The sequence below is a fragment of the Oscillibacter sp. PC13 genome, from assembly GCF_900115635.1.
Lineage (GTDB): Bacteria > Bacillota > Clostridia > Oscillospirales > Oscillospiraceae > Oscillibacter.
Genome location: NZ_FOXE01000021.1, coordinates 1 through 56,635, shown reverse-complemented (window position 1 = coordinate 56,635; position 56,635 = coordinate 1). Strand labels below are relative to the sequence as shown.

General features: G+C 53.2%; 54 protein-coding genes, 3 tRNA genes and 1 rRNA gene. 35 read left to right on the top strand and 23 right to left on the bottom strand.

The window, feature by feature from the left end; genetic code table 11:
• Positions 1-77: 77 nt before the first annotated feature.
• A tRNA-Glu gene (locus tag BMZ81_RS12175) sits at positions 78-152 on the top strand.
• Between the two features lie 71 nt (positions 153-223).
• Positions 224-339, top strand: a 5S ribosomal RNA gene (gene rrf / locus BMZ81_RS12170).
• 111 nt (positions 340-450) lie between these two features.
• Here rrf and BMZ81_RS12165 read toward each other — a convergent pair.
• Genes BMZ81_RS12165 through BMZ81_RS12150 form a run of 4 tightly spaced genes read right to left on the bottom strand, consistent with a single transcriptional unit; the run spans position 451 to position 3,822 of the window.
• Complete coding sequence (locus BMZ81_RS12165) at positions 451-1,893, bottom strand: pyruvate carboxylase subunit B (protein WP_091132509.1); 1,443 nt, start codon at positions 1,891-1,893, stop codon at positions 451-453.
• A gap of 12 nt (positions 1,894-1,905) precedes the next feature.
• The gene (locus tag BMZ81_RS12160) at positions 1,906-3,168 is read right to left on the bottom strand and encodes a sodium ion-translocating decarboxylase subunit beta (protein ID WP_091132506.1); all 1,263 of its coding nucleotides are present in this window, start codon (positions 3,166-3,168) and stop codon (positions 1,906-1,908) included.
• Positions 3,169-3,186: 18 nt separating this feature from the next.
• A complete protein-coding gene (locus tag BMZ81_RS12155) occupies positions 3,187-3,537 on the bottom strand; it encodes an acyl-CoA carboxylase biotin carboxyl carrier protein subunit (RefSeq protein WP_091132503.1) in 351 nt (116 codons plus the stop codon).
• 24 nt (positions 3,538-3,561) lie between these two features.
• Positions 3,562-3,822: an OadG family protein gene (locus BMZ81_RS12150; protein ID WP_177187310.1), complete on the bottom strand. Its 261-nt coding sequence runs from the start codon at positions 3,820-3,822 to the stop codon at positions 3,562-3,564.
• Between the two features lie 248 nt (positions 3,823-4,070).
• Between BMZ81_RS12150 and sfsA the strand changes: the two genes are divergently transcribed.
• Both sfsA and BMZ81_RS12140 read left to right on the top strand, forming a co-directional pair.
• Positions 4,071-4,751, top strand: a complete 681-nt coding sequence (gene sfsA, locus BMZ81_RS12145) for a DNA/RNA nuclease SfsA (protein WP_091132498.1) — start codon at positions 4,071-4,073, stop codon at positions 4,749-4,751.
• A 16-nt stretch (positions 4,752-4,767) separates the two neighbouring features.
• Positions 4,768-5,346, top strand: a complete 579-nt coding sequence (locus tag BMZ81_RS12140) for a manganese efflux pump MntP (protein WP_091132495.1) — start codon at positions 4,768-4,770, stop codon at positions 5,344-5,346.
• A 44-nt stretch (positions 5,347-5,390) separates the two neighbouring features.
• On the opposite strand, the gene nrdG is transcribed toward BMZ81_RS12140, so the two are convergent.
• From nrdG to BMZ81_RS12115, 6 genes are all read right to left on the bottom strand, one after another.
• A complete protein-coding gene (gene nrdG, locus BMZ81_RS12135; protein WP_091132492.1) occupies positions 5,391-5,882 on the bottom strand; it encodes an anaerobic ribonucleoside-triphosphate reductase activating protein in 492 nt (163 codons plus the stop codon).
• A 31-nt stretch (positions 5,883-5,913) separates the two neighbouring features.
• Positions 5,914-6,282 carry a DUF4180 domain-containing protein gene (locus BMZ81_RS12130; protein WP_091132491.1) on the bottom strand — a complete coding sequence of 123 codons (369 nt, stop codon included), beginning with the start codon at positions 6,280-6,282 and terminating at the stop codon, positions 5,914-5,916.
• A gap of 80 nt (positions 6,283-6,362) precedes the next feature.
• Complete coding sequence (locus BMZ81_RS12125) at positions 6,363-8,699, bottom strand: anaerobic ribonucleoside triphosphate reductase (protein WP_091132488.1); 2,337 nt, start codon at positions 8,697-8,699, stop codon at positions 6,363-6,365.
• Between the two features lie 190 nt (positions 8,700-8,889).
• Positions 8,890-9,045, bottom strand: coding sequence for a hypothetical protein (locus BMZ81_RS14135; RefSeq protein ID WP_177187309.1), 156 nt, complete (start codon positions 9,043-9,045; stop codon positions 8,890-8,892).
• 84 nt (positions 9,046-9,129) lie between these two features.
• Positions 9,130-10,221 carry an S-layer homology domain-containing protein gene (locus BMZ81_RS12120; protein ID WP_091132486.1) on the bottom strand — a complete coding sequence of 364 codons (1,092 nt, stop codon included), beginning with the start codon at positions 10,219-10,221 and terminating at the stop codon, positions 9,130-9,132.
• Positions 10,222-10,262: 41 nt separating this feature from the next.
• Positions 10,263-10,901, bottom strand: coding sequence for a redox-sensing transcriptional repressor Rex (locus BMZ81_RS12115; protein WP_347498071.1), 639 nt, complete (start codon positions 10,899-10,901; stop codon positions 10,263-10,265).
• Between the two features lie 201 nt (positions 10,902-11,102).
• On the opposite strand from BMZ81_RS12115, the gene BMZ81_RS12110 reads away from it, so the two are divergent.
• Positions 11,103-11,179, top strand: a tRNA-Arg gene (locus BMZ81_RS12110).
• A gap of 396 nt (positions 11,180-11,575) precedes the next feature.
• The gene (locus tag BMZ81_RS13945; RefSeq protein ID WP_143072781.1) at positions 11,576-11,953 is read left to right on the top strand and encodes a hypothetical protein; all 378 of its coding nucleotides are present in this window, start codon (positions 11,576-11,578) and stop codon (positions 11,951-11,953) included.
• On the opposite strand, the gene BMZ81_RS12105 is transcribed toward BMZ81_RS13945, so the two are convergent.
• From BMZ81_RS12105 to BMZ81_RS12095, 3 genes are all read right to left on the bottom strand, one after another.
• Complete coding sequence (locus BMZ81_RS12105) at positions 11,903-12,706, bottom strand: hypothetical protein (RefSeq protein WP_143072780.1); 804 nt, start codon at positions 12,704-12,706, stop codon at positions 11,903-11,905. The genes BMZ81_RS13945 and BMZ81_RS12105 overlap by 51 nt on opposite strands.
• Before the next feature lie 89 nt (positions 12,707-12,795).
• Positions 12,796-13,359 (bottom strand): 50S ribosomal protein L25/general stress protein Ctc, encoded by a 564-nt coding sequence (locus BMZ81_RS12100; RefSeq protein WP_091132477.1) that lies wholly within the window; start codon positions 13,357-13,359, stop codon positions 12,796-12,798.
• Between the two features lie 534 nt (positions 13,360-13,893).
• Positions 13,894-15,363 carry an amidohydrolase family protein gene (locus BMZ81_RS12095; protein ID WP_091132474.1) on the bottom strand — a complete coding sequence of 490 codons (1,470 nt, stop codon included), beginning with the start codon at positions 15,361-15,363 and terminating at the stop codon, positions 13,894-13,896.
• Positions 15,364-15,600: 237 nt separating this feature from the next.
• Between BMZ81_RS12095 and BMZ81_RS12090 the strand changes: the two genes are divergently transcribed.
• The 10 genes from BMZ81_RS12090 to BMZ81_RS14130 all read left to right on the top strand — a co-directional run bounded on the left by BMZ81_RS12090 (position 15,601) and on the right by BMZ81_RS14130 (position 25,298).
• On the top strand, positions 15,601-16,371 hold the full coding sequence (locus BMZ81_RS12090; protein ID WP_091132472.1) for an MBL fold metallo-hydrolase: 771 nt from the start codon (positions 15,601-15,603) through the stop codon (positions 16,369-16,371).
• 237 nt (positions 16,372-16,608) lie between these two features.
• The gene (locus tag BMZ81_RS12085) at positions 16,609-17,166 is read left to right on the top strand and encodes a nucleoside deaminase (protein WP_091132470.1); all 558 of its coding nucleotides are present in this window, start codon (positions 16,609-16,611) and stop codon (positions 17,164-17,166) included.
• A gap of 76 nt (positions 17,167-17,242) precedes the next feature.
• Entirely contained in the window at positions 17,243-18,271 is a 1,029-nt protein-coding gene (locus BMZ81_RS12080) for a BMP family protein (protein ID WP_091132467.1), read from the top strand.
• Positions 18,272-18,379: 108 nt separating this feature from the next.
• The gene (locus tag BMZ81_RS12075) at positions 18,380-19,465 is read left to right on the top strand and encodes an ABC transporter permease (protein WP_091132465.1); all 1,086 of its coding nucleotides are present in this window, start codon (positions 18,380-18,382) and stop codon (positions 19,463-19,465) included.
• Position 19,466: 1 nt separating this feature from the next.
• Positions 19,467-20,381 (top strand): ABC transporter permease, encoded by a 915-nt coding sequence (locus BMZ81_RS12070; RefSeq protein ID WP_091132462.1) that lies wholly within the window; start codon positions 19,467-19,469, stop codon positions 20,379-20,381.
• An 11-nt stretch (positions 20,382-20,392) separates the two neighbouring features.
• Complete coding sequence (locus BMZ81_RS12065) at positions 20,393-21,943, top strand: ABC transporter ATP-binding protein (RefSeq protein WP_091132459.1); 1,551 nt, start codon at positions 20,393-20,395, stop codon at positions 21,941-21,943.
• A complete protein-coding gene (gene add / locus BMZ81_RS12060; RefSeq protein WP_091132457.1) occupies positions 21,937-22,965 on the top strand; it encodes an adenosine deaminase in 1,029 nt (342 codons plus the stop codon). The genes BMZ81_RS12065 and add (BMZ81_RS12060) overlap by 7 nt, the downstream gene beginning before the upstream one ends.
• Positions 22,959-23,981, top strand: coding sequence for an adenosine deaminase (gene add / locus BMZ81_RS12055; RefSeq protein WP_091132454.1), 1,023 nt, complete (start codon positions 22,959-22,961; stop codon positions 23,979-23,981). The genes add (BMZ81_RS12060) and add (BMZ81_RS12055) overlap by 7 nt, the downstream gene beginning before the upstream one ends.
• A gap of 16 nt (positions 23,982-23,997) precedes the next feature.
• Complete coding sequence (locus tag BMZ81_RS12050; RefSeq protein ID WP_177187308.1) at positions 23,998-24,747, top strand: GntR family transcriptional regulator; 750 nt, start codon at positions 23,998-24,000, stop codon at positions 24,745-24,747.
• A gap of 389 nt (positions 24,748-25,136) precedes the next feature.
• Positions 25,137-25,298: a hypothetical protein gene (locus BMZ81_RS14130; protein WP_177187307.1), complete on the top strand. Its 162-nt coding sequence runs from the start codon at positions 25,137-25,139 to the stop codon at positions 25,296-25,298.
• Between the two features lie 400 nt (positions 25,299-25,698).
• Here the strand turns inward: BMZ81_RS14130 and BMZ81_RS12040 are convergent, their stop codons facing one another.
• From BMZ81_RS12040 to BMZ81_RS12025, 4 genes are all read right to left on the bottom strand, one after another.
• The gene (locus BMZ81_RS12040; protein ID WP_091132449.1) at positions 25,699-25,944 is read right to left on the bottom strand and encodes an IreB family regulatory phosphoprotein; all 246 of its coding nucleotides are present in this window, start codon (positions 25,942-25,944) and stop codon (positions 25,699-25,701) included.
• 138 nt (positions 25,945-26,082) lie between these two features.
• A complete protein-coding gene (gene pheT / locus BMZ81_RS12035; protein ID WP_091132447.1) occupies positions 26,083-28,776 on the bottom strand; it encodes a phenylalanine--tRNA ligase subunit beta in 2,694 nt (897 codons plus the stop codon).
• A 20-nt stretch (positions 28,777-28,796) separates the two neighbouring features.
• Positions 28,797-29,822 carry a phenylalanine--tRNA ligase subunit alpha gene (gene pheS, locus BMZ81_RS12030; RefSeq protein WP_091132445.1) on the bottom strand — a complete coding sequence of 342 codons (1,026 nt, stop codon included), beginning with the start codon at positions 29,820-29,822 and terminating at the stop codon, positions 28,797-28,799.
• Between the two features lie 408 nt (positions 29,823-30,230).
• Entirely contained in the window at positions 30,231-31,757 is a 1,527-nt protein-coding gene (locus tag BMZ81_RS12025) for a hypothetical protein (protein WP_091132442.1), read from the bottom strand.
• Positions 31,758-31,928: 171 nt separating this feature from the next.
• Between BMZ81_RS12025 and BMZ81_RS12020 the strand changes: the two genes are divergently transcribed.
• The 7 genes from BMZ81_RS12020 to nrdR all read left to right on the top strand — a co-directional run bounded on the left by BMZ81_RS12020 (position 31,929) and on the right by nrdR (position 38,144).
• Entirely contained in the window at positions 31,929-33,476 is a 1,548-nt protein-coding gene (locus tag BMZ81_RS12020) for an NAD(P)H-hydrate dehydratase (RefSeq protein WP_091132441.1), read from the top strand.
• 15 nt (positions 33,477-33,491) lie between these two features.
• Positions 33,492-34,130: a hypothetical protein gene (locus BMZ81_RS12015; RefSeq protein WP_091132439.1), complete on the top strand. Its 639-nt coding sequence runs from the start codon at positions 33,492-33,494 to the stop codon at positions 34,128-34,130.
• Positions 34,131-34,189: 59 nt separating this feature from the next.
• Positions 34,190-35,386 (top strand): alanine racemase, encoded by a 1,197-nt coding sequence (alr, locus tag BMZ81_RS12010; RefSeq protein ID WP_242942638.1) that lies wholly within the window; start codon positions 34,190-34,192, stop codon positions 35,384-35,386.
• Between the two features lie 312 nt (positions 35,387-35,698).
• On the top strand, positions 35,699-36,067 hold the full coding sequence (locus BMZ81_RS12005; RefSeq protein ID WP_091132514.1) for a type II toxin-antitoxin system PemK/MazF family toxin: 369 nt from the start codon (positions 35,699-35,701) through the stop codon (positions 36,065-36,067).
• A 240-nt stretch (positions 36,068-36,307) separates the two neighbouring features.
• Entirely contained in the window at positions 36,308-36,820 is a 513-nt protein-coding gene (locus tag BMZ81_RS12000; RefSeq protein ID WP_091132433.1) for a hypothetical protein, read from the top strand.
• 68 nt (positions 36,821-36,888) lie between these two features.
• Positions 36,889-37,410, top strand: coding sequence for a hypothetical protein (locus BMZ81_RS11995; protein ID WP_091132431.1), 522 nt, complete (start codon positions 36,889-36,891; stop codon positions 37,408-37,410).
• Positions 37,411-37,685: 275 nt separating this feature from the next.
• Positions 37,686-38,144, top strand: coding sequence for a transcriptional regulator NrdR (gene nrdR, locus BMZ81_RS11990; protein ID WP_091132428.1), 459 nt, complete (start codon positions 37,686-37,688; stop codon positions 38,142-38,144).
• Position 38,145: 1 nt separating this feature from the next.
• On the opposite strand, the gene BMZ81_RS11985 is transcribed toward nrdR, so the two are convergent.
• Positions 38,146-38,535, bottom strand: a complete 390-nt coding sequence (locus BMZ81_RS11985; RefSeq protein ID WP_091132427.1) for a DUF4363 family protein — start codon at positions 38,533-38,535, stop codon at positions 38,146-38,148.
• Positions 38,532-39,215, bottom strand: a complete 684-nt coding sequence (locus tag BMZ81_RS11980) for a DUF421 domain-containing protein (RefSeq protein WP_091132424.1) — start codon at positions 39,213-39,215, stop codon at positions 38,532-38,534. Before BMZ81_RS11980 ends, BMZ81_RS11985 begins: the two co-directional genes overlap by 4 nt.
• Before the next feature lie 364 nt (positions 39,216-39,579).
• Here BMZ81_RS11980 and glmS point away from each other — a divergent pair, with 364 nt between their 5' ends.
• The 3 genes from glmS (at position 39,580) to BMZ81_RS11965 (ending at position 44,254) form a co-directional block, all read left to right on the top strand.
• A complete protein-coding gene (gene glmS, locus BMZ81_RS11975) occupies positions 39,580-41,418 on the top strand; it encodes a glutamine--fructose-6-phosphate transaminase (isomerizing) (protein ID WP_091132422.1) in 1,839 nt (612 codons plus the stop codon).
• Between the two features lie 154 nt (positions 41,419-41,572).
• A complete protein-coding gene (locus tag BMZ81_RS11970; protein WP_091132420.1) occupies positions 41,573-42,391 on the top strand; it encodes a MerR family transcriptional regulator in 819 nt (272 codons plus the stop codon).
• A gap of 231 nt (positions 42,392-42,622) precedes the next feature.
• Entirely contained in the window at positions 42,623-44,254 is a 1,632-nt protein-coding gene (locus BMZ81_RS11965) for a GH25 family lysozyme (protein ID WP_091132418.1), read from the top strand.
• 56 nt (positions 44,255-44,310) lie between these two features.
• Here the strand turns inward: BMZ81_RS11965 and BMZ81_RS11960 are convergent, their stop codons facing one another.
• Positions 44,311-45,246, bottom strand: coding sequence for a DMT family transporter (locus tag BMZ81_RS11960; protein WP_242942637.1), 936 nt, complete (start codon positions 45,244-45,246; stop codon positions 44,311-44,313).
• A 2-nt stretch (positions 45,247-45,248) separates the two neighbouring features.
• Positions 45,249-46,421 carry an aminotransferase class I/II-fold pyridoxal phosphate-dependent enzyme gene (locus BMZ81_RS11955; RefSeq protein WP_091132415.1) on the bottom strand — a complete coding sequence of 391 codons (1,173 nt, stop codon included), beginning with the start codon at positions 46,419-46,421 and terminating at the stop codon, positions 45,249-45,251.
• A gap of 570 nt (positions 46,422-46,991) precedes the next feature.
• Here BMZ81_RS11955 and infC point away from each other — a divergent pair.
• The 3 genes from infC to rplT are packed head-to-tail and all read left to right on the top strand — an operon-like array spanning position 46,992 to position 48,120.
• Positions 46,992-47,498: a translation initiation factor IF-3 gene (infC, locus tag BMZ81_RS11945; RefSeq protein ID WP_091132410.1), complete on the top strand. Its 507-nt coding sequence runs from the start codon at positions 46,992-46,994 to the stop codon at positions 47,496-47,498.
• 38 nt (positions 47,499-47,536) lie between these two features.
• A complete protein-coding gene (gene rpmI / locus BMZ81_RS11940) occupies positions 47,537-47,734 on the top strand; it encodes a 50S ribosomal protein L35 (protein WP_022288799.1) in 198 nt (65 codons plus the stop codon).
• Between the two features lie 35 nt (positions 47,735-47,769).
• Positions 47,770-48,120, top strand: a complete 351-nt coding sequence (rplT, locus tag BMZ81_RS11935) for a 50S ribosomal protein L20 (protein WP_091132408.1) — start codon at positions 47,770-47,772, stop codon at positions 48,118-48,120.
• A gap of 163 nt (positions 48,121-48,283) precedes the next feature.
• Here rplT and trmB read toward each other — a convergent pair whose 3' ends face one another.
• Complete coding sequence (gene trmB, locus BMZ81_RS14125) at positions 48,284-49,315, bottom strand: tRNA (guanosine(46)-N7)-methyltransferase TrmB (protein ID WP_177187306.1); 1,032 nt, start codon at positions 49,313-49,315, stop codon at positions 48,284-48,286.
• A 408-nt stretch (positions 49,316-49,723) separates the two neighbouring features.
• On the opposite strand from trmB, the gene BMZ81_RS11925 reads away from it, so the two are divergent.
• Genes BMZ81_RS11925 through acrA form a run of 4 tightly spaced genes read left to right on the top strand, consistent with a single transcriptional unit; the run spans position 49,724 to position 53,709 of the window.
• Entirely contained in the window at positions 49,724-50,560 is an 837-nt protein-coding gene (locus BMZ81_RS11925; RefSeq protein WP_091132406.1) for a 3-hydroxyacyl-CoA dehydrogenase family protein, read from the top strand.
• 26 nt (positions 50,561-50,586) lie between these two features.
• A complete protein-coding gene (locus BMZ81_RS11920) occupies positions 50,587-51,729 on the top strand; it encodes an acyl-CoA dehydrogenase (protein WP_091132403.1) in 1,143 nt (380 codons plus the stop codon).
• Between the two features lie 20 nt (positions 51,730-51,749).
• Entirely contained in the window at positions 51,750-52,550 is an 801-nt protein-coding gene (gene acrB, locus BMZ81_RS11915; RefSeq protein WP_091132401.1) for an acryloyl-CoA reductase electron transfer subunit gamma, read from the top strand.
• A gap of 22 nt (positions 52,551-52,572) precedes the next feature.
• Entirely contained in the window at positions 52,573-53,709 is a 1,137-nt protein-coding gene (acrA, locus tag BMZ81_RS11910; RefSeq protein ID WP_091132398.1) for an acryloyl-CoA reductase electron transfer subunit beta, read from the top strand.
• Positions 53,710-53,848: 139 nt separating this feature from the next.
• Here the strand turns inward: acrA and cls are convergent, their stop codons facing one another.
• Positions 53,849-55,399: a cardiolipin synthase gene (gene cls, locus BMZ81_RS11905; protein WP_091132396.1), complete on the bottom strand. Its 1,551-nt coding sequence runs from the start codon at positions 55,397-55,399 to the stop codon at positions 53,849-53,851.
• 259 nt (positions 55,400-55,658) lie between these two features.
• Here cls and BMZ81_RS11900 point away from each other — a divergent pair.
• Positions 55,659-55,734, top strand: a tRNA-Pro gene (locus tag BMZ81_RS11900).
• A gap of 143 nt (positions 55,735-55,877) precedes the next feature.
• On the top strand, positions 55,878-56,635 hold a 758-nt coding region (locus BMZ81_RS11895; protein WP_091132393.1), incomplete at its 3' end, for a DUF4417 domain-containing protein.

Sequence of the window (56,635 nt, the reverse complement as noted above, 5' to 3'; positions counted from 1 at the left end):
TGACTCTTAATCAGTGGGTCCCCGGTTCGAGTCCGTGAAGGCGCACCAAACGGTGTACCGAAAGGCACACCGCATCTGGCCCGTTGGTCAAGTGGTTAAGACAGCGGCCTCTCACGCCGTTAACATCGGTTCGAATCCGGTACGGGTCACCATTTCCTTCTTGACACAGAGCGCGAAACACAATATAATACAGTTGTTTTCCGGTTTTTCCGGATGACATATAGTTGGTGCTGATTAGAATGAGGGTCCACCCGTTCCCATTCCGAACACGGTAGTTAAGCTCATTTCTGCCCACAATACTTGGCTGGTGACGGCCTGGGAAGATAGGTAGCGCCAACATCTGAGACTCACACACTTGTGTGAGTCTCTTTTTTGTAGATAGTAAGGTTCTGCAAGCAAGAAAGCAAAAAAAACGTTTGCGCGAAAAAGCTTTCCGCGCAAACGTTTGGATTATGGATTATATTCTACATACAATTCTCGAACAGAATTAGGAGATCTTTCTTCAGCTTTCACTGATTCACTCGCTTTTTCGACGGGGCCATCACGGTAGGCCAGAAATTTAGGTGCCACTTGGGGGAAAAGTGCTAAAGAGAGCACATCTTCATCACTTTTGGCAATTTCTCGGAATTCTTCCCGATATTTTCCCAGCTCTGGATCTAACAAATCCGCTGGCCGGCAAGTGATGACATCCTCTGGAGCAATACCAGCTTTGGCACGAACTTCGGCGTTTACCTCGGCAGGAAGCTTTCCATATTCACCCCGCAACATGGCTTTGGATTCTTTGGTAAAGGTCTTATAGCGCTCTCCCGTAATAATGTTCATCACGGCCTGTGTGCCAACAATCTGGCTGGAGGGCGTTACCAATGGAGGATACCCATAGTCCTTTCTGACCCTTGGAATTTCAGCCAGCACATCATAATACTGCTCCTCTTTTCCTGCCTGCTTCAACTGGGAAATCAGGTTGGAGAGCATGCCTCCGGGAACTTGGTAGAGGAGGGTATTGGTATCCACATTTAGGACCTTTGGATCCAGGGAGCCCTCTTCCTTGAGTCGCTGCGCTACCTTGCGGAAGTGAGCCGCAGCCGTGCTCATCTTGCCGAGGTTCAGGCCGGTATCCCGCACCGTTCCCTGCAAAGTGGCAACCAGAGACTCTGTGGCGGGCTGAGAGGTGCCGTTTGCAAGGGGGGAGAGGGCAGTGTCTACAATGTCCACGCCGGCATAGGTGGCCATCAGCAATACCATATCTCCCGTACCAGTGGTGTTGTGCGTATGCAGGTGGATGGGCACGGAAACGGTTTCCTTCAGTTTTTTCACAAGGGAGTAGGCGTCCATCGGCAGCAGAAGGTTTGCCATATCCTTGATGCAGATAACATCCGCTCCCATCTGTTCCAGATCCTTTGCCAGCTTGACAAAATAGGCCTCGTCATGGATGGGAGAGATGGTGTAGCTCATGGCCGCTTCCACCATGCCGCCGTATTTTTTGGTAGACCGGATGGCCTGCTCCAGATTCCGCACATCATTCAGGGCATCAAAAATACGGATGATATCAATCCCATTTTCAATGGACTTGGCACAGAACGCATCCACCACATCGTCGGCGTAGTGCTTGTAGCCCAAAATGTTTTGACCGCGGAAGAGCATCTGAAGCTTGGTGTGGGGCAGTGCTTTCCGCAGCTGCCGCAGCCGCTCCCAGGGGTCCTCGTTCAAAAAGCGCATACAGGCGTCAAAGGTGGCGCCGCCCCAGCACTCCAGGGACCAATAGCCGATGGAATCCAGCACCTCGCAGGCGGGGAGCATATCCTCCAGCCGCATGCGGGTGGCTGCCTGGGATTGATGGGCATCCCGCAAGATGGTGTCTGTGATATACAGGGGCTTCTCAGATAAAAATTCCATTCTGAACCTCCTTTAACCGAACAGGGAAATAAGAACGCCGGCTGCAATGGCAGACCCAATGACGCCTGCCACATTGGGTCCCATGGCGTGCATCAGCAGGAAGTTGCCGGGATTGGCCTTCTGCCCCTCAACCTGAGAGACACGGGCGGCCATCGGCACAGCGGAAACGCCGGCAGACCCGATGAGAGGATTGATTTTTTCCTTCAGGAACAGATTCATAAATTTGGCCAACAGAACACCACCGGCGGTACCAAAGCCAAAGGCCACAATTCCCATAGCCATAATCGCCAGGGTCTGAAGGGACAGGAATGTTCCGCCAGTGGCAGTCGCACCGACAGAGATCCCCAGGAAAATGGTGACAATATTAATGAGCTCATTCTGAACGGTTTTGCTGAGACGTTCCACCACGCCGCACTCCCGGAACAAGTTGCCCAGCATCAGACAGGCAATCAGCGGTGCCGCAGAGGGAACCAGCAATGCTACAAATATCGTGACCACAATCGGGAAGAGAATCTTTTCCTTTTTTGAGACCTGCCGCAGAGGCTTCATTACAATCTTCCGCTCTTTTTCCGTGGTCAGAAGACGCATGATGGGCGGTTGGATCACCGGAACCAACGCCATATAGGAATAAGCCGCAACAGCAATGGGACCGAGCAACTCCGGGGCAAGCTTCGTAGCTCCAAAAATTGCAGTGGGACCGTCAGCACCGCCGATGATGCCAATGGCGGCAGACTGAGCCTGGGTAAAGAGCTGGGAGAGGTTGCAGCCGACAAACGTCATAAAGATACCTAACTGCGCGGCTGCGCCCAATAGCAGGCTTTTGGGGTTTGCAATGAGGGGACCGAAATCGGTCATGGCACCCACACCCATGAAAATGAGGCAGGGGTAAATACCAAGCTTAACGCCCAAATACAAAATATCTACTAAGCCGGGAGTAACTGTCTGTCCCACGGTGACAGTGGCCAATACTGCCTGGGATACACTGTTGGCGGCCAACTCGTCCAAGAAGGCTTGGGTAATTTGTGCACCGCCAATCAAATCCCAGTGAATATGTCCTCCGGCAAAAAAGATCTCATGGAACATTCCTGCGCCGGGAAGGTTGGTCAGCAGCATACCAAAAGCGATGGTTACCAACAGCAGGGGCTCAAATTTTTTCACAATGCCCAGATACAGCAAAATGCAGGCAATGCCAATCATCACAAGGCATTTCCAGTTTTCTCCTTGAAAAAACAAGGAAAAACCCGTACTCTGGACGAAATTCAGGATAGCTTCCATATCAGCGCCTCCGGTCCGTCACTGAATGACACACAGAAGGGCACCGGACTCCACAGCTGTGCCCTTGGTAGCTTGGACGGATGCCACCCTGCCGTCACAGGGACACATAATCTCATTCTCCATTTTCATAGCTTCCAGGATCATCAGCACTTGTCCGCGCTTTACCATATCGCCGGCTGCTATATTGACCGACAGAATTGTACCGGGCATGGGGGAGGTGACTTGTTCACCGCCGGCAGAAGCCGTAGGGGAAGGTGCAGGTGCGGGCGCAGACGCAGAAGCAGGAGCAGCCGCCGGTGCAGTTCCGGTCAGCTCCTCCAGCTCAATTTCATAAGTAGTTCCATTAACGGTCACTCTATACTTTTTCATAATGATATCCCATCCCTTTCTCAATTAAAGTTTTTTGACAGACAGAATGCGAATGCCCGTGATATCGGTGCCCAAATCCTCCGCAATGGCAGCGGAAACGGCGGCGATTAGTTCTGTGCGGTCCGGCTCCACAATGGGAACTGCAGACATAGCTGCGGGCACAGTCTGCTGTTCGGTTCCGCATAAGAGGCTCATTAACTTCGTCAATAAAATGAGGCAAATCAAGCCGAAAAAGACGGTACCGATTCCCATCAGGCACACAAATGCGCTGGAGTAGGTTTCCATACAATACCCCCTACGATTGAATTTGGTTATATTGTAGCAAGTTAAACGAATAAATACAATTGACATTTGTGCAAAAATTTAAATAGGCGGTCAGAAAAAAAGTAAAAAGAATTTGTGCAAAACGGCGAAAAGAAACGGAAATATAAACGATTAATTAGATCAAATCCTATATAAAATGATGATATAATCATTTTGGAATTGTTTGAGTTTTGAATTGATTTCAATACGTTGGGAGGAAAGTGACTGCAATGCGCTACCAAACGGTTATCCCCGGGCGCTTTTTAAGCCGGCCAAATCGATTTATCGCACATGTGGAGACAGAGACAGGCGTTCAGGTCTGCCATGTCAAAAATACGGGCCGATGCCGGGAATTGCTGGTTCCTGGAGCGACCGTATACCTGGAGCGGGCACAAAACCCCGCCAGGAAAACGCATTTTGACTTGATTGCTGTTGATAAAAAGGGACTGCTGATTAATATGGATGCACAGGCACCCAACCGGGTTTTTGCAGAATGGGTACAAGACGGGGGATTTTTACCGGATGTAAGGGAGATTTTGCCGGAATATCGGTATGGAGCTTCACGACTGGACTTTTGCCTGAAAACACCCGGCGGACTCCATATGGTGGAAGTGAAGGGCGTGACATTGGAAGAAGACGGCGCAGCGCGCTTTCCGGATGCGCCAACGGAACGTGGAGTCAAGCATATCCGGGAACTGCAGAAGGCGGTGACGGAAGGGCTTGACGCAACCTTGTTTTTTGTGGTACAAATGGGAAGTGTCCGCAGCGTGACTCCAAACGATGCAACGCATCCTGCCTTTGGTGCCGCTCTGCGGGAGGCAGTTTCTGCCGGTGTCCATGTTTGCGCCTATGATTGTGCGGTTTCACCGGACAGTTTGGAAATCTGGGAGAGAGTCCCGGTGATTTTATGAGGGGAAGGGTTGTCTCATGAGTTTTCTGGAATTGCTTTTAATCGGCATTGGTCTTTCCATGGATGCGTTTGCCGTGGCAATTTGTCAGGGACTGTGCATGCCAAAGCTAAACCTGCGCCACGGTACGGTAATCGCTTTGTTTTTTGGTGTGTTTCAGGCGCTGATGCCCCTGCTGGGCTGGCTTTTGGGATCTCAGTTCGCAGACAGAATTCAGAACGTTGACCATTGGGTGGCGTTTGTTTTGCTGTGCTTGATTGGATGCAATATGGTGCGGGAGGCACTTCAACCCGAGGAAGAGGAGACCGTCTGTGCAGTTGATGTAAAGCTGGATCTCAAAAAACTGTTTTTGATGGCAGTTGCCACCAGTATTGATGCTTTGGCAGTCGGTGTGACCTTTGCTTTTCTGGACGTGTTGATTGTGCCGGCGGTCAGCATCATTGGAATCACGACATTTTGTATTTCGCTGGTTGGCGTTGTGGTTGGAAACTTCTTCGGTGCCCGTTATAAGAAACGGGCGGAACTCTGCGGAGGAATCATCTTAATTCTTCTTGGAATCAAAATTTTGACGGAGCATTTGGGCCTGTTTTCAAGTTAGCCTTTCTACATAAAAAGAGCGAGTCGTTTTTCGACTCGCTCTTTTTATGATTCCAACAGAACCACCGTGCCCTGCTCCAAGCTCTCCTGTACCCGAATGACCCGCTGATTTCTGCTGCCGCGCCAAGGAAGGGAAAGTGTTCGTTCTTTCAAAAGGAAGGGACCGTCTACCAACACATCAAGCTCCCGCAACAACGCTTGTTGCACCGGTATGCCTTTATCCAGCAGATCTTCAAACAAACTGCCGGTCCAGCACCAGACATTGAGGCCGCTTTCATGGGCAGCCTTTGCCAGAAGCAAAGCCTCCGCGGGCTGTTCAAAAGGCTCTCCGCCAGACAGGGTCAGTCCATCTGTCAGAGGATTAGAGCGCATTTCCGCAACCAACTCTGAAACGGGGATTTCCACACCGCCATTTGGATCATGGGTTTGAGGATTTTGACATCCAAGGCAGCTGCGATGGCAGCCTTGAAGAAAAACCGTAAAACGGAGACCGGGGCCATCTACAATAGAGTCCTGGACGATACCCGCAATGCGCATGAAATGACTCCTTTCCACCCCTACGGAAATGTTACGCGGACAGCTTTTCCAGGGCCTCTTCCTCCGTGGATACAAAGAAAAAATCCCGTCCACGATTGCTCTCCCGGATAAAATTCTGCAGAGGCTTGCTGGTGTAGTGAGAGTAGTCTCCCCAAAAAGCTGCCTTCATTCCGTAGTTGATCCATTTTTGCAAAATTTCGCCAGTTGTACCATTTCTCAAAATGAAAAATTGTTCGGCAACAGCCTGCTTGCTCAAGATTACACTGGTGGCTCCAGTTTGGTACTTTACAGACATCATCAAATCCAAGGCCGATTGAGTATCTGTTATCAGCAGTTCGCCGGGACAGAATCTGACAACGGCAATTTCCACGTGATTTTGAATCACCTTATGAAGATTCATCAGTGATGGCATCCTTTCTTGATGTGGGTGGCAGGGAATTACCGTTGCCGTCCATGCTGTACAGGCATGGGGCAGAATCGTTATTCTGCCGCCAGCGTATGCTTGACCCGATCATGCTCTTCCGCTGTTTTGGCGTCATTCCACCGATCCATGGTGCCCACCAGATAGCCGGTGATGCGCCGGATGCGTTCAAAACCAGTCATGCTGGCATTCTCGCGGCGGCCACAGCCCGGGCATTCGTCGCCGATGATACCCGTATAGCCGCACACAGGATCGCGATCCACTGCATGATTGATAGAGCCGTACCCAATACCGGCTTCCTTCATGCAGCAAATGATCTTTTCGAAGGCCTCCAGGTTTTGCGAAGGGTCGCCATCCATCTCCACATAACTGATATGACCGGCATTGGTCAGAGCGTGATAGGGAGCTTCCAGATTAATTTTCTGATAGGCGGAGACAGGGAAGTACACGGGAATGTGAAAACTGTTGGTGTAGTATTCCCGATCTGTGACGCCCGGCAAAATCCCAAACCGCTCTTGATCCAGCTTCAGGAAGCGGCCGGAGAGACCTTCCGCCGGGGTGGCCAGCAGGGAGAAGTTCAGTCCCCGCTTTTCACTCTCCGCATCCATCCGGGCCCGCATGTGGGAAATAATTTCCAGCCCCAACTGCTGGCTTTTTGCACTTTGTCCATGGTGCTGACCTGTCAGTGCGACTAAGGTTTCCGCCAAGCCGATAAAGCCGACGGACAAAGTGCCGTGTTTCAGCACGTTCCGGACCTCATCATCCGGGCGCAGGGTTTCGCTGTCCAACCAAACCCCTTGTCCCATCAGAAAAGGAAAATTCCGTACTTTTCGGCGGCACTGAATCTCAAACCGCTCTAAAAGCTGCTCAACACACAAATCCAGCATGGAGTCCAGAGAACGATAAAAGGCTTCCAAATCACCCTTTGCCAAAATACCGAGGCGAGGCAGGTTGACAGAGGTAAAGCTGAGATTACCCCGCTGATTGCAGATCTCCCGGCTGGGGTCATATGTGTTGCCGATGACCCGTGTCCGGCAACCCATATAGGCAATTTCCGTCTCTGGATGTCCGGGTTTGTAATACTGGGCATTGAAGGGGGCGTCCAAGAAGCTGAAATTTGGAAACAGGCGCTTGGCGCTGCACCGGCAGGCCATTTGGAAGAGATCGTAGTTGGGATCGCCTGGACGGTAACTGACGCCCTCCTTCACCCGGAAGATTTGAATGGGGAAGATAGGTGTTTCTCCGCTGCCAAGGCCAGCCTCAGTAGCCAGGAGAATATTGCGGATTGCCATGCGGCCCTCCGGAGAGGTGTCCATACCATAGTTGATGGAGGAAAAAGGAACCTGCGCACCTGCCCGGGACTGCATGGTATTCAGGTTGTGGAGCAGGGCCTCCATAGCCTGATAGGTGGCCCGGTCTGTTTCCTTCCTTGCGCGGCTATGGGCAAAGGATTGGTATCGCACGGCCTGCTCCTCTGTCAGGCTGTAACGCCGCATCAGGTATGGCCGCTCAGCCAGCAGATAGGTGTTGCTGTCTTCCAGAGAGGGTCTGCTCCCGCTTTCCCGAATGGCATCTGTCACCATGGCTTTCACTTCATCATCAACATCCGGCAAATCCAATTCCAGAGCAAGGGCTCTTGCCAAATTCATTCGATACAGCTTCACAAAAGTTTTGGCTACACCCTCTGCCATGCCGTAGTCAAAGTTCACAATAGACTGGCCGCCGTGCTGGTCGTTCTGATTGGACTGTATGGCAATACATGCCAGGGCAGAATAGGTGGAGATGTCGCCAGGCTCCCGCAGATGCCCAAGACTGGTAGAAAAGCCTCCGTGAAACAGCTTTAAAATATCAATTTGTGTGCAGGTCGTAGTAAAGGTATAGAAGTCGAGGTCATGAATATGGAGATCACCCTCGGCATGGGCCCGGGCAAATTCAGGCTTCATAACGTAGGTCTCGTAGTAGGTTTTTGCGCCTTCGCTGCCGTACTTGAGCATGCTGCCCATCGCAGTGTCGCCGTTGATATTGGCATTTTCCCGCTTCCCGTTGCTGGCCTTGGCAGAAGAATAGGTGATATCCTCATAAATTTTTGTCAGCCGTCCGCCAAAATCGCGGGCCCTGGCCCGTTCGCTGCGGTAGAGAATATAGGCCTTGGCAGTTTCCGTATATCCGTGCTCCATCAAAACCCGTTCCACCAAGTCCTGGACGTGTTCTACCTCAGGAAGCTCCAAACCCTCCACTTCAATAATGGAAGCGACTTCCTCGGCCAGATAAGCGGCCTCTTCCTGCTGATTCGGCTGGAAGGCGGCATCAAAGGCCTTGGTGATTGCAGCGGCAATTTTCCCGCCGTCAAAGTCCACCACACGGCCGTCACGTTTTTTGATTTTCTCTAGTGCCATATTGGTTCCTCATTTCAAAACCACAAGATATAGTGGGGAATTAAATTTGACATACTATATAATATATTATATCCTACCACGCAGAGAAAACCATGTCAAGAAGGACGCCTTGACGGCCAGGCGTGAGAGAAAAGAAAACCACACTCCGTGTCCTTTCGGACACGGAGTGTGGTTTTAAACCTATGAAAGATTAGCAGCAGGGAGCGGATCCACAGCCGCAGTTATTATTGCAGCCGCAATTGTTGTTGCAGCCACCCCAACCATTGTTTCCGCAGCAGCACCAAATGATGATCAGCAGAATGATGATCCAGCAGCAATTACCGCCGCCCCAACCATTGTTACACATACCGGAACCTCCTATGAAAACGTAGACCGACCGAAGCGGTCTCAATCCATAGTATGCGGTGGTGGAAGAGAGGTGATGGATTATTTATTTTCGGATGCTGGTCACCATGGCTTGGGCAGAGGCAGACTCTGAGGTCGTAAAAACGCCCTTGATCAGCAGCGTGTCCCGCAGTGTCTCGCTGGTGCCGGCTACTAAGGAATCCAATGCATAGTAGGAGATGTAGACCAGATCTGCGCGCAGAAAAACTTCGCTTCGCAGCAATTCCTGTTCCTTGGAGGTAATTACGCCGGCATTTACAGCCCGGGACAGGGTATCGGACAAGTCTGTATTGGACGTGGAGCTGTACCCCAATGCCCGCAGCATGAACTCCATATACTGATTTGCCGTGATGGTCTGGGCCGGACGAAACGTGGTGGCAGAAAATCCGTTGGTATACCCCCTTTCATAAGCGTAGCCAACATACTGGGCCGCTTGAGTCCCTGCGGCTACATCCGTAAAGGGAGAACTCCCGCTCCAGGACAAAGCGGCATCCTCCTCGCCCAGAACCCGAATAAACATGATCAGAGCTTGCAGGCGGGTAGGGGAAACCTCCAGATCATAGCCTTTTCCGTAGCCGGTAAAGCTGCCCTTGAAGAGGTGCATTGTTTTCAGGGCAGCTGCCATGGCGTTGTAGTCTGTGGAATCAGAGTAGCTAAATCCATAAGGGCCCTGATAATCCACAACCGCTGTTTTAGAAAGAACGGTAAAGACGGCGGAGGTATCCTCCGCTACCAGATATCTGTGGTTGGCAGTTAATATGGATCCACTGGAAATAGCGGTACCTGTCGTGACGTCCACAACTGCGCCAGAGGAGAAGGAAACCTGCACACTCCCTGCAAGCACCAGGACATTTGTACCGGTGGATCCAGTCAGCATGTCAGACGCCTTTAACCGGATTTCAGTCCACGTGGAAGTACTGCTGTCAGCGGTGTCGGAAAGAGTGCCATTTTCCAACAAAGCGGCGTCCGACGCATCCAGTTTCTGCGTTACCCTGGTATCCACCATACTGGAAAAGCTGCCGTTCAGATAGGAAAGAGATGCCAAAGGATCCGACGCATCCCCGCCTGCCGCATAGGCGAAGACCAGGAGGGCAGACAGCGTCAGAAAGCCCATAACCAAAAGGGAAGTCTTTTTCATCGATAACGTTCCTTTCACCATAGGAAGAAGCTGAGACAGCATCAGCGATTGGCAATTCGATAACTGAGGATCAAAAGACTATCAGCAAAATGAATGTTCTCAAACTTTACATCCGGTTTGGAACTGGACAATTCAATGTTGGTAAAATTCCAAAAGCCTCGGATGCCCATGTCAATCAGATGGTTGGCGGTTTTCTGTGCGACAGACTGCGGAATTGTCAAAATCACAACATCCACCGTGTGCTCCCGAATAAAGCTGTCCAAATCCGACAGGGAGTATACAGGAACGCTGTTGATGGTGGAACCGATGACAGATGGGGACACATCAAAAGCGGCATCCACGGTAAAACCGGTTTGGGCAAAGGGAAAGTTTTGCAGGAGAGCATGTCCCAGATTTCCAACGCCAATCATAATCAGATGGTGATTTTTATCCACACCAAGAATATGACCAATTTCAGAACGAAGCTCCTCAACATTATATCCGTAGCCTTGCTGGCCAAACTCGCCGAAACAGCTGAAATCCTGCCGGATCTGTGATGCGGTGATATTCATTTCCTGCCCCAGGGAGTGGGAGGAGATCCGCACGATGCCCTGAGAAGAAAGATCTGTCAATTGGCGATAGTAACGGGGAAGCCGCCGGATGACAGCGTCAGAGATATTCTCCTTTTTCAAATTGTTCACTCCTATCAAAAATAGGGACTTGTTAAAATATTCTCAATTCAGTTTAACTTAAAATGTCCACATTGTCAATTTCATTAACAATCTTTTCTGGCTAATTTTAAATGTTCTTTTTGTGAAAATTTTCAAAGAAAAGACTTTACAATTGAAAAAAACATTGCTATACTATGTCAGGATGTATGAATGGATACGTCTTGTGTAAATGCGCCCGTAGCTCAGTTGGATAGAGTGACAGACTCCGACTCTGTAGGCCACTGGTTCGAATCCAGCCGGGCGTACCAAAAAAGTTCTCCAATCGTTACGATTGGAGAACTTTTTTATCGTTTTATCTGCTGCTTTTATAATTTCCCATTTCGCTCATGTAAACTTTTCTATTGGTCCCAATTCTCTTGCCTTTGCCAACAATTCCACAAGAAATGCATCTATTATCCGAACGGCGATCTCCGCCATTTCATTCGTCACACTCGTATATATGCCTTCCGTAATATCATCCGACATACTATAGCCATCCATGCCTTTGTAACAAATGAGTCAACGCCTTTAGACCGTGCCCATGTAGACTTTTTTCGGGATTTTCAAGAAGTACACGGGAATGACGCCTTTACAGTATCGTGAAAGGGAATTTCCGCAGTAGAGACCGTCCAACGGAGAAAATCCCCTCAAACAGGATTACCTGATTGAAGGGAATTCTGCACCGCTGGGAGACAGGGAACATAAAAATAAGAACAGCGGAGCGGAATCCGTTTTATGGATTCCGCTCTGCTTTCGATAAAAGGGAAATCCGCGTGTCGACACCGGCACTTGGAGGGGAGAAACGGCTGGCTTTATTTGATAACCAATCTTCTGGGAGATTTGGCGATGGTTCCACTACTCCGGTCATGGATGCGGCACACTTACGCCGCCGGCAGCGGATGTATCCCATGCTGCGAAGATTCGCCAAGCCGGACGGCATGGCGTGGGAAAATCCATGTGGTTCGTTGCAGATCTCCGAAAAAATTTTGCAATCAGCTGCAGGGCTCCTCTTCCTGCTCTTTTCTGGGCGTCAGTCGATTTAGTCCACAAAAATATTGATAAAACTGTTCAACGGCGTCCTTTTCCTTCTTAGTATGGCAGAACTCCCGTATATCAAAGAGGATCTTTTCTGCAGTTCTATTGGAGAAATATTTCAGCTTCGTATGTCCCCATCTCTGCTTGGCAGGGTCCTCCGCAATATAAGGCCAGAACGCCAGCGTATTTTCCTGCCTCAGCGCGATACGGTATGCTGGGTGAGCATTTACCACACCATCGCAGCAATCGATCCCCCAAAAATCTTCCTCAACCATAAATGCGCCGATGATCCGGCGTTCTTGTTCCGGCGCTCCATCCTCCCGCCTGGTCAGCAGACACAGCGAGTTCGGCTTCAACCGGTTGGGGATCCGAGGCTCTCCCTTTGAATACCCGCTGAGATAATGCCCCGTGGATACTGACCATGTGGAAAACACCTCTTTTTCCTGCTCTGCCGGGATGTCCAACACCGCCTGCGAGTTAGGGGATATTTTCATCGTATGCAAAAGACGTCTTTTTTCCTGCGCCTGCTGTACAGCCTGCAGTTCCGCCTCTTTTTTTGCCGCCTGTGCATTCAGAAGGCGCTGGATTTTATTCTGCATGGCGCTGTTTTTTAGTGTCAAATGTCTGGCAAACGCATCTGGATAGAGGAACTTTTTATCCCCTGAGGGAAAGCAGACTGTCAGCATACGTTCGTCCCAGTCTGTTATAATGCCCTTTCCAAATGTTTCGTGTCGAATTGCTTGTCCAACCAGCTGCATCATGTACTCCTTTCGTTTGTGCAGAAGTTTCTTTCACGCTATGCGGCAGCATGGCGTTCCAGGACTTTTGGTATTTGTAATATCGTTAATGATCACTCCGCACTGTACGGGGAAATGCGCTTTTTGTCGCTGATCCGAAGGACCATGCTGTCCTTCTTGATCTGCAGTTCAATGCGGTCACTCTGAAATTCCGGGATATCGTTTACTGCTATCTCCATTCCTGCCGTAGCATCCCCCAGATCAACAAAGACCGTGTCGATCATGTCCTCTGGGAGCGAGGCAAACGGAACCTCGTAGATCATTTGCTCCAGGATTCCGGGGACCGCATCCGCATTCTTCAGGAAGATATGGGCAACACTGTTGATCTTTTGATCCGCTTTCAGCGCCTGGAATTGGATATGTTCGATTGTGCCATCCAAAGCATTTCTCGTCCGCTCCTTGATTTGTACGGGAAAGAGTTTGCCGTCCAGATCCAACTGGACACGGCTTCCCACCCGCTTTTCCCGGAACAACTGTGCGGCAGTCTGCTGTCTCATTTGGATGGAAATCGAATTTTTGAGTCCGCCGCCATAGACACAGCAGGGTACAATGCCAGCCCGCCGCAGCTGTCTGGCTGTTGCCTGCTCGTCGCGCTTTTCCACTTTGATCATGTTCATTGTGATCCTCCTTATGGTATGGTTTTATTTCTATATCGCACGATGCGTTGATAGACCCTAAACTATAAAAATGGCGCAGATGCTATTTTTATGACACATGGTCGCACCACAGAGTGGTCATAGAATTTTTATTGCAGAGAAATAAAAAAGAAGGGCTTATTATGTTCATACCTTACAGCAGGATCACAAAAGCCCTTCTTCAAAAGACGGTTCTTTCTGATTTAGTTTTGGCGGGGCAAGGGTATATAAAAAAGAAGAGCCTTCCATATGGCACCCTGACGGTGCAATACCAAAAGCCCTTCTTTACGACGGTTCTTTTTTGATTACGATAATTATAATAGCACAAATGAAGTGAAAAAGCAACTCCATTTAACAGGATGATGGCTATATACTGTATGGGAATCGCTTTGACTTACAATTCATTCATCAATTTCCATACGTGCCTTCTATCTCCGATGCCGATAGGACAAGCGACTTTTACAAAAGTGCTCGTCCGCCACGCCGCTGTTACCGCAGCTGGAAGAAAGCGGCGCTCTATTTAGAGAGAAGGGCTTCCAAATCCACATCGCTCTCGCAGAGGTAATCAGGATGAATTTGTCGGGCAAAATGTCCGCCGTCGGCTCGGCGCTTGGCCAGATCCGGCAGAAATTTTTCAAACCAATAATTTGCCTTTTCCATGGCCGCGGGCTCATCCGTGAGCAAAAACCGGCCGTCACGCCGGAGAAAACGCCCGTCTACCATTGTGTCACAGGTTTCCGTACCGGCACAGCCGCGGATAAACAGAAAGAACAAAATCTCAGGGCCATAGGCGATGGCAGAGGCGGCCATAGGCGCCAGATGCGTGGCCTGCGCCAAGTCAATGCTGATGAGATCCGCCCGCTTCCCCGGTTCCACAGATCCAATCATATCTTCCAGGCCGTAAGCCTTGGCACCGCCCAAAGTAGCAAGGTGGAAAGACTGGTGGGGGGCCAGTCCTTTTTTGGCCCTTGGCATAATGTTATGGACCAGCAGAGAGAGCTTCATAGAGGTCATGACGTCCAGGGAACCATAGTCACTGCCAACGCCCACATTCACGCCGGCATCCAGCATATAGGGAATGTACGCACAATTTCCGCAGTTGGTGCCGTTGATCTCCGGGTTGTGAATGACAGAGGCTCCGGTGGCAGCCAGGCGATCGATTTCTGATTCACGCAGCACGCTGCCGTGGAAAAATACACACCGTTCATTGATAAGGCCCTTGTTCAGATAATGAAGGAAAGCGCCTCCTTCAGAGGCGAATTGGCGGTCTGCCCGGTCCCTGGCATCGGAAAATTCCCAAAAGTGGGTGACATATTTGGTATCGTACTTCTGGGCCATGGCCATGCCCCGCAGCATGACCTCTTCCAGGGTATCCCACTGATCGTGAATGTGAACCGCAACGGACATGCCATGGGTGGGATCATGGTAATCCCGGATACAGCGCTCCGTTCGATCCAACATTTGTTTCCAGTTCAAATCGTCGTTTTCCAGTCGGAAGGAGGTGGCCATTTGGGGAGCCAGGATACCGCGGCAGCCAGCGTCCTGCATGGCGCGGAAGGCGGTATCCGGCAGGATGGTGCTGTTTTCAATGGTAGTGGCACCGTGCTTTATGGCATTGAGAGCGGACAAAAACGAGATGTCGTACAAGCACTCCTCCGTCATCCAGCCATAGGGATCGTGGATAGTGGTAAACATATGCTCTGCAATGTTGTCATAGTTGATTCCAAAAATTCTGGAGAGATTCATATGGGTATTGCACAGATGGTTGTGCCCATCCACAAGGCCCGGCATCACCAGCTTATGGGAACAGTCCACCACATCCCATGATGCAGCAGTCTCCCCATACTGCTTGACTAAGGCCTCATAAGGAGCCACTTTCAGAATTTTTTCGTGATCGACCAATACAGAGAGCCCGGAAGAGATATCAGCGGGATCAGCGGTGGCAAATAAAAATTTGCAGTCTTTCCAAACAACAGGATTTCCCATGGCAATTCTGTCTCCTTATCAAAAGTGGGGATATCAATGAAAGTTGCTTATATAAAAAGAGTAAGAAGGAAGGGGAAAAAAAGCAATGGAACATGGAGAGGTCGGACAGCTTTTTTCTTGAGAAATCTTGTATTTTTTTTACAAATGCCATATTTTTTTTCAAAAGCAAGGGCGCTTGATTATCGGCTGCGGTAGTCTGGCGCCTTTCTTATTCCAAAATTTTCAGGAGGGGATTGCTTGCTGCATCAAATCAATGAACATATTTGGTTTCTGGAGGCAGACTACCGCTCTGACCGACCGGCTTTGGGGTATATCCGAGGCGAACGAATGGCCTTTGCGGTGGATGCAGGCGCCTCACGGGCGCATGTGGAGCTGTTTTATAAGGAGCTCCAGATGCGGGGCCTTCCACTGCCTGCATTCACAGGAATCTCCCATTATCATTGGGATCACAGCTACGGCGCGGCATTTGTACACGGCGTGACACTGGCCTCGGACCGCTGTGCAGATCAGCTGAGGAGGGAGGCGGAATGGCACTGGACACCGGAGGAGATGGCCAATCGGCTGAAAGCAGGACAGGATATCCTCTTTGGCTATCACAGCAAGCTGGCGGAATACCCCGATCCATCTGTAATTCGTGTGACGGCGCCGGACATTGCGCTGGAGGGAAGCGCAGAATTTGATCTGGGCGGCGTCAGTGTGCAGGTGATTGACTGCGGCGGCCCTCACAGCGATGATCACCTCATCTTCTTCATACCGGAAGAGCGGTTTCTATTCTTGGGTGATGCTTCCGGCAAAGAGCTGTTTACATTGAAATGGGATTATGATCCGAGGCATCCTGAACAGTTGCAGGATATTTTGGCAGGACTCCCCTTTAACCAGGCAAAGCTGAGACCATTTGTGGACAGGTTGGAAAAATTGGACTTTGACCACTGCTTGTTTGCCCATGCGGACAGAATCTGGAGCAGGGAGGAACTGCTTGGGGACCTCCGCTCTCATTTGATTTCATAAGAATACCACTTTTGTATGCTCTTTTATAATTTTTGGGATTTTTACAAAAGACAACATTTAAGCATTATGCTCAAGGGATGAATTCAGCAATCTGCTACTTTTATGAGGTATTTTAAGAATTTGAAAAAAGCTGTCCGACCTCTTTGGTTTGCCTTGCGCTTACCCCCTGCTGCCTGATACACTTGCCCTAAAGAAAAAGGTCATACCACCTAAAAATGTCAAGAAAGGAACATTGCTATGAGTAAAGAGACGCTGTCCATTACGTATGAGGCTGGACATGAAGTGAAGCTGGAAGAACTGCCGGAGCGGGAGGTTCAACTCCTGCGCCGGGTCATCGAGATCTGCCGGGAGGCTAAGGAGGCTGGCAACTATCCCTTTGGCTGCCTGCTGGCCGATAAGGACGGCAACATTCTGATGGAGCAGGGGAACTGCGAAAATGAGCACAAGGGCGACTGCACCGGCCACGCCGAGACGGAGCTGATGCGCCGTGCTTCCCAGAAGTACACCAAGGAGGAAATGTGGGATCTGACCATGTATAACTGCGGAGAGCCCTGCGCCATGTGCTCCGGTGCCATCTATTGGGGCAACCTGGGTCGTTTGGTCTATATTGGCCGTGAGTCTACGCTGAAAGAATATACCGGTGACGATATCCGCAATCCTACACTGGCACTGCCTTGCCGGGCGGTGTTCGCCTGCGGGCAAAAGCCGGAGATGGAGATTATCGGGCCTGTTCCGGAACTGGAGGATGAGCTGATGGAACTGCATAAAGGATTTTGGCATCCCTCTGAAAACTGAGGAAGCGGCCCAAGCGATAAAGTTCGTCTGCACACATCCATTCATATAAATTTTTTAAGAAGGCGAGGAAAATTTGATGAAAAAGTTTTTAACAATCTTGCTGGCCATGGCAATGGCCCTTTCTCTGGCATCCTGCGGTTCCCAGTCTGGTAACGCCAGCGATACTGGAAGCGGCGCATCTGGCGGCACCGAAAATGGGGAAGCTTCCGATCCCGTCCGCGTTGCCTGCATTCTGTCCGGACCCATCAGTGATATGAGCTGGAACTACACCGCGCACCAGGGACTCTTGAAGATTGAGTCCATGGGCGCTGAGATTGCCTATCAGGAGAATGTGGAGAACTCCGCACTGCCTGACTGCATCAACACCTATGCTGCCGACGGCTATGATATCATCATCCTCAGCACCAACTCTTATGAGGAAGCCGCGATGAGCATCGTGTCCGATTATCCCGATACCCAGTTCATCATCATCAACGGCGGAACCACTCAGGACAATGTTACCAGCTATGCCATTGCCGATGAAGATCAGGGCTTTATGCAGGGGGCTATTTGCACGATTCTCAGTGCAAACCAGAAGGTGGGCTTTGTGGGCGCTATGGAGATCACGCCCATCCTCAACGGCCGTGCCGGCTTTGAGCAGGGGGCAAAATACATCAATCCCGATGTGGAGATCAACGCTGTTATGACCGGCAGCTTTACCGATGTGGCTGCCGCAAAGGAAACCTCCAAGGCAATGATCGATGCCGGTGTGGATGCCATCGCCCCCATGTGCGACAATGCAGCCCTGGGTGTGGACGAGGCTGCGGAAGAGGGCGGTATCATTGCCGTTGCCTCAGGAGAAGGCCAGGAGAGCGTTGCTCCCAACGCTGTGGTCTGTGCGGTGGTCAAGGACACCTCTCTGGTCTATGAGCGGGCATTCCAGGATTATCTGGACGGCAAGCTGACCGGCGACACTGGTGTGGTAAAGCTGGGCGCAAAGGATGGCGTGGTGTACTTGTCCGACTGGTATGATGCCGCCGCCAACATCAGCGACGAAGCAAAGGCGCAGATCACCGCTGCTTATGAAGCGCTGGCCTCCGGCGAAGTTTCCATCACGCTGGGCTGAATCCAATAAAATGGGGGAGGAGCACAGCGCACGAAGCTTTCGCTGTGCTCCTCTCTTCATTCACGGAGAAAGGAAAACCGCGCATCTGCTGCGCGGAAAGGAGGTTCCATGGAACATAAACTTACAGGGGCGAAGCTGGGGAGACTGGTCGACAAGATCTATTTTCCCCTTGCATCTATCTTGGCCTCATTTCTTATCGCCGGCGCAGTGTTCGCACTGATGGGCTTTGACCCAGTTGCGGCTTTCGGCGGCCTGCTCAGCGGTTCCCTTGGCAATCTGAACGCCTGGGGTGAGACACTGAACAAGGCAACGCCGGTGATTTTGACCGGTCTCAGCTATGCCATTGCAAAGCGCTGCGGCGTGGTAAACCTGGGTGCGGAAGGCCAGGTCTATATCGGCGCCCTGTGTGCAGTTCTGGCGGGCACAGAGCTAAACCTCCCAGCGCCCATTCACATTCCGGTGACGCTGCTGGCTGCATTTGTGGGCGGAGCTCTGTTTGGAACGCTGCCGGCCATCATGAAAAACCGCTTTGGCGCAAGCGAACTGATCACTACAATCATGTTCAACTATGTGGCGCTGTACTTTGTACATTACATGATTGCAGGACCGATTAAGGACATGGAAAGCGGCAGCAACTTTGCACAATCCAAACAAATGCTGGAGACGGCACAATTTCCCAGGCTTTTAGCGGGGACCCGGCTCCATGCGGGCATTATCGTGGCGCTTCTAGCCCTCCTGTTCTATCAGTTCTTCCTATTCCACACTACCCGGGGTTATGAGATGCGCGTTATCGGACTGAACAGCACAGCAGGACGATGCGCCGGCATGAATGTCAAGAGCAATACGCTGCTGTCCATGTTCCTGGCCGGCGGCTTTGCTGGACTTGGCGGCGCCTGTGAGTTGATGGGCGTCCAATTCCGCATTATGGAAAACGCCTTCAACGGTTTTGGCTTTGACGGCGTGGCGGTGGCGCTGCTGGGAGGAAATGCCTCCGGAGGCATTGTGCTCTCCGGGTTGCTGTTCGGTGCACTGAAAAGCGGCGCAAATAAGATGCAGATGAAGAGCGGCGTTCCAACAGCCACCATTTATATGCTTCAGGGATTGATCATTGTCTTTGTGGTGGGCAAAAAAATGTTTGACTACCATCGCCTTCGCAAGGCGGATTCAAAGCATCCGGCAAAGGAGGCGGCATAAGATGGAAGATATCGCAAGTTTTCTCTCCTCGCTGATTCGGATGTCTACGCCGCTGCTGATCGCGGGCTTGGGTCTGGTGTTCAGCGCCAATGCGGGCATCGTGAATATCGGAACAGAGGGATTTATGCTGCTGGGGGCTTTGATGGGCTGTGCGGGATCCTATTGGACAGGATCGGCCTTTGCAGGTGCAGTCATCGCCATGGTTGCGACTATGGTATTTTCGGCGGTGTTTGCTTTTTTCACACTGAATATGCAAGCGGATCAAACGGTGGTTGGTGCTGCTGTTAATATTTTTGCCAGCGGACTGACCATTACCCTGAACCGGATTGTCTTTGATACCACCAATGGCGTTCCGGTGATTGAGACCTTTAACGCCATGCCGATTCCCGGACTGAGCAGTATCCCTGTGGTTGGAGTGCTGTTCAATCAGTCCCTTGTCTGTTATCTGGCATTTCTGGCGGTGCCGGTGGTATGGTATATCATGAAAAAAACCCACATCGGACTGGAGGTCCGCTCTGTGGGAGAAAACCCACGGGCCAGTGATACCTTGGGTATCAACATCCTGGCCACACGGTGGTGGACCATCCTCCTCTCCGGACTGCTCTCCGGCCTGGCAGGCGCCTATATGTCTATGGGGCAGCTGAGCTTTTTTACAGAAGGCATGGTTTCCGGCAAAGGCTTTATGGCGCTTGCTGTGGTGGTTTTGGGCTGCTATTCTCCCGTGGGTGTGATGGGGGCATCCTTGATTTTTGGCGCAGGCATGGCGCTTCAGTACCGTCTGCAGGCTGCGAATACCGGGATTCCCTATCAAATTATCACGATGCTGCCCTATGTGATTACCTTGGTGGCAGTGTGCGGATTCATCCGTAAGTCCCGGGCGCCCGCCGCAACGGCGGTGGCCTACACAAAAGAGTAAGGAGGCGCGGAATGGCATACTTGGAATTGAAACATGTTACGAAGCGCTTCGGTGATCTGGTGGCCAACGACGATGTGAGCCTTACCGTAGAAAAGGGACATATTCACGCGCTGCTGGGAGAGAACGGTGCCGGAAAGTCTACCTTGATGAACATCCTTTATGGCCTGTATACCCCCACGGCAGGAGAGATCTGGCTGAATGGAAAAAAGCTGGACATCCGGGATCCCAAGCAGGCGATTGCCGCCGGAATCGGGATGGTGCACCAGCACTTTATGCTGATTCCCGCCTTGACAGTGATTGAAAATGTCATGCTGGGATATAAGGAGATCAGCCATTTCCGGCTGAATCTGAATCAGGCGGCACAACGATTCACCGCGCTGGCAGAGAAATTCAACATGCCCATCTCACCCTGGGAAAAGGTGGAGAATCTGACCATTGGCCAGCAGCAGAGGCTGGAAATTTTAAAGGCACTGTTCCGGAATTCCAAGCTGCTGATTTTGGACGAGCCCACCGCTGTGCTGACGCCCCAGGAGACTGATACACTGTTCACTCTGCTCCACCAGCTCACTGATGAAGGCCTGACTATTATTTTTATCACCCACAAGCTGGGAGAGGTCATGGACATCTGTGACCAATGCACCGTCCTGCGGCAGGGGAGAGTGGCGGCCGCCAATCTGCCCATCTCCGAAATTCACAGCCATGAACAACTGGCAGAGCTGATGGTGGGAAAATCCATTGATCTTGTGACACACAAGGCACCGGCACATCCCGGCGATACCGTGTTGGAGGTACGGGATCTGCACTATACTGACCGGGAGAAAGTCTCCCGTCTGAATGGCCTCAGCTTTCAGGTCCGCGCCGGAGAAATTGTGGGAGTGGCAGGCGTGGACGGAAACGGGCAGTCCGAGTTGGTCCGCTGCATCCTGGGTCTTTTGCAGCCGGAGAGCGGAGCTGTCTATGTTGAAAACGCGGATGTTACCGGCAAGCATCCGAAGGAAATTTTGGCACATGGCGTGGCGCACATTCCGGAAGACCGTTATAAGATGGCCATGATCAAGGAAATGAGTGTCAATGAGAATCTAATTCTGATGAGCTACGACAAAGAGCCATATGCCACGCATGGCGTGCTGCACTGGAAGGAAATTACCAGACGGAATGAGGAACTATGCAAAAAGTACGAAGTGAAGACACCCAGCGTGGCTGAACAGGCGGGCCGTCTTTCCGGCGGCAACCAACAGAAATTTGTTGTGGGGCGGGAACTGGATCGGGCGGCAAAACTCATCATCGCCGTTTATCCGGATCGCGGACTGGATATCGGTACCACGAAGTACATCCAGTCCCGGCTGGTGGAGGAGCGGGATCGCGGCGCGGCGGTCTTACTGCTGTCCACGGAGCTGGATGAGATTTTGGAACTGTCCGATACAATTATGGTGCTGTACAAGGGGCGCATCATGGCACAGATTCCACAGAAGGAAGCACAGAGAGAGACCATCGGCCTTTTGATGGCTGGTGTACAAGTCAGCGGATCTGCCGCTGTGACAGAAGGAGGAACTGTATGTTGACAAAACGAATGGAACAACTGATCCGGGAGATGCCCAAGGGAGAAAACCACATTCACATTGAAGGCTCCATTCCTGCTCGAACTGCCCTGCGGCTGGCCAAGCGAAACAGTGTGGCTCTGCCTTTTGACTCCGAGGCTGGCATGAAGGATTTCATTGCAAAAAATGTGGTGGATCTGAACTCTTTTATGAAAAGCGACCGTCTGATCAATTCCGTCTGCCTCCATGAGGAGGATTACTACGATGTGGTTTATGATCTGGGTGAAGATGCCAAACGACAGAATATCGTCTATCAGGAGCTTCACTTGGACTACCCGCTGAATGAGGAGCGGGGAATTCCCATGGATGTGGTGATGCGGGGCTATGAGGCGGGCCGGAAAGCGGTTTTGAAGGACTTTGGCGTGGAGATTGTCTTTATCGCCGGCATCGACCGCACACTTCCGCCGGATCAGTGTACTGCATTTGTAAAGAATTTGGAGCCGTATCTGGATATGGTTGACGGTGTTGGCATGGACTGCGAGGAAAAGGGCTATCCCTGCATCCTGCATAAGGAGGCCTATGAAATTGCGGGGAAGATGGGGCTGTTCAAAACCGCCCATGCCGGTGAGGACGATGGCTGCCAGAACATCTGGGATGCACTGAATGTCTTGGGGTGCCAGCGTATCGACCATGGTGTTCGTGCCATTGATGATCCGGTGCTGGTGCGGGAGCTGGCGGATCGGAAGACTCTGCTTGCCATGTGCACCCGGTCCAATGCCATGACTCGCCTGTTCCCCACACCGGCGGATCACTCCATCAAGCCGCTGATGGCGCAGGGTGTTATTTGCTCCATCAGTTCCGATGATCCACCTTATGTGGGCGATCTGCTCTGGGAGTACCAGGGTGTTGTGGAAAACCTGGGCTTTGATGAAGACACCTTGATTACCCTGGCCCGAAACTCTTTGGAGTATTCTATCAAGGGTCAGCACCACCTGCCTGCTTTTGATGAATGGGTGAAGCAGTGGAAGGAGGCTCATCCATGCTGACAGAGCGGATGGAACGGTTGATCCGGGAGATGCCCAAGGGAGAAAATCACATCCACATCGAAGGATCCATTCCAACCCGCACAGCCTTGCGGCTGGCAAAGCGCAACAAAATTGTCTTGCCTTTTGACACGGAAACGGGTATGCTGGACTACATCCATACCCATTGTGGCAATTTGGACATGTTTATGGTCTGTGATCGTCTGATCAATTCTGTCTGCCTCCATGAGGAGGATTACTACGACGTGGTTTATGATCTGGGCGAGGATGCCAAACGACAGAATATTATCTACCAGGAGCTTCACTTGGACTACCCGCTGAATGAGGAGCGGGGGATTCCCATGGATGTGGTGATGCGGGGCTATGAGGCGGGCCGAAAGGCGGTGCTGAAAGACTTTGGGGTGGAACTGGTCTTTATCGCAGGCATTGACCGCAGCCAGCCACCGGAGAAATGCACGGCATTTGTAAAGAACCTGGAGCCGTATCTGGACATGGTGGACGGCATCGGAATGGACTGTGAGGAGATTAGCTATCCCTGCATCCTGCACAAGGAGGCCTATGAGATTGCCGGGAAGATGGGGCTGTTTAAAACTGCCCACGCCGGAGAGGAAGGGGATTGCCGAAACATCTGGGATGCACTGAATGTCTTGGGGTGCCAGCGTATCGACCACGGTGTTCGTGCCATTGACGATCCGGCGTTGGTGCGGGAGCTGGCGGATCGGAAGATTTTACTTGCCATGTGCACCCGTTCCAACCGCCGCCTGTTCCCCACACCGGCAGATCACGCCATCAAGCCGCTGATGGCGCAGGGCGTCATTTGCTCAGTCAGTTCGGACGATCCACCTTATGTGGGCGACTTGCTGTGGGAATATCAGGGACTTGTAGAGGATCTGGGCTTTGATGAGGACACCCTGATCACCCTGGCCCGCAACTCTCTGGAATATTCCATCAAGGGCCAGCATCATCTGCCCGCCTTTGATGAATGGGTGCGGAACTGGAAGAGCCAAAGCACTGATTGAGAAAAAGGAGCAGTCCATGGATCAGAGAGAACAGAGTCTCCAGGAGCGGGTTCGTCAGCAAATTATGGAGCTGATCCACCGCATGGATTTCGAATACAGTACCCGTCTGCTGTCTGAAAATCAGTTGGCGGCAAAGTTCCAGGTGAGCAGAAGCACGATTCGCGCAGTTCTCATGGAATTGGAAACTGAGGGAAAAATCATTCGCCGCCATGGCAGTGGAACATATGTCAATCCGCCTGCGCTGGATGTGGAGACCACCATTTACCCAAGAGTCAATATGTACGATCTGATCCGGAAAAACGGTTATGAGCCCTCTTTAAAAATTTTGTCTGTTCGGGATGGCCCTGCGGGTGAACGGGCACAAAAGCTGAATTTGTTTCCATTTGACTGGATTACGGAGATCCATTCTATTTACCAGGCGGACGGGCATCCGTGCATGTACTGTATTGACTGTGTGGATGCAAAACGCTTTACAGATATGGACTGGAAAAAGCACGAGGACTATCCAGGGTCTATCTATGATTTTATTCGCCAGTCCGTGGGAGTTGATATCACTTGGGATATTATCAATATCCAGGCTGCCCACAGTGGACAGATTCCGGCCTTACAGGAGTGTTTTTCTGTTCCAAAGGGGGAGAACAAGCCGGTTGTTCGCCTGGAGATCACCAATTTTGACAACCGGAACCAGCCGTCGCTCCTAGGGAATATTTATATCGATACAGATTTGATCCGACTCAATATCGTGCGGGATTTGACAAAACTGTGATAAGACTGCTGCGGAAAAACACATAAAATGAACTGCTCCCGGAGCCTGAAAGGCTCCGGGAGCAGTTTGCTGAAAAGGAGTTCTTGTCTCCCAAAATAGAAAATAATTTTCATATTCAGTTTTGCGTCAATTTGCATACAATCCTCCATTGTAATCGCCTCGTCTGTATCGACACGCTGAAAGGAGATTTGCAATTCTTCTAACGCCTGATAGGTTTTCTCTTGAAGCGGTGTTTTGAATTCTTTTGGTGAATCCGGAAAAACGTTGCTTACAAAAAACATGAAAAAATTTGGGAGATGATGGAAACGCTTAAGCATTGAACGATGCGGTTAATTGTGCTATATTGAATCGAATAGAAGGACGAATCGGACTTTACAACGGAGAAGATTATGAAAAAAATAGCTTTGGGTTTAAGCATAATATTTACAATTCTAACATTTGCTGGTGCAGGATATATATTATTTAATCATGGACAATTAAATGCTGGATATGCCTGTGTTCCTATGGTTTTAGGATTGGCTTCTATTTTGGCTTACCGAAAATGTAAGTAACAAACAATAATGGTTTATTGGGCAGTCTCATTTAGGGACTGCCCAATTTTCATACCAAAATGAATGTTGATACATTAGAATAGTCTAATTGCACTTCAGGATTACAAAAGGGAATTGGGAGATAAATAATGCTGCGCCCCCCCCTTGGTTTATCTGCATTTTCTCATGTCTTCATAAAAAGGCGTAAAAGCCTATAAAGCCGAATTTTCAAGTTAAGCAATCAAAGATAGTGTTTTACGCTATTTTATGATATATGACAGAACTGCGGTTGTGCCTGAGATTCAGCCACGCCACAGGGCGCTGGGGTTGTGTGGCAATAAAAAATCCCGCAGATCCAAAAGCAAACCATTTAGGTGCGCTTTTGGCTCTGCGGGATGATTTTATAAAACACCGGAGTCCATTACTGGCCAAGGTACTTGCGAACCAGAACCTGCAGCAACTCGTCCCGATCTACTTTGCGGATCAGAGTGCGGGCATTGTTGTGATTGGTGATATAGGTGGGATCTTCGGAGAGAATATACCCCACGATCTGGTTAATGGGGTTATAGCCCTTTTCCTCCAATGCCTGATAGACGGTGGTCAGGATCTGTCGGATCTCCGCGTCCTTTTCCATCGCAATATTGAACTTCCGGGTAAAATCGTCCATACAGACACCACCTTTCCTCGACTGGAACGATTCAACGAATGATATAAAAATAGTATACTCGCTTTTTGAAAAAGTGTAAAGCGTTTTCAAAAAGATTTTCGGGTCCCGCCGGGAGGCAGGACCCGATAAAATAAATGCTTACCGCAGAACAGCGCTCAATTCGGATTTCAGAAGATCCAGAATGCTCCTGATGTCGGCATCCGCTTCCTCTGCAGTGAGATTTCGTTCGTCAGAACGGAGCGTCAGGTTGAAAGCAACGCTCTTTTTTCCTGCGGGAATGCCGGTGCCGGTGTAGATGTCAAACAGCGCCACATCCTTGAGAAGGCCCTTGGCACCCCGCCGGATGCAGTCCTCCAAAGCTCCCACGGTAACGGCCTTATCGCATACCACGGCGATGTCCCGGGTGACGGCGGGGAACTTGGGCAGGGGCTGATAAATGGCCTTGCCGCCGATACTGGCATACAGGGCATCGAAGGCGAGCTCCGCGGCATACAGCTCGCAGTCCACACCGTAATTCTCCGCCACATGGGGATGCACCTGCCCAAGAACGCCAAGCAGCTTGCCCCCGCACAAAATTTTGGCGCAGCGGCCGGGGTGATAAGAGGGATTCTCACGCTCTGCAGCATAGGTGACGCCGGTAATCCGCATCCCGTCCAACAGTGTCTCCACAGCGCCCTTCAGGGCAAAGAAGTCCATCTCAGGACCGTAGGCGCCAAGGGAGAGCACTTTGGGCTCATCCGCCATGCCGGTGCCGTCGTTTTTGGCGAAATAGGTGCGGCCCAGTTCGTAGAGCCTGGCGGACTTGTTGCGGAAGCTGTAGTTCCGGGCCAGAATTTCCAGCATGGAGGGCAGGGTGGTGGTCCGCATAATGGAAGTATCCTCCCCCAGAGGATTTAAAATCCGCATGGAATTGCGCAGGGGGGAATCCGCGGGCAGATCGATTTTATCATAATAGGTGGGGCTGATGAAGGAGTAGGTGATGATCTCGCTGTATCCGGCGGTGCGGCACAGGGCGCCCAGACTGTTTTCCACTTGCTGCACAGGGGACCAGCCCCGGCGGGGATTCATGCCGGAGGAGAGTGTATCCGGAATTTTATTATAGCCATGGAATCGGGCAACTTCCTCGGCGATGTCGGACCAGTGCTCCACGTCACTCCGCCAGGAGGGAACCAAAATGGTATTCCCATCCAGGCCAAAGCCAAGGGAGAGGAGAATGCTCCGCATTTCCTCCTCCGGTACGCTGATCCCCAGGAAGGCGTTGATCTTCGCGGGCGTCAGTTCCACGGTGACGGGAGCTGCGTCTTTGGCGATGACGTCCATAACGCCATCCACCACCTCGCCGGCGCCAAGCAGTTCCACCAGCTCGCAGGCACGCTGAACGGCCTTCATGGTGTTCATGGGATCCAGACCCTTTTCATAGCGGGCCGAGGCCTCCGTGCGCATATTCAGGGCCGTGGCAGTGCGGCGGATGGAGGCGCCGTTGAAGTTGGCGGATTCAAAGAGAACCATGGCGGTATCGCCGATAATCTCGCTGTTGGCACCGCCCATGACACCGGCGACGCACACGGGCTTGTTCTCATCGCAGATGCACAGCATATTGGGTGTCAGAGCGTGCTCCTTGCCGTCCAGGGTCTGGATGCTCTCTCCGGCCCGGGCGGTGCGGACGATGATGTGGCCGCCCTCCACGCATGAGAAGTCAAAGGCGTGCATGGGCTGGCCGTATTCCAGCATGACATAGTTGGTGATGTCCACGATGTTGTTGATGGGGCGGACACCGGAGTTCCGCAGCCTCTCCCGCATCCAGGCGGGAGAGGGCTGGATTTTCACGTTTTTCACCAGGCGCGCGGTGTACCGGGGGCACAGGTCGCCGTCTTCAATGTCGATATCCACCAGTTCAGCGATACTGCCGCCGCAGCCTTTGATCGCAGGTGTGTGAAGATTCAGCGGTATGCCGAAGGTGGCACTGGCCTCGCGGGCCAAGCCGATGACGCTGAGACAGTCGGGGCGGTTGGGGGTGATCTCGAACTCCATCACGTGGTCGTCTGCGCCGATGACGGAGGCGATGTCGTCGCCGGGCTTCACGCCGTCTTCACGGAGAACCCAGATACCGTCAGAGATACAGTGCGGGAACTCCTTCTGGTCGGCGTGGAGGTCGGCCGGGGTGCAGATGGTGTCGCTCTTGGTGTCATAAGCGACCAAATCTCCCACATGGATGTTCTGGCACCGGGTGTCGGGCACGACGGTGGAGCCGCCCAGATCAAGGCAGGTGTGATAGCTGCCGTCGGGCTGCGGCTCGCACTCCAGCACCTTTCCAGCCACCACGGGGCCGTAAATCTTGTGGCCGGGCTGGATGTCCGCGGGGATGGAAGGTTTGCTCGGCTCCAGGGGATGATAGTCATTCAGCAGCGCGGCGGGGGTGATCACGGCGTAGGGATAGTCGTGGTCGGCAGTGAGGTTCAGCTCCTTCAAAGAACAGAGCATGCCGTTGGACACCACGCCCCGAAGCTTTCCTTTTTCAATTTTGACGCCGCCGGGCAGCAGGGACTGATGCTTGGCGACGGGAACCAGATCGCCCACATGGATATTCCATGCGCCGGTGACAATCTGGATGGGCTCCGCTTCGCCAATGTCCAGCTGGCAGATCCACATGTGGTCGGAGTCCGGGTGCTTTTCCATGGAGATGATGCGTCCCGCCACCACGTTTTTCAGAGAGTCATTCAAAACAACGGTGGTCTCCACCTTGGAGCCGGAGAGCGTCATCGCTTCACAGAAGTCGTGATCGTTTGCATCCACCTGGACGAATTCATTCAGCCATTTCCGAGAGAGTAACATGTTGTATTGCTCTCCTTTCTTTAAAATTGAGACAAGAACCGGATGTCGTTTTCAAAGATCAGCCGCAGATCGCTGATCTTGAACTGGCCCATGGCCAGGCGCTCCAGCCCCATGCCGAAGGCAAAGCCTGAGTACTCCTCCGGATCAATGCCGCAGTTGCGCAGAACCTTGGGGTGGACCATACCGGCGCCCAGAACCTCAATCCAGCCCTCACCCTTACAGGTAGGGCAGCCCACACCGCCGCACTTGTGGCATTGGATGTCCACCTCACAGGAGGGCTCGGTGAAGGGGAAGTGGTGGGGACGGAAGCGGGTGACGGTATTGGGGCCGTAGATCTCGCGGATGACGGCATTCAGCGTGCCCTTCAGATCCGCCATGGTAATGCCCTTGTCCACCACCAGTCCCTCGATTTGATGGAACATGGGGGAGTGGGTGGCATCCACCTCGTCCTTGCGGTAAACCCGGCCGGGGGAGATCATACGGATGGGCACCCCATAGGTCTCCATGGCCCGGATCTGCATGGGAGAGGTTTGCGTCCGCAGCAGTGTTTTAGACTCCTCATCCAGATAGAACGTATCGGACCACTCCCGGGCCGGATGGTCATCCGGGGTGTTCAGTTTTGTAAAGTTGTAATCCGCCTGCTCGATCTCGGGCCCATCCATGATCTCAAAGCCCATATTCAAAAAGATTTCCTTGATCTCGTCCAGAACGGTGTACATGGGATGCTTGTGGCCTACCTCCTGGTGTTTGCCGGGGATGGTCACATCCACGGTCTCGGCCTCCAGCTTGGCCTCCAGGGCTTTTTGCGCCAGAATGGCGGACTGAGACTCAATGGCGGTCTCCACCGCAGCGCGGACGTCGTTGGCCATCTGGCCCATGACGGGGCGCAGCTCCGCGGAGAGGGAACCCATTTGCTTCAACACAGCGGTGAGCTCGCCCTTCTTGCCCAGGTACTTGACACGAAGAGCTTCCAGATCGGCAGCGGCTTTTGTGCCGGCGATGGAGTCCAGTGCGGCGCTGCGGATGGCTTCCAGTTGTTCTTTCATATACATGTAACTCCTTTACTTGGATGTGATTGACGGATTGCGCGATGGGGGCGTACAGCGTGCAGGCAAAACCGAAGTTGCCGATTCCGGGCAAAACAAAAAGCCCTCCGTCCCTGATTGGGACGAAAGGCCATTCCTTCCGCGGTACCACCCAAATTCACGCCTTTTGCGGGGCGCGCACTTGAAGCCCCTGTAACGGTGGGCGTCCGGCCGTGTCTCCACGGCGGCTCCCGGGCGAACCAAACCGGGCGTCCGCAGGTCGGCTTGCAGCCGGTGACCGACCCTCTCTTACGCGGCGTTTCACGGTTATTTTCCCGTTCATCGCTGATAACAACTCATACTTATATCATAAAAAAAATGAAAAAGCAAGCCCCAATCCGCTGAAAAACAGCGGATTGGGGGAGAACATCAGTCACCCAGCAGGCGGCCGTCCATTAAATCCTCTATCTCAATTTCCACCACCACACCGTTCTTGATGAAAAAGGCAATATGCTTGCAGAAGGCCCACCCGCCCGGCTCATAGATCAGGGCATAGTCGGCTCCCATCTCCCACTCGCCCACAGCGCCCATCACCACCGCGTCGGGATAGGCGGCCTGGACATCTTCCGCGGTATCGCCAACTTCGATGCCGGCGTCGGTGGGGACGCCGGGCTGGGTGGCCGTCATCCGGAAGATGTAAGCGGAATCCGTTTCATCTGGAAGCATGAAATAGTCCACAGACATGCCCCGACAGGAAAAGGAATATCCAATTTCTCCATTGTCTCCCCTCCCGGCGGGCTGGGGCGTTTCCGGAAAGTCCGTATATCCCCAAGGATAAGCGCCCTCCATCTGCCCCAAACACAGCATTCCGGAACCTGCGCCGACATAGAAGGAGAACTGGCTGCTGGCAAAGACGCGCTGGTCTTCGGCAGCCGTTTCATAGGCTGTCTGAATTTTATCCAGCACCGCCTGCTCCCCGGCGGCCTCCGGCCGGCAGTTGTCCAGGACTGAGAGAAATTCCATCTGTTCGTCGAAATAGAGCCAGTTGGCGGCGGCATAGCCCGGCCCGGCCACGATGCCGTCGATATGGGGATAGATGTTTTTGTAAGGCGCGCCGTCCAGCAGGGCCAGGACCTTTAAAATGTCCTCCGGCCGTTCCAAAAAGCGGTGGAGCAGCAGATCACTGGGAGCCTCCGCATAGCCACCGTCGGCGTGGATCAGGTAGCATGCCAACTGCCAGTCGGAGTAGTCCTGATAGGACAGCGTTCCAGAGAACGCCTGTTCATAATCGAAGGTGAACACTGTGTCGGCGTCCAGGTCCAGACCGTCACTGGGGCAGAAGTTGGTGAAGCGCCAGCCCTCCGGCGTTTGTTCGTAATCCAGCACGGTTTTGGAATAGCCAGTGGTGGCCACCGGGGTGAGGGTGGTATCGGTTGTGCCGGGGATGGGCGTCTGCACGGAATCCTCGAAATCAGCCCAGAAGGTAATGGTCACCGTCCAGTGGTTCCCGTCCACCTGTTCCGCCGCCGCGGTTTTATCCAGAAAATAGAGATTGCCGCCCCGGGCACCGTCGATGCTGTAGAGCCTGCCGTTGATGTCCCGGTAGTTTATGGTGTTGTTCAGAAGGGAATCCGCCAGCGCCGGGGAGAAACAGGCCCGGACACGGGTCTCCAGATCGGCGTAGGTTTTCAGCACGTTGTCCTCCACGGGATAGTAGGGGAAGCCGTCGTTGTTCGGGTCATAGGGTGTCCCGTCCTCTTCCAGAGGTTCGCCGCCAGCGATGGGAAGGGAGCAGAGATCAAACCAGTCGTAGACTTCCGCCGCCTGATCGTAGGCCGCCAACACCTCCGCTTCCGTGGGCTGCGGATCCTGCATCTGGGCAGGGGCTTGGCCGCAGCCGGACAGCAGTGCCAAAACCAGCGCGGAAATGAAAAGGAACATCATCTGTCTTCTCATAGAAACCTCCATTTCACGGCAGGGAGAGCGCAGAGAGCAAGGCCCCGCGTTGAACACATCATAGCAGAGTCCCACCGGAAAGCCATCACAATTCGGTAACAGAAGATTGCAATCGGGACACGGAGCACCTATAATAATAAAACATATTCACAAGAACAGGAGGACACGGCGATGAAGCTGGCGACGGCGGCGCAGATGCGGGAGCTGGACAGGCGGGCCATTGAGGAGCGGAAAATCCCATCCATTGACCTGATGGAGCGGGCCGCGGCAGGTGTGGCGGAGGCGGCGTTTTCCCTGCTGCCTGGAAAACCGGGGAAGTGCCGGATCGCGGTGCTCTGCGGCGCGGGCAACAACGGCGGAGACGGCATTGCCGCCGCCCGGCTGCTGTTTCTAAAGGGAGTCTCCGTGCGGGTGTTTCTGGCGGGGGCATACGAAAAGCTGACGCCTGATGCACTGGAGGAGACCGGCCGGCTCAGTGAGTGCGGTGTGGAGCTGGAGGCCTTTGACCCGGAGGAGCCGGAACAGCGGGCCTGGATTCTGCGGGCGGACGTCTGTGTGGACGCCCTCTTCGGCGTGGGCCTTTCCCGGGAAATCCGCCCGGATTCGACCTTCGCTGCGGCGGTGGAGCTTATGAACCGCAGCCGCGGCTGCCGGGTGGCGGTGGACATTGCCAGCGGTGTGGAGGCGGACACGGGACGAATATTAGGCTGTGCGGTAAAGGCTGACAAGACGGTTACCTTTACGCTTGGAAAGGCCGGACAGTTTGTAGGAGAAGGCGCTCTCTGCTCTGGAGAGGTGACGGTGTGGGACATCGGCATCCCGGCAGAGCTGGTACGGGAGACGGTGTGCTCCATTCAGTCCGTGGATACGGACTTTGCAAGTCATGCGCTGCCGCCCCGGAAGCCGGACGGGCACAAAGGGACCTTCGGCAAGCTGCTGGTCGTAGGCGGCGCGGTGGGATATACCGGCGCGCCGTATCTGACGGCAGCGGCAGCAGTGCGCACCGGCTGCGGGCTGGTGTCTCTGGGAGTGCCGGAGAGTATCTGGCCGATAGAGGCAGTGAAGTGCACCTCGGCAATGCCGTTTCCGCTAATTGAAAAACACGGAATGTTAAGTGAAAAAGCATTACAGAAAATTAAGGAAAAAATGGCGGACTGTCAGGTGATGGCCCTGGGACCGGGGTTGGGACGCTCCCGGCAGACGGAACAGCTGGTATGCGCATTGCTGCAGGAGACGGAAAAACCCGTGGTGCTGGACGCGGATGGCATCAATGCGGCAGCCGCGCATATAGATGTCTTGAACGCCCGCCGGGGGCGGGTGACCATTTTGACGCCCCACGACGGAGAATTTGCCCGTCTGGTGCCCGGTGCGCTGGAGAGCGGAAGCCGGGTGGAGGCGGCCCGGGCCTTTGCCGCTGCCCACGGCTGCGTGCTGGTGCTGAAGGGCCACCGGACCATTACCGCCACGCCGGAGGGGAACGTGCTGGTAAACACCACCGGAAACTCCGGGCTTGCCAAGGGCGGCAGCGGCGACGTGCTCACCGGCGTCATCGCCTCTTTGTTGGCCCAGGGCGCCACCCCGGTGCAGGCGGCGGCATGTGGCGTGTGGCTCCATGGTCGGGCGGGGGAGATGGCGGCACAGTTTGCCTCAGAGTACGGCGTGACGCCGGAAGATGTGGTCCAAAGGCTCCCGGCAGCCATTTTGGAAATTTTGGAATAGACGGAGGTTTTGACGGTGCGCAAGGGAAAGTGCGTACCAATGATAACCCTGTGCCTGCTGCTGACAGCCTGCGGCGGCCCAGCGGACAACGGCGGAATCAGCGACGCGGCGGCGGCCCGGGCACCTTACCATGACATGGCGGGATGCAGCATGGAGGCATCCGTCACCTGCGGACAGGGGGACCAGCTCTGGGAGGCGACACTCAAGTGCGACTATGTGCCGGACGGAGAGACCACGGTGGAGGTGCTGGCCCCGGAGACCATTGCGGGAGTCCGGGCCGTGGTGGACGGCACGGAGCTGCGGCTGGAGTATGAGGATTTGTGCCTGAACGCCGGGACCCTGAGTGAGCAGTCGGTCAGCCCCATGGTGTGCCTGCCCCGGCTGATGAGCGCGCTGCGGGACGGCTGGCTGCTGGAGGAGAACCGGGAGACGTGGAACGAGGTGGCCTGCCTGCGCGTTACGGTGGATCAGAGCGGCATGCAGGACGGAAAAATCCTCTCCACCATTTGGATCAGGGAGGACAACGGCTGCCCCCTGCGGGGAGAGATCGCTGTGGACGGGGAAATAATTTTAACGGCGGAGTTTACGAGTTTCGCATTTTATGATACAATTACCTCGCCTGGCGAGAGTGGGCAGGATGGGCCGCAGAAGTAGCGGCTGCCTCCATGCGGAGCCGGTGTGCATCGGACAGGGCCGGGAGACGTCCGTGTATTTTGTTATTGAAGGTGACTATTACGAAAGAGCCAATTTTACGGCGGACCTGGGCGGAAATCAACCTGGACCACCTGGCCTACAATTATCAAACGCTCCGCGCACAGATGGGGCCCCATGCCAAGTTTCTGGGCGTGGTGAAAGCGGACGCCTACGGCCATGGGGCCGTATGGGTGTCCCGGAAGCTGGAAGAGCTTGGAGCGGACTATCTGGCTGTCTCCAATGTGGAGGAGGCCCAGGAGCTCCGCCGGAACGGCATTGGTCTTCCCATTCTGCTCCTGGGCTATACGCCGGCTGAGATGGTGCCGGTGCTGCTGGAGAACTATGTGACGCAGGATGTCCCCTCTTTGGAGTTGGCCAGGGCTTATTCTGCCGAGGCGAAGCGCTGCGGCGGAACATTGCGGGTCCATTTGAAGCTGGACACCGGAATGGGACGTCTGGGGTTCCAGTGCGACGAGGCCCATTTTGAGCGGAGCCTTGGAGAGATTCTGGAGGCCATGACGCTGCCGAACCTGGATTGGGAAGGCGTGTTCATGCACTTCTGCGTTTCCGACGAACCGGACAGCGGGAAGTGCCGGGAATTCACAAAGATTCAGTATGAACGATTTGCCCGTATGGTGGAGGCTGTGGAGGCCGCAGTTGGTATACGGTTTCCCATTCACCACTGTGCCAACAGCGGCGCGGTGGCCTATTGCCCGGAATACGCATGGGATATGTGCCGCCCGGGCATTGTGCTGTACGGTACAGAACGGGCCGCAAGGGATCTTGGGCTGAAGCCGGTGATGGCATTAAAGACAACGATGGGCCCCATCAAGGAATATGAGAAAGATACCTCTGTCAGCTACGGACGGACTTATTTTACGGAGGGGCCTCAGAGAATCGGCGTGCTGCCCATCGGCTATGCGGATGGGCTGCAGCGCTGCCTGTCCAACCGATGGGCGATGCTGACCAAAGAGGGGCCTGCTCCAATCCGGGGCCGCATCTGCATGGATATGTGCATGGTGGATTTGACAGATCTGCCGGGCGTCTGCACTGGAGACGCGGTGGAGGTCTTTGGTGAGCACAATTCCGTTGACCATATGGCGGAAGCTGCGGGCACCATTACCTACGAGCTGCTGTGTGCCGTCAGCAAGCGGGTGCCTCGGATCTATCTGGAAAACGGCAGGGAAATAGACAGGCACCTGCAGCTGCTGCTATAGGACTTGTCCGTCAACCGCATCGCGGTACTTGAGCGGAGAGATAAGCTGCCAGCGTGAGAGAGTAACCATGGCTGGGATGCGCTCGATGTTCCATTCAAATATGAATCCGCTACAGCCGGAATCTGCGGCCATATCTGCAGATGCCACACACCGCACAGTTCCTTTGTCCCATGCATAGAATAGTGCGGGGCAAGGATGCCGGAATTTTGCGCCTTTGACAAAGTATAAATTCCGTAGCTGCGTGGGAGAATGAAAGTGGCCTCACCGAAGAGATTCGGTGACGGGTACTTCTTTCGGCGGAGTGTGAACTTTGTGGATACGAGTGTCAAGCGAGGCGATATTTACTATGCGGACCTCTCCCCGGTGGTGGGAAGTGAGCAAGGCGGTGTCCGGCCGGTTTTGATTATTCAGAACGATACGGGCAACCGATACAGCCCCACCGTGATTGCGGCGGCCATTACTTCTCAGACTGGGAAGGCAAAGCTGCCGACACATATTGACCTTCCCGTAGAGCAGAGCTGCGGCTTGAGCCGGGACTCTGTGGTGCTGCTGGAGCAGGTGCGGACTCTGGACAAAAAGCGCCTGCGGGAGAAAATGGGGCATGTGGAGGAACATGTGATGGAGAAGGTCGACTTTGCCATTGCGGTAAGTTTTGGCTTGCCGCACGATCAGATGGTATGACAAAAGTGAGGGTTGGAAAGTCAGATGCAGACTGTCGCCGAGGCGGCGCCAGGCCGTCTGGCACAATCTGGACTTTTGAAACCGGAGAAATTGTTTTTCGGTGATTCGCGGGAAATCCGGATGGGCTCCCTCTGCGACGGAGCTGCCGCAGAGGGAGAGCCTTTTCAAAAAATATCTGACCAGGCATAAAACAGATTACAAATGATATTCTGCAGAAATGCGGGACAGGAGGTACATAGGATGAAAAAAAACAGATGGTTCCTTCGGATGGCGGTGCTGCTGATGATCTGCGGCACGCTGAATATGACAGTTTCTTTGGCGGCGGAGGCGGGATCCTCCGGTGATCCGTTGGTGACGCTGAGCTACCTGAACGACACCTTCCTCAATACGGTGATGGCCAAGGTGGATCAAAAAATAGCTGCCCGAAACAGTCAGATTGTCCAGCAGTTGGGCGGCCAGACAATTACCTCCGGCGGCGCTGCATCCAGTGCAACTTTTACAGTAGTGGCGCTCTCCAGCGGGCAAACTCTCACGGGTGATATCGGCTGCGAGGTCATGCTGCGGGTGGGGACAGCCGCCTGCGTATCCCCTTCCAGCCCCGGACTGATCGATGAGACTTCCGGCGGCACACTGAACAACGGGGGAGCATTGGTGCAAAACCATTTATACATGATGACCATTGAGAATCGGGGAGTGAAGGCCACTGCCGCAACCACAAAATTGCTGGTGCGGGGTGGATACACCATTGCCTGAGCCTACATAAAAAAAACCGCCTGTGCATAGAGTTGCACAGGCGTTTTTTTGGAAAGGCGAGGTGGCATATGGACAAGTTTCCGCTGTATAGCGATGGAAGGATCATTGGGGAATTGACGGCAGATCGGGAGTCCCTATACACGTGGTTTGAAGCCCGCTGCCGCCTGCCGGGACAGGGACTGTGGTGTGCGTGGGCAGTAGGAGAGAGGGAAGAACTGCGGTTGGGGGTGCTGGAGCCGGCTGGAGAACGGGCAGTCATCCGCCGCCGCTTTTCCGACCGTCTGACAGCTCCGCTGGGGAGACTGTTACGGGGGGAAGTGCGTCCTTCTGTGGCAGAGGCGGAAAAGTGGGAACAGATGGGGGATGCGATTCACCTCTTCCGTACACCGGCGCTCCGGGAAGCGCTGCGGGGCGCAGATGGGGCTTTGACCCGAAAACAGGGAGACTGCCGCTGGATAGCGCTGCCTTATGATCCAAAGAGACCTTTTCCACTGACGGGTATGTTTTGCTTTGCGAAAGTGCGCTGCATTCAGGGAAAACCGTATACCGTTTATCAGTTCAATCAGGAGGAGCTGCCTGTATTTCCGTGATGGCCTGAAGGAAGGCTGCAGGTGACGGCGCATGGCACTGCCTCCGGCTAGCAGGGCCGCAGCCAAAGCTGACAGAGAAAAATTAAGAGAGGAGATAAAATTATGATACCATATTTAGCGGCCGTGTGATATAATGGCCGCAAAGCGGCAGCGATGTTGTGCATGCCGCTTTTGAAGAGCGGCGCGCCGGGGCTTTGACTGCCGCGCTGCCAAAGTGCGTCTGGATGGAGAAAAAATGTCGGCGTACCAGCCGGCAAATTTCGGGAGGTTTACCAATGAAGTGTCCGTTTTGCGGCTATAGTGAGAGCAAAGTTATCGATTCCCGCCCAGCCGATGAGGGCAGCAGCATCCGCCGCAGGCGGGAGTGCCTTTCCTGCACCAAGCGATTTACTACTTATGAGACGGTGGAAAGTCTGCCTATGGTGGTTGTGAAAAAGGATGGCAGCCGCCAAAGCTTTGACCGGCGCAAGGTGCTGGGCGGTATGATCCGTGCCTGTGAAAAACGTCCGGTGCCTCTGGCGGAGCTGGAGAAGATCGCTGGGGAAATTGAACAGGATCTGCAAAACTCCATGGAACGGGAGATCAGCACCGAGGATATCGGGGAAAAGGTCATGGATCGGCTGCGGGATGTGGATCAGGTGGCCTATGTGCGGTTTGCCTCCGTATACCGCCAATTCAAGGATATCGACACATTTATGGCGGAACTGAACAAGCTGCTTTCAGAAGCCCGGTGAGCTACATCACGTTTTTGATACTGAGGTTCTCCATTTCTGCCATCAGACGCAGCTGATCCCGCAGGTCTGAGATTTCCGCGCGGAACTCACTGAGCTCCTCTGCGGCGGCAAAGGCCATTGAACGGCGGTACATGGCTTCTGCATCATCCACAGCATCATGCTCTGTAACAATGTGAAGCCAGATCTGATGCGTGCCCCAATCCTCATAGCTGTCGGCCAGGGCTTTTACTGCGGCGGGCCAATCCTCCGACTGGGCCAAGGCATCTGCCTGCTGCAGCTGGTCCCGCCAGCGGTCAGTCTGCTTTGTCATGGTGTGATCCGTCCACAATGCAAAAGCCAAAATGATCAGCAAGACGGAAAGAGCAGGCGCGTATGGAAGAAGCTTCTTCATTGCGCAGCCTCCTTCTTCACACAAAAAACACTGCCCTGTTCATCCAGAGTCAGCAGGAAGACTTGGGCGGGAGAGTGCAATTTTTGCTGTGCCAGCTGCTTGTGGAGCCAGTTTTCGTCCCGTCCGCAGGCGATAAGATTCTGCCGGATAACCCTTCCGTCGTTTACCAGGATTACAGGAAGCGTTACGTCATCCTGCAGCTTCAATCCCAGCTGACTGACGGTGGGGGGCTGCTGAGAGGTTCGGGGCAGCACAGAGAGGCTGCCGGAGTTTTCGAGCACGGCGTATTTTACGTCCTCGACGCTGGAGATCCCTTGTCCCCGCAGTTCCTCCAGAAGCTCATCCAGCGTAAAGCGGTTTTTTCGCATGGTATCCTGCTGAATTTTTCCATCCCGGATGACAATGGCAGGCGTTCCGCAGATCAATGCCCGGAAGCGCAGGTTGTGAAGGGACAGCTGGCTTATCAGCATAGACAGGGACAGCAGGGTTAAAATGGGAATAAAGCCGGACAACAGCGGAATGCCGAAGTCCTGCATCGGCACGGAAGCCAGATCCGAAATCATCATGGTCAGCACCAGCTCACTGGGCTCCAGCTCGCCAATCTGGCGCTTGCCCATCAGCCGCATTCCGATCATGATGAGAAAATAGAGAATAATGGTGCGTAATAAAGCGGTTATCATAGAAATTCCCTCCGTCTGGGATAGTATTTGCCGCCGCACCGGGTTTATCCATGGGGATAACACTCCTGTCGGGGTTTTATCATATAGATATCTTATAAATCGCAGAGCGGAAAGGAGAATTATGGGAGTTGTCCCATCAAAAGCGCCAGCGCCTGTATAGGGAATGACTGATACAGGACGACGAGGAGAGGGGAGTATCGAAGTATTCGGCGGGAGTCCCTCCGTGCCCACGGGCGCGACACACGGCTGATAAATATGCGGGCAACCGCAAAACAGAGAGGCCGTGACCGTGGTAAAAGCGACAAATGACTGCGCGTTTGTCCTTTTGATAACCATTTCTGACTATCAGGAGGATTTCTTAACGATGTGTGGAATTATTGGCTTCGTGGGCCGCGAACAGGCGGCTCCTATTTTGTTGGATGGATTGGAGCGGATGGAATACCGGGGTTACGACTCTGCGGGCATCGCTGTGCGCTCTGAGACAAAAGGACTGCAGGTGAAAAAGACGAAGGGGCGGCTGAAAGTGCTGGCTGACTTGACACACGGCGGTGCGGATCTGGAGGGGACTCTGGGTATCGGCCATACCCGATGGGCAACGCACGGGGAGCCGAACGATGTCAACGCCCATCCCCATGTCAGCGAAAACGGCCGCATTGCACTGGTGCACAACGGTATTATTGAAAACTACATGGAGCTCAAGGAGCACTTGCAGAAGCTGGGTGTGACATTCAAGTCCGACACCGATTCCGAGGTGGTGGCGCAGTTGCTGGAATACCACTATAATGAGTGTCACAATATGCTGGAGGCAGTGGGCCGCGTCCTGCGGCGGATCGAGGGCTCCTACGCCTTTGGCATTATCTGCGCAGACTATCCCAATGCCCTGATTGCCGCCCGGAAGGACAGCCCGCTGATTCTGGGCTATGGCAGGAACGGAAACTTTATCGCTTCTGATGTGACGGCAGTTATTAAATACACCCGGGATGTGGCGTACATGGATGACGGTGAAATTGCCGTTTTGACCGCAGACAGCGTCGATGTGTTTGACGACGAACTGGTTCCGGTAGAGAAAAAGCGCAGCACGGTAAATTGGGATGTCTCTGCAGCGGAGAAGGGTGGATATCCTCATTTCATGCTCAAGGAAGTCATGGAGCAGCCGGAGGCCATCCGAAAAACGATTTCTCCCCGTATCAAAAACGGACGGGTGGTGCTGGATGAGATCTCTCTGACGGAAGATTATGTCAGAGAGCTCTCCCGAATTTTTATTGTTGCGTGTGGATCTTCTTATCACGTAGGGATGGTCAGCAAGTACAATTGGGAAAAATTGCTCCGCCGTCCGGTGGAGGTTGTGCTGGCCAGTGAATTCCGCTACTGTGATCCGTTGGTGGACGAGAAGACGCTGGTGGTCATCATCAGCCAGTCCGGCGAGACCTTGGATACCATGGCCGCCATGAGAGAGGCGAAGAGGCTGGGCGGACGGACGCTGGCGATTGTAAATGTAGTGGGTTCCTCCATCGCCCGGGAGGCCGACGATGTGCTGTATACCTGGGCCGGCCCAGAGATCGCCGTGGCAACCACCAAGGCCTATACTACCCAACTGGTGCTGATGGATTTGGTGGGACTGTACTTAGCCGATCGGCTGGGTAGTGTGGAGCAGAAAGAATATGACGTCATCCTCTCCGAGATGCAGCAGCTTCCGGAAAAGATGCAGCAGGTACTGTGCCATAAGGAAAATATTCAGTATTTTGCCTCCCGTTACTTCAACCACGATTCTATTTTCTTTATTGGACGGAATCTCGACTATGCCATGGGCATGGAGGGGTCCCTGAAGCTGAAGGAGATCAGCTATATTCATTCGGAGGCCTATGCGTCCGGCGAGTTGAAGCACGGAACCATCTCCCTGATTGAGCAGGGGACGCTGGTGGTGGCGCTGGGAAGCTACGGCCCGCTTTTTGACAAGGCGATGAGCAACGTGGTGGAGGTAAAGGCACGGGGAGCCGAGGTGCTGGCTCTGACAACGGAGAACTTCCGGGAGAAGATGGAAAAAACTGCCGATGCCACAATTGCCGTGCCAGTGACGCATCCAATCCTGCAGCCCTCCTTAGGCGTGGTTCCGCTGCAGCTGTTTGCCTATTACGTGGCGCTGCAGCGCGGCTGCGACATCGACAAGCCGCGGAACCTGGCAAAGAGTGTGACGGTGGAGTAAAGGTTCCAACCCTGGATGATATGTGATTGCGCCAGCGCCGTCTCTTATTGGAGACGGCGCTGTGTTTTTTGAAATTTCCCTTGACTCTCACATAGGGAGAGGGCTTATGCTGAATATGAGCTCAAGAGAATCACATCGATGTGGAGGATTCATCATGCTGAAAATCGGAGAATTTTCAAAACTGTCCAGAGTGAGTATCCGGATGCTCCGGCACTATGACGAACTGGGCCTTCTGACGCCGGAAACCATCGATCCGTATACGGGGTACCGCTATTACAGCGCGTCCCAGTTGGTACGGATGAACCGTATCACCGCTTTGCGGGCCATGGGGTTTTCCCTGGCGGCCATCCGGGATTTGCTGTTCCATTGGGAGAATCGTTCCGATCTGGAACGCCATCTCCTGGTAAAGCGGGCGGAGGCTGAAGAGGAGGCAAGGGCGGCGAAATGGAGACTGCAGCTTTTGGATACGGCTTTGGAGCACCTGAGAAAGGATGAAAATACCATGAAATACGATGTGACTTTAAAAACAATGCCGGAACGGTATGTAGCCAGTGTCCGCATGACGATCCCCTGCTATGAGCGAGAGGGAGACGTGTGGCGCGTCCTCTGCGCTGAGACGGATCATATGCGGCTTCAGAGTGCGGATCCGTGCTATTGCAGTGTGGTCTTCTATGATGAGGGGTTCAAGGAGACGGACGTGGATGTGGAAGCCCAGAAAACCGTGACTGGCCAATACCCTGACACGGAGCATGTGAAGTTTAAAACGGTGCCTGAGGTGACATTTGCCTCCTGCACCTACCAGGGAGGCTATGAAAAAATCAATGAAGTGAACGCAGCGGTGGCAGCCTGGGTAGAAGCCAACGGTTATGATTACGGCGGTCCGGCGTTTAATATCTATCATGTCAGTCCTCATGAAACGGAAAACCCGGATGAATTTGTCACCGAGGTTTGTTATCCGGTGAAACCGAAGTAAACCGCTTTTATACGGCGGCGGGCAGGCAACCCGCTGCCGTATTTTACATAATTCTGTCAGCTTTGAAAAAACAGGAAATCTATATTGACCAGAAAGGTTCTGTTCGCTATAATAAAAAGAAACATTGCCATGCGGTTTTGATGGGTAACATAACACCACAACCTCTGTGCGGGGGCTGCGGTGACATTTTTTGTAATTGCATTCGACAAAAACTGACAGAAGGAGACTGCCATGCATAAGAATCGACTGCCAAGGCTGCTGGTTTCCATGGGCCTTGCGGCATCGTTGGTATTGACCGGCCCTGCCGCCGCTTTTTCCGACACCGCCGGACATTGGGCGGAGAGTGCCATCTCCAAGTGGAGTGAGACCTATCAGATTATCAACGGTTATGAGGACGGCACCTTCCGGCCGGATAACTCCATTACCAGAGGAGCCTTTGCCGGAATTCTGGACCGCTTTATGAAGTTCCAGGCATCCTCCCCCGCAGGAACATTTTCTGATACATCCGGCGCCTACTGGGAGAGTGCAATTTTGAAGCTCCACGCGGCAGGCGTCTATTTGGGCAATGACGGAAGGGCTCTGTCCAATGACACGATTACCCGTCAACAGGCGGTGACCATGATTGCTCGGGCCTTTGCCATCCAGCCTGCGGAGACGGCGCTGCCCTATGCCGATGCAGATCAGATTGCAGAGTATGCAAGGAATTACGTGGCGGAAATGACGGCCAGAGGCTATCTCACAGACTGTTCCGACGGTGTATTTCGCCCTGCCTCTGCCATTACCCGGGCAGAGATTGTGAATATTCTCAACAACATGGTAAGCGTACTGATCCAGGAGTCTGAGACCTATACCGGTGATGTGGATGGATCTGTGATGATCAACGCCACAGAGGGAGCGGCGCTGATGGATATGACCATCACCGGAGATCTCATCGTGGCTCCCGGCGTGATGGGCGGCGTGTCCTTGAACAATGTGACACTGCAGGGCGGCATTCGGAATTTCAGCGGCGTGGAGCTGACCATTATGACGCCGGAAGTACCGGACCCGGATCCGGAACCGGATGTTCCGGCAGACACCCCATCTGTGTATCCATGGGTGGATCCATATGGATACCTCAGTTACGATAATTACAACGTACCGCTGTACGACAGCGTGGAAACCAGCAAGTTGTCGGATGGGGATTTTTACTGGGATGGCGATCGTCTGATATATGGCGGCAGCCGTTATGACACTCGCTTTGGCATCGATGTGTCTGCCTATCAGAACCGCGCCAGTGAAAACAACACGATTGACTGGGAGGCAGTGGCCGACGACGGCGTGGAGTTTGCGATGGTACGGATTGGGCTGCGGGGCTACTCCACTGGTGGCTTGAGCCACGATGCCTTTTATGCACAGAACATTGACGGGGCAATGTCTGCCGGAATTGACACCGGTGTATACTTTTTTTCCCAGGCCATTACCGTCCAGGAGGCCATTGAAGAGGCGGACTTTGTCATCAGCTTGCTGGACGGACACAAAATCTCCGGACCAGTGGCCTACGACTGGGAAATGCATGATTCCAGCTACCGAGTCTATGGCCTCTCCCCGGAAATGGCGACGGCTTGCGCACTGGCCTTCTGCCAGCGGATTGAAGCGGCAGGGTACCAGCCTATGGTGTATATGAGCAAGTATGTGGGATACAACAAGCTGAATCTGCCGCAGCTGGCCCAGTATCCCATCTGGTTCCCGGAGTATAAGAGCGCGTCCTCGGAAAAACTGTTTCCGGCGTTTTACTATCAGATGGATATCTGGCAGTTTTCCAGCAGCTGTTCCATTGACGGCATTGGAGGCCGGGTGGACGCCAATATCCAGTTTATCCGCTGAATTCAAAAGAGAACGCGTGGAAGCCTATGGCTTCCACGCGTTCTTTTATTTTATGCTCAGGAACAGTGGGAGGAAGAAGAGGGATCCGGTATACGCACCTCCTGCTTGACCGGAGGACGCTGGGCCAGTATCACACCGGCAGTGATCAAGACGGCGCCCAGCATAGCCAGAGGGGAAATGGATTCCTGCAGGAAGAAATGGGCCGCTACAATGGTGATGAATGGAATCAGATAGATAAAATTATTGGTGGTCACCACACCCAGCAGGCGGAAAGCGTGGTTCCATAGTACAAAGCACAGTCCGCTGCCGATCAGGCCGAGAAACAGAAAGTTCCCGGCAATGGCAGGTGTCAGCAGCGGCGCGGCTGGAAAGGGGGTGTGCTCCAGAAGTGCGATGGGAAGCCCTGTAACAGCGCCCCAGAAAAGTGTCCGACGGGTGGTCAAAATGGGGTCAAAGCTTCCGCTGTATTTTTTCAGCAAAACCGAGTAAACTGCCCAGCAGGCAGCCGCCGCCAGAGCCAGCAGATCGCCTTTGGGGCTGAGCTTCAGCACAAAGGTGCCGTTGCACACCACCAGAATGACGCCGGAAAAGGCTACCAAAAAGCCCCATAACGTGCTGGCACGGAACCGTTCCTCGCCCCAGAAGTGAGCCAAAAGGGCTGTAAAAATGGGAGCGGCTGCCACAATAATACTGACGTTAGAGGCCAGTGTATAGGTAAGGGCGGTATTTTCAGTGTAAAAATAGAGGGAACAGCCGGACAGTCCCAGCAGGACAAAGACCGCTTCCTGACGCCAGGTGAGGCGCAGGCGCCGCGGACACAGCAGCCATAAGGCACAGTAGGCGATGGTAAACCGTACCAGCATAATCTGGGCGGGGGTATAGACGGTCAGAAGCTTTTTGCTGGCAATAAACGTGGAGCCCCACACAACCACGGTGAAGGCGGCGAAGAGGCAACCGGTGATTTTGGGGTGATTTTTCAGATTTTGCATCATCGTTATGCTTGAATCATGCCGCTGTCTGCCACGGCCTGAATCGCCTCCTGAATGACTTCCGGCGGCTGTACCAGTGCAAACCGGACGTGGCCTTCCCCCAAGGTTCCGAAAGCGGATCCGGGGGTGCAGAGCAGGCCGCTGCGATCCAGCAGCTGGAAGCAGAAGTCCGCGGAATTGGTATAACCCTTTGGCAGGGGCGCCCAGGCAAACATGGTGCCCTGACTGTCCGGCATCTCCCAGCCGATAGAGCGCAGCCCTCCGCACAAAGCGTCCCGACGGGCCTGGTATGCCTGCCGCTGCGTCTCCACCATATCCTGGGGACCCTCCAGCGCCGCAATGGCGGCCTTTTGGATGGGAAGGAAGATACCATAGTCAATTTGGGAGCGCAGGGTGCGAAATTTCTGGATAATCTTCTGATTGCCAAGCACAAACGAGATGCGGGCACCCGTCAGGTTATAGGTCTTGGAGAGGGAGTTGTACTCCACCCCCACGTCTTTGGCACCGGGAATACTCAGGAAGGAGATGCCTTCACGGCCGTCATAGATAATTTCAGAATAGGCGTTGTCATGCACGATGATGACGTCGTTCTTCTCGGCCCAAGCCACCAGCTTCTCATAAAAGCTGCGGGGAGCGGTTACGCAGATGGGATTGGCGGGGTAAGAGACCACCATCATTTTGGCGGCTTTCGCCACCTCCTCCGGAATGGCGTCCAAATCCGGCAGGTAGTCGTTTTCGGGCAGCAGATCGTAATAGGCAATTTTGGCGCCGCAGAGGAAAGGACCCATCTCAAAAATGGGATAACCGGGATTGGGAACCAGCACCACATCGCCAGGATCGCAGATGGCGAGACCAATGTGGGTCAACCCCTCCTGCGATCCGTATACGGACATGATCTCACTGCTCTCCAACTGCACCCCATACCGGCGGCTGTACCAGCCCTGGACGGCCTGGATTAATTCCGGGCGGTCGCTGAGAGAATATTTGTAATTTTCCGGATTCAATGCCGCCTGTGAAAGCGCCTCTATGACGTGGCGGGGGGGCTGAAAATCCGGGGTGCCGACGGAAAGGTTGTAAACCTTGCGGCCGGAATGCTCCATTTCTTTCCGGGCGTTGTCCAACACACTGAAAATACCCGCTTGGAACAGATCCATGCGTTTGGCAAACTGCAGATCCATTGGAATAACCTCCATTGAAGGTGGGAAACCACCAAAATTTTGCATTATTCCATATTATAGCGAATTTCCCGTCTGATGCCAAGAGTCAATCCGAAGAAAATACATATATTATGTAAGCATGCAGCGTGGACTTGCCAGCTGCATGCTTCCAAAGTGCGGAGTTACTTGCGGTTTTCCTTCTGCTCACGGTTTTCCCGCTGATTCTGATTCTGGTTATTCTCGCGGTTATTTTGCTGGTTCTGGTTGCGGTTGTTCTGATTATTCTCACGGTTCTGCATGAGGACACCTCCTTTCACGATCTTGCGTACAGGAACTATTCTGCACAGAGGAAAAAGAAATATACACATATTTTTGCCGAAATGATGTTGACAAATGGAACGCCGGCTGATATACTAAATCAGCAAAACAAAGAAGGCTGATTGCATCCGCCTCACCTCCAGCCAGCAGGCAAAGAGGTTTACAGTGTCGTTCTCAAACCGCCAGAATGGTGGTTTGTTGTTGCGCGGATGCCAAAGTGGTGTCCGCGTTTTGTGATTTTTTGGAGGAGGTGCTTCGACTATAGCTAAGTTAGTGCATGAACTGAACGAAGAGATCAGCGACAAGGAGATCCGCTTGATCGGTGACCAAGGTGAACAGATGGGAATTATGTCTCCGGCGGAGGCATTGAAGATCGCCGATGAGCAGGGTTTGGATCTGGTTAAGATTTCCCCGCAGGCGACACCGCCTGTCTGCAAGCTGATGAATTACGGCAAGTTCCGCTTTGAGCAGAGCAAGCGGGAAAAGGAAGCCAGGAAAAATCAGCATGTAGTCGAAATCAAAGAGATTCGCATGTCTCCGGGCATTGACATCGGAGACTTTAACACCAAGCTGAAGAACGCGCAGAAGTTCATCGCCGATGGCAACCGCGTGAAGGTCTCCGTCCGTTTCCGCGGCCGTGAGATGGCCCACACCGATATCGGCCGGGCCTTGCTGGACCGGTTTGCCGAGCAATGTGCCGAAACCGCCAACCTGGACAAATCTGCCAAGCTGGAGGGACGGATGATGTCTATTTTCCTGTCCCCCAAGACCAGCAAGTAAATACGAGTGATTTTTACAATACGGAAGGAGCAACCATTATGCCTAAGCTGAAAACCCATAGCGGTGCCAAGAAAAGATTCAACCTGACCAAGACTGGTAAGGTCAAGCGCGCCAAGGCTTTCAAGAGCCACATTCTCACCAAGAAGGATACCAAGCGTACTCGTCGTCTGCGCGCTGGCGGCTATGCGGATGCCACCAACATGGACGCTGTCCGCAAGATGATCCCCTACAAGTAAGATTACGATACGTTTAGAAATAGGAGGCTATTGAAATGGCTAGAGTCAAGGGCGCGATGATGACGCGCAAGAGAAGAAATAAAGTTCTGAAGATGGCGAAGGGCTATTGGGGTTCCAAGTCCAAGCACTTCCGTGTTGCCAATCAGGCAGTGATGAAGTCCCTGAGCTATGCGTATACCGGCCGCCGGCTGAAAAAGCGGGATTTCCGCTCTTTGTGGATTACTCGTATCTCCGCTGCCTGCAAGATGAACGGCATGAACTACTCCAGCTTCATGCATGGCCTGAAGGTCGCAGGTATTGAGATCAATCGCAAGATGCTGGCTGAGATGGCGGTCAATGACGCTGCTGCCTTCACCCAGTTAACCGAGATCGCCAAGAAGGCATAAAACGGTTTTCAATATATAAAAACAGTGCTCCAGATATATCCGGAGCACTGTTTTTTCATTTAAATATGTCCTCATATGGTGCTGCTTCATGCGGAGGAAGATTTTGCGAGAGAATGACAACTGCGTTGCAACCTCCTCTCGCCGGACGAGAGGAGGCTGCTTTTTACAGGAAAGACCGCTTGCAGAAATATGGGCCGCAGTTCACCTCATGAGTGTGGACATAGGTCCAAGTAAAGTTTTTATCCACCAGATAGGCATCGGGCAGTCCTTCCAGAGCGGCGGCATCCAAGCCGGCGGCGGGTCTGACATAGGGCTTGCTGCCGTCACAAAGGCCCTCGCAGAAGAGATAAGTCTCGGCGTTTTCCATGGTGCTGCGCAAAGCCTGTCGGGCGTAGTCACCCTCCAGGCAGGGAATCAGATTCCTGGAGAAGATATGCCAGAGATTGTTGCCCTCCGCAATGACGTACTTGCCCAGATCTGCTTCAGACACCTCGGCGGCAAACGCATCCAGCCAGCGATCTTTTACAACTTCGAAATCGGTGGGAAATGGTTCCGTCCAAGGAACCATTGTGGCCACCAGCCGGTTGATGGGTAACCCCTGCTCGTAAAACTTGGCTTCGTAATCCGTCATGACATCCACAGGGCCGTGCTCGTGGAGATTTCGGGTAACCTCGGAGAGAATAAAACCGAACTGGGGAATTTCCTCCACGGAGAATTCAAAAAGAGGCTGGTTGTCTGTCTTGAAGTGGATTTGACCATCCTCCTTCAGCACCTGCCGGTACAGCTTTAAAAAGTTGCCGTGGGTCAGACGGCGTTTGGCGTGGCGCTTGCTGGGCCATGGATCGCAGAAATTAACGTAGATGCGATCCACCTCGCCGGGAGCGAAGAAATAGGGAAGCTGGTCCGCGTTGGCATCCACAAAAAAGACGTTGGTGAGTCCCGCTGCCGTGCACCGCTCCATGGCAATCACCATGGCGTCCGGAACCCGCTCCACAGCAATAAAGAGTACGTCCGGTTCCGCCGCGGCAGTGCCGGCGGTGAAACGGCCCTTTCCGCAGCCAAGCTCCAGTCGCAGCTCTTGGGCCTGAGGCATCAGTTCCCGCCATCTGCCCCGCCGATCATAGGGATCCTGGATCAAGCAGCTGCCGCAGCGCTCCATCCGTGGAATGAGATTTTTCTTTTTCCGCATGCGCATATCGAATCCTCCTGGAATCGTGGATTTCGTCAAATTTCACAAGAAGTATAAAACTTGTGGTAATTAATTATTTTACCACAGGAAAAGACACCTGTAAATGGCATTTCCATCCGATAATGCCGAACCAAAATAATGGTTGTGTTAATGGCTTAACAAAATTGTATAAAATTTAACGATTAATTTGTGTGAAGTGTAAAAAAGCGAAAAAGAGCATGGAAAGCAAGCAATTTGTGCTTGATAATTGGGACGGAGAACCCTATAATAGACATTGTGAGTAAATTGGCAATGTTGAGGTTTGCTCCGTTTTCTCCCGTAGATCAGCTGATAGTATAAGACAGCGGTCTGTCCTATATTATAGAACGACATTCAACAAAGTCGACCGAATTCTTTATAACAGGAGGAAAAGATATGAAGGTAGCAGTTTTTGGTGCAGGAACCATGGGCAGCGGTATTGCACAGGTCTTTGCGGCGAAGGGCCATACCGCTTTGATGTACGCCAGCAGTGTTGCTTCCGCCCAGAAGCACAAGGATAAGCTGGCCGCATCCCTGCAAAAACGCGTGGAAAAGGGCAAGATGACCCAAGAGGCCGTGGATGCTCTGCTGGCAAACGTCTTGGTGGAGGAGAGATCCGCCTGCGCGGATGCTGATCTTATCATCGAGTGCGTCAAGGAAGAGATGGGCACCAAGAAGGAACTGCTGAATGAGCTGGACAGCATCTGCAAGCCCGAGGCTGTTTTTGCATCCAATACCTCTTCACTGTCCATTACTGAGATGGGCCACGGCTTGAAGCATCCCGTGATCGGCATGCATTTCTTCAATCCCGTCCCCAGCATGAAACTGGTGGAAATCATCCGCGGTGCCAATACCACTCAGGAGACCTTTGATTTTGTCTACAAACTGGCTCAGGAAATCGGCAAGGATCCCATTGAGGTTGCTGAGGCTCCTGGCTTTGTGGTAAATAAGATTTTGATCCCCATGATCAACGAGGCGATTGGCTTGGTGGAGACCGGTGTGGCCTCTGTTGCCGATATTGACAAGGCGATGCAGCTGGGTGCTAACCATCCCATGGGCCCCTTGGCCTTGGGCGATTTCATCGGCCTGGATGTATGTCTGGCCATCATGGAGACCCTTTACAACGAGACTGGTGATCCCAAGTACCGTCCGGCGCTGTTGCTGCGCAAGATGGTCCGTGGCGGTCTGCTGGGCAAGAAGACTGGCAAGGGCTTCTACGATTATTCTAAGTAAAAACCAAAGGAAAAGGAGTAAATGGTATGGATTTTCATCTGACAAAAGAGCAGTTGATGCTCCGTAAGATGTACCGCGAATTCGCCGAAAATGAAGTCAAGCCTCTGGCTGAAGAAATCGACGAAGAAGAGCGCTTCCCCATGGAGACCGTCGAAAAGATGGGCAAGCTGGGGATGATGGGCATCTACTTCCCCAAGGAGTACGGCGGCGCCGGCGGAGATGTGCTCTCCTATGCAATGGCAGTGGAGGAACTGGCGAAGGTTTGTGGAACCACCGCGGTTATCCTCTCCGCCCACACCTCCCTGTGCTGCGCTCCCATTTTTGAGAACGGCACTGAGGAGCAGAAGAAGAAGTATCTGCCAGACCTGTGCAGCGGCCGCAAGATTGGTGCATTCGGCCTGACCGAGCCCAATGCCGGTACAGATGCCTCCGGCCAGCAGACCACTGCTGTCTTGGAGGGTGACCACTATGTGCTGAACGGATCCAAGTGCTTTATCACCAACGGCAATGTGGCAGATACCTTTGTGGTGTTCGCCATGACCGACAAGAAGGCCGGCAACCACGGTATTTCTGCCTTCATTGTGGAAAAGAGCTTCCCTGGTTTCTCCACCGGTAAGCACGAGAAAAAGATGGGTATCCGCGGTAGCTCTACCTGCGATCTGATCTTTGAGGACTGCATCGTTCCCAAGGAGAACCTGCTGGGCAAGGAAGGCAAGGGCTTTAAGATTGCCATGCAGACGCTGGACGGCGGCCGTATCGGCATTGCTTCTCAGGCTCTGGGCCTGGGCGAGGGTGCTGTGAACGAGGCTATCAAGTACACGAAGGAGCGTGTCCAGTTTGGCCGCCGCCTGAGCCAGTTCCAGAACACCCAGTTCCAGCTGGCTGATATGCACTGCCGCATGCAGGCCGCGCAGTACCTGGTTTACGCAGCTGCCTGCAAGAAGCAGCTGCATGAGCCCTATTCCATGGATGCCTCCATGGCCAAGCTGTTTGCCGCTGAGGCTGCCTCCGATGTGACCCGCCGCGCTGTCCAGTTGTTCGGCGGCTATGGCTATACCCGTGAGTATCCCGTGGAGCGCATGATGCGCGACGCGAAAATCACCGAAATCTACGAGGGTACATCCGAGGTTCAGCGCATGGTCATTTCCAGCCACCTGGGCGTGAAATAACATAGGAGGTAAAAGGTAAAATGAAAATCATCGTTTCTGTGAAGCAGGTTCCCGATACCTCCGGCAAGGTTGCAGTCAATCCGGACGGCACGCTGGACCGTGCATCTATGCAGACCATCACCAACCCCGACGACCTGAACGCGGTCGAGGCAGCGCTGAAGCTGAAGGACGAGACCGGCTGCAAGGTGATAGTGGTCACCATGGGTCCCCCTCCTGCGGAGGGCATGCTGCGTGAGATTCTGGCTATGGGTGCCGATGAGGCCGTCCTGGTATCCGCCCGTGAGTTCGGCGGCTCCGATACATATGCCACCTCTCAGATCCTGGCCGCTGCCATCAACCGCATCGGCGTGGAGAAGGACGATATCGTTATGTGCGGCCGTCAGGCCATCGACGGGGATACCGCCCAGGTCGGCCCCCAGATTGCCGAGAAGCTGCACCTGCCCCAGGTGACCTATGCCGCGGACATCCAGAAGAGCGGCGACACCATCACCGTAAAGCGGATGCTGGAAGACGGCTACATGACCATCAAGGTGCAGACACCCTGCCTGCTGACCTGCATCAAGGAGCTGAACAATCCGCGCTACATGAGCGTTTCCGGCGTGTTTGAGGCTTACAGCAAGCCCATGAGCGTGTTCGACTACGAGGCGCTGAAGGATGATCCCCTGATTGACGCCACCACCATTGGCCTGAAGGGTTCTCCCACCAACATTCTCACCTCCTTTACGCCTCCCCAGAAGGGCGCCGGCATGATGCTGGAGGGCGACGGCAAGGAGACCTGCGAGAAGCTGGCCGGTATTCTGGCCAAGAAGCACATCATCTGATTGAAAGGAGAAAGATACGACAATGGCTACTTTTAACAACACTGATCTTGCTGCTTTCAAGGATGTGTGGGTCTTCTGTGAGCAGCGCCAGGGCAAGCTGATGCCCACCGATTTCGAGTTGATTTCCGAAGGCCGTAAGCTGGCGGATGAGTTGGGCGTGGAGCTGTGCGGCCTGCTGCTGGGCGATAATGTCGAGGGTCTTGCGAAGGAACTGGGCGGCTACGGCGCTGACAAAGTGATCGTGTGCGACCACCCCCTGCTGAAGGATTACACCACCGACGCATACGCAAAGGTGATCTGCGATGTCATCGAGGAACTGAAGCCCGAGGCATTCCTGATTGGCGCCACCAACATCGGCCGTGACCTGGGCCCCCGCTGCGCAGCCCGCCTGCACACGGGCCTGTGCGCAGACTGCACGCACCTGGATGTGGATATGCCTATCTACAAGGACTTCCTGAAGGAGAGCTCTACGCTGTCCGCGGAAAAGATAGAGGGTCTGAACAGCGCCATGGTGCTGGGAGAGAAGCACGATGTGTCCCGGGACCTGAAGATGACCCGTCCGGCATTCGGCGGCCACCTGATGGCCACCATCATCTGCCCCCGTTTCCGCCCCACGATGGCGACGGTGCGTCCCGGCGTGATGAAGAAGAACGCATTCGACCAGGCAAAGGCGGATGCATGCCAGATCGTGAAGCCTGCGTTCGAGCTGTCCGAATCTGACATGCAGACCGAGGTCGTTGAGATCGTGAAGGCCGCCAAGAAGCTGGTGGACCTGATCGGCGCTGACTTCATTGTGTCTGTTGGCCGCGGCATCAGCAAGGATGTTGAGGGCGGCATCAAGCTGGCGGAAGAGCTGGCTGCGGAGCTGGGCGGCGTTGTAGGCGGCAGCCGTGCCACCATCGACTCCGGCTGGCTGTCTGCCGACCATCAGGTTGGCCAGACCGGCAAGACGGTGCACCCGAAGGTATATGTGGCCCTGGGCATTTCCGGTGCTATTCAGCACAAGGCCGGTATGCAGGATTCCGAGTGCATCATCGCGGTCAACAAGAACGAGACAGCCCCCATCTTTGAAATTGCCGACTACGGCATCTGCGGCGACCTGTTTAAGGTCACCCCCATGCTCACTGAGGCAATCCGCGCTGCCAAGGCTGCCAAGTAAGGCCATTCTTCAATAAAACACAAGCCGGTACAGATTTCTGTGCCGGCTTGTGTTTGCTATCTAAGGAATGGCATAGACGCAACAGCGACAGCAATTGTCACCCATGAGTCAATATGCTTTTATCGTACAGACAGTTGCACTATACCAAGGGCGCAAACGCATGGAGAATCCCCAACCACAGCTTTTTCGGCCAGCTCAGATGGCCAAAATCCTCCAGGTGCATTTCCTGGCTGCTGGTCAGGGTATTGAGAAAGTCATATTTTACATCCTTCACAGCGCTGCTGCGGTACATCCAGACCGCATCCTCCAGATGGAGATACAGACTGCGGTAGTCCAGATTGATGGTTCCCACAATGGCGTATGTATCATCAGACACCATTGTTTTCGCATGGATAAAACCTGGCGTGTATTCATAAATGCGGACGCCCGCTTTTAGTAAGGGCTCATAATAGGAACGGGTGAGAAAAAAGACTGTTTTCTTGTCCGGCACGTGGGGGGTGATAATCCGTACATCGATGCCGGACTTTGCAGCAGTACAAAGGGAAGTAATCATTTCATTATCAATGACAAGATATGGCGTAGTGATGTACACATAATCCTCTGAACGGTTGATGAGATTCAAATAGGCAGTTTCACCGACCAGCTCCTCGTCCAGAGGAATATCCGTATAGGGAAGAAGAAACCCATCGTGGGGGATTTGAGCGATCCAGTCAGCGGGCGGGGCATATCTGGAAAATGTATCCTCTTCACCGGCTGCAAAGTCCCACAGAGCCAGATATTGAACAGTCATGCTCCACACAGCCTCACCCCGCAGCAGGATGCCGGTATCTTTCCAGTGCCCGTGCTTTTCGTAGGCATTGATGTATTCATCCGCTAGGTTAATACCTCCGGTAAATCCGGTTTTGCCGTCGATGATGCAGATTTTGCGGTGATCTCGGTTATTGAATCTGGGTGAAAGAATGGTGTTGAAAGGGTTAAAGACACACACCCGCAGGCCCTTCTCCCGGAGAATGCGGTCATAGTGCCGGGGCAGCGTAAAAAGACACCCCAAATCATCATACATAAACCGGACTTCAACACCTTGGCGAATCTTCCGCTCCAGAACTTCCAGAATACCATCCCACATGATGCCTTCGTCCACAATAAAATACTCCATAAAGATGAAGGACTCTGCTGATTCCAATTCCCGCAGTATAGCGGCGTACATGGTCTCACCAATAGGGAAGTAAGTGGTCTGCGTGTGCCCGCATGGTGGTGTGCCGGATGAACGGAATAGGTACCGGGCGTGGAGCGCTGCCTCCGGAGACTGCTGTTCCAAAATATCCAGCGCAGTTTGCCCGGAGGGAGGTGCTATATCCATGATAGCGGAAATTTGCCGCTGAACAGCCTGTCCGGCGGCTCGTTCCCGCTTGGTCATACGGTATTTTCCAAACAGCAGATACAACAATCCTCCGAAGATGGGGAAAAGCAAAATGGGGATTAGCCAAGCGATCTTATAGGCTGGATTGCTGGAAGTGTTATTAAGAATATGTATCGTGGCAGCTAGAGACAGCAGAATGCAGATTAGATAAAAATAAGCAAACTTATCCCGGAAATAGAAAAACATGATCACCAGTGCAGCTGCTTGAATGGTGACGAAGAGAATGATGTAGAGGACCTTTCCGAGAATAAAGCGAAGGTGATGATTCATGGAGAAATACTCCTTATAAAAAGGTGAGCTTTCGGATACCTGGAACAGATGGTGTTACCAGCGCGAGTTTTTTTATTTATAATATCGCGTTTCCATCGGAAAAGCAATATCGGAGACAGGAACTGCTTTTGTATCTCATTGAATTGCCAAAAAGAAATTACAAGACTTGACATTACCGCGAAAAAACCGTATAATAACTTTTGCTGCATATGAGTTGTGGGAAAGCGTAGCAGTATGCATAAGGTTGAAGACCATATAACCGGGTGTAGCGCAGTTGGTAGCGCGCATGGTTCGGGACCATGAGGCCGTGGGTTCAAATCCCGCCACTCGGACCATCGGAGTATCCTTCGGGGTACTCCGATTTTTTATTGCCAATTTGTAAATTTTCTCATGTTGTTGCACAGAAATGTGCAACTTTCGTTGTTTGGGAGTCTGTATGCAGAAGGACTTGTTCCTTACTACATACAGGAGATTCCATATGACTGAAGAAAATTACAACTACCGAACCAGTCAGACGCTGCTTCGCAACCAATTTCCTGGCAAAGGAAAGTTGAAAATTCCGATTATTCCGAAGTTTCGAGAAAAACCTGGAGACTTTAATGATCTTTTGCTGATTGGTTTTGACAAGACCCATGTGGAGGATCAGAATCATCTTGACCGGATGGTTCACTTCTTTCTATATGACTATCGCTTTGAGCGGGTTTGGAAGCACCCAGACAATGACATTGAAAAACTGTCCCGATACCGTGCGGTGCTGTCGCCGGATTTCAGTATGTACCTGGAAATGGCGCCTGTCATGCAGCTTTACAATGTATTTCGTAATCGTTGGTGCGGCGCTTACTGGGCATCCAAAGGGCTCCGGGTCATTCCGACTGTCAACTGGGGAGATGAATCCACGTTTGATTTCTGCTTTGAGGGGCTCGAAAGAGGCAGTGTGGTGGCTGTCTCCACCTACATGGCGTCCGAACACGACAACCGCCAGGATCAAAAAGAGTGGTTCATGGCTGGATACAACGAGATGCTGCGTCGTATTGAGCCGGAAAAAATTATCTGCTACAATACACCGTTTCCCGAAATGCAGGGCAATATCATCTACGTGGATTACGAGCGCAGTTCCTGGAGGTATATGAACTATGAACGAAGTTTCCGTCGTGAAGATTTGGATGCCTTTAAAATTGGCGGCACATCCAGTAATAATCGTGATACAATAGAGCCGTACCTGATTGGAAAAGGCGG

Excerpts from the sequence above, each read along its gene's own strand:
- BMZ81_RS12165 (WP_091132509.1), bottom strand. The coding sequence starts at position 1,893 with ATGGAATTTTTATCTGAGAAGCCCCTGTATATCACAGACACCATCTTG.
- BMZ81_RS12160 (WP_091132506.1), bottom strand. The coding sequence starts at position 3,168 with ATGGAAGCTATCCTGAATTTCGTCCAGAGTACGGGTTTTTCCTTGTTT.
- BMZ81_RS12155 (WP_091132503.1), bottom strand. The coding sequence starts at position 3,537 with ATGAAAAAGTATAGAGTGACCGTTAATGGAACTACTTATGAAATTGAG.
- BMZ81_RS12150 (WP_177187310.1), bottom strand. The coding sequence starts at position 3,822 with ATGGAAACCTACTCCAGCGCATTTGTGTGCCTGATGGGAATCGGTACC.
- sfsA (WP_091132498.1), top strand. The coding sequence starts at position 4,071 with ATGCGCTACCAAACGGTTATCCCCGGGCGCTTTTTAAGCCGGCCAAAT.
- BMZ81_RS12140 (WP_091132495.1), top strand. The coding sequence starts at position 4,768 with ATGAGTTTTCTGGAATTGCTTTTAATCGGCATTGGTCTTTCCATGGAT.
- nrdG (WP_091132492.1), bottom strand. The coding sequence starts at position 5,882 with ATGCGCATTGCGGGTATCGTCCAGGACTCTATTGTAGATGGCCCCGGT.
- BMZ81_RS12130 (WP_091132491.1), bottom strand. The coding sequence starts at position 6,282 with ATGAATCTTCATAAGGTGATTCAAAATCACGTGGAAATTGCCGTTGTC.
- BMZ81_RS12125 (WP_091132488.1), bottom strand. The coding sequence starts at position 8,699 with ATGGCACTAGAGAAAATCAAAAAACGTGACGGCCGTGTGGTGGACTTT.
- BMZ81_RS14135 (WP_177187309.1), bottom strand. The coding sequence starts at position 9,045 with ATGTGTAACAATGGTTGGGGCGGCGGTAATTGCTGCTGGATCATCATT.
- BMZ81_RS12120 (WP_091132486.1), bottom strand. The coding sequence starts at position 10,221 with ATGAAAAAGACTTCCCTTTTGGTTATGGGCTTTCTGACGCTGTCTGCC.
- BMZ81_RS12105 (WP_143072780.1), bottom strand. The coding sequence starts at position 12,706 with ATGATGCAGCTGGTTGGACAAGCAATTCGACACGAAACATTTGGAAAG.
- BMZ81_RS12100 (WP_091132477.1), bottom strand. The coding sequence starts at position 13,359 with ATGAACATGATCAAAGTGGAAAAGCGCGACGAGCAGGCAACAGCCAGA.
- BMZ81_RS12095 (WP_091132474.1), bottom strand. The coding sequence starts at position 15,363 with ATGGGAAATCCTGTTGTTTGGAAAGACTGCAAATTTTTATTTGCCACC.
- BMZ81_RS12085 (WP_091132470.1), top strand. The coding sequence starts at position 16,609 with ATGAGTAAAGAGACGCTGTCCATTACGTATGAGGCTGGACATGAAGTG.
- BMZ81_RS12080 (WP_091132467.1), top strand. The coding sequence starts at position 17,243 with ATGAAAAAGTTTTTAACAATCTTGCTGGCCATGGCAATGGCCCTTTCT.
- BMZ81_RS12075 (WP_091132465.1), top strand. The coding sequence starts at position 18,380 with ATGGAACATAAACTTACAGGGGCGAAGCTGGGGAGACTGGTCGACAAG.
- BMZ81_RS12070 (WP_091132462.1), top strand. The coding sequence starts at position 19,467 with ATGGAAGATATCGCAAGTTTTCTCTCCTCGCTGATTCGGATGTCTACG.
- BMZ81_RS12065 (WP_091132459.1), top strand. The coding sequence starts at position 20,393 with ATGGCATACTTGGAATTGAAACATGTTACGAAGCGCTTCGGTGATCTG.
- add (WP_091132457.1), top strand. The coding sequence starts at position 21,937 with ATGTTGACAAAACGAATGGAACAACTGATCCGGGAGATGCCCAAGGGA.
- add (WP_091132454.1), top strand. The coding sequence starts at position 22,959 with ATGCTGACAGAGCGGATGGAACGGTTGATCCGGGAGATGCCCAAGGGA.
- BMZ81_RS12050 (WP_177187308.1), top strand. The coding sequence starts at position 23,998 with ATGGATCAGAGAGAACAGAGTCTCCAGGAGCGGGTTCGTCAGCAAATT.
- BMZ81_RS14130 (WP_177187307.1), top strand. The coding sequence starts at position 25,137 with ATGAAAAAAATAGCTTTGGGTTTAAGCATAATATTTACAATTCTAACA.
- BMZ81_RS12040 (WP_091132449.1), bottom strand. The coding sequence starts at position 25,944 with ATGGACGATTTTACCCGGAAGTTCAATATTGCGATGGAAAAGGACGCG.
- pheT (WP_091132447.1), bottom strand. The coding sequence starts at position 28,776 with ATGTTACTCTCTCGGAAATGGCTGAATGAATTCGTCCAGGTGGATGCA.
- pheS (WP_091132445.1), bottom strand. The coding sequence starts at position 29,822 with ATGAAAGAACAACTGGAAGCCATCCGCAGCGCCGCACTGGACTCCATC.
- BMZ81_RS12025 (WP_091132442.1), bottom strand. The coding sequence starts at position 31,757 with ATGAGAAGACAGATGATGTTCCTTTTCATTTCCGCGCTGGTTTTGGCA.
- BMZ81_RS12020 (WP_091132441.1), top strand. The coding sequence starts at position 31,929 with ATGAAGCTGGCGACGGCGGCGCAGATGCGGGAGCTGGACAGGCGGGCC.
- BMZ81_RS12000 (WP_091132433.1), top strand. The coding sequence starts at position 36,308 with ATGAAAAAAAACAGATGGTTCCTTCGGATGGCGGTGCTGCTGATGATC.
- BMZ81_RS11995 (WP_091132431.1), top strand. The coding sequence starts at position 36,889 with ATGGACAAGTTTCCGCTGTATAGCGATGGAAGGATCATTGGGGAATTG.
- nrdR (WP_091132428.1), top strand. The coding sequence starts at position 37,686 with ATGAAGTGTCCGTTTTGCGGCTATAGTGAGAGCAAAGTTATCGATTCC.
- BMZ81_RS11985 (WP_091132427.1), bottom strand. The coding sequence starts at position 38,535 with ATGAAGAAGCTTCTTCCATACGCGCCTGCTCTTTCCGTCTTGCTGATC.
- BMZ81_RS11980 (WP_091132424.1), bottom strand. The coding sequence starts at position 39,215 with ATGATAACCGCTTTATTACGCACCATTATTCTCTATTTTCTCATCATG.
- glmS (WP_091132422.1), top strand. The coding sequence starts at position 39,580 with ATGTGTGGAATTATTGGCTTCGTGGGCCGCGAACAGGCGGCTCCTATT.
- BMZ81_RS11970 (WP_091132420.1), top strand. The coding sequence starts at position 41,573 with ATGCTGAAAATCGGAGAATTTTCAAAACTGTCCAGAGTGAGTATCCGG.
- BMZ81_RS11965 (WP_091132418.1), top strand. The coding sequence starts at position 42,623 with ATGCATAAGAATCGACTGCCAAGGCTGCTGGTTTCCATGGGCCTTGCG.
- BMZ81_RS11960 (WP_242942637.1), bottom strand. The coding sequence starts at position 45,246 with ATGATGCAAAATCTGAAAAATCACCCCAAAATCACCGGTTGCCTCTTC.
- BMZ81_RS11955 (WP_091132415.1), bottom strand. The coding sequence starts at position 46,421 with ATGGATCTGCAGTTTGCCAAACGCATGGATCTGTTCCAAGCGGGTATT.
- rpmI (WP_022288799.1), top strand. The coding sequence starts at position 47,537 with ATGCCTAAGCTGAAAACCCATAGCGGTGCCAAGAAAAGATTCAACCTG.
- rplT (WP_091132408.1), top strand. The coding sequence starts at position 47,770 with ATGGCTAGAGTCAAGGGCGCGATGATGACGCGCAAGAGAAGAAATAAA.
- trmB (WP_177187306.1), bottom strand. The coding sequence starts at position 49,315 with ATGCGCATGCGGAAAAAGAAAAATCTCATTCCACGGATGGAGCGCTGC.
- BMZ81_RS11925 (WP_091132406.1), top strand. The coding sequence starts at position 49,724 with ATGAAGGTAGCAGTTTTTGGTGCAGGAACCATGGGCAGCGGTATTGCA.
- BMZ81_RS11920 (WP_091132403.1), top strand. The coding sequence starts at position 50,587 with ATGGATTTTCATCTGACAAAAGAGCAGTTGATGCTCCGTAAGATGTAC.
- acrB (WP_091132401.1), top strand. The coding sequence starts at position 51,750 with ATGAAAATCATCGTTTCTGTGAAGCAGGTTCCCGATACCTCCGGCAAG.
- acrA (WP_091132398.1), top strand. The coding sequence starts at position 52,573 with ATGGCTACTTTTAACAACACTGATCTTGCTGCTTTCAAGGATGTGTGG.
- cls (WP_091132396.1), bottom strand. The coding sequence starts at position 55,399 with ATGAATCATCACCTTCGCTTTATTCTCGGAAAGGTCCTCTACATCATT.